The 55,898-nt window shown below is 65.1% G+C and carries 55 protein-coding genes and 1 pseudogene (2 of these 56 running past the window's edge); 44 read left to right on the top strand and 12 right to left on the bottom strand.

Translation table 11 applies throughout. The annotated features are described in order from the left end of the window. Positions 1-842 carry the 3' portion of a sigma-70 family RNA polymerase sigma factor gene (locus tag WN73_RS03995; protein ID WP_271551577.1) on the top strand. 49 nt of this gene lie to the left of the window's left edge, so 842 of the gene's 891 nt are visible here — the last part of the coding sequence; its start codon lies beyond the left edge, outside the window; its stop codon occupies positions 840-842. A gap of 120 nt (positions 843-962) precedes the next feature. Here WN73_RS03995 and WN73_RS03990 read toward each other — a convergent pair whose 3' ends face one another. After that, positions 963-2,750 carry a peptide ABC transporter substrate-binding protein gene (locus WN73_RS03990; protein ID WP_271551575.1) on the bottom strand — a complete coding sequence of 596 codons (1,788 nt, stop codon included), beginning with the start codon at positions 2,748-2,750 and terminating at the stop codon, positions 963-965. A gap of 187 nt (positions 2,751-2,937) precedes the next feature. After that, positions 2,938-3,606 (bottom strand): TetR/AcrR family transcriptional regulator, encoded by a 669-nt coding sequence (locus WN73_RS03985; protein ID WP_271551573.1) that lies wholly within the window; start codon positions 3,604-3,606, stop codon positions 2,938-2,940. Between the two features lie 123 nt (positions 3,607-3,729). Between WN73_RS03985 and WN73_RS03980 the strand changes: the two genes are divergently transcribed. The 9 genes and pseudogenes from WN73_RS03980 to WN73_RS03940 all read left to right on the top strand — a co-directional run bounded on the left by WN73_RS03980 (position 3,730) and on the right by WN73_RS03940 (position 12,233). Continuing rightward, complete coding sequence (locus tag WN73_RS03980; RefSeq protein WP_271551571.1) at positions 3,730-4,590, top strand: sugar phosphate isomerase/epimerase family protein; 861 nt, start codon at positions 3,730-3,732, stop codon at positions 4,588-4,590. Position 4,591: 1 nt separating this feature from the next. Further along, positions 4,592-5,692 (top strand): Gfo/Idh/MocA family protein, encoded by a 1,101-nt coding sequence (locus tag WN73_RS03975; RefSeq protein ID WP_271551570.1) that lies wholly within the window; start codon positions 4,592-4,594, stop codon positions 5,690-5,692. Between the two features lie 102 nt (positions 5,693-5,794). Next, a pseudogene (locus WN73_RS03970) lies at positions 5,795-6,450 on the top strand (amino acid ABC transporter permease). 6 nt (positions 6,451-6,456) lie between these two features. Beyond that, a complete protein-coding gene (locus WN73_RS03965; RefSeq protein ID WP_271551568.1) occupies positions 6,457-7,098 on the top strand; it encodes an amino acid ABC transporter permease in 642 nt (213 codons plus the stop codon). A gap of 44 nt (positions 7,099-7,142) precedes the next feature. Further along, complete coding sequence (locus WN73_RS03960) at positions 7,143-7,985, top strand: transporter substrate-binding domain-containing protein (protein ID WP_271551566.1); 843 nt, start codon at positions 7,143-7,145, stop codon at positions 7,983-7,985. A 16-nt stretch (positions 7,986-8,001) separates the two neighbouring features. Next, the gene (locus tag WN73_RS03955) at positions 8,002-8,772 is read left to right on the top strand and encodes an amino acid ABC transporter ATP-binding protein (protein ID WP_271551564.1); all 771 of its coding nucleotides are present in this window, start codon (positions 8,002-8,004) and stop codon (positions 8,770-8,772) included. 188 nt (positions 8,773-8,960) lie between these two features. Then, the gene (locus tag WN73_RS03950; RefSeq protein WP_271551563.1) at positions 8,961-10,031 is read left to right on the top strand and encodes a HoxN/HupN/NixA family nickel/cobalt transporter; all 1,071 of its coding nucleotides are present in this window, start codon (positions 8,961-8,963) and stop codon (positions 10,029-10,031) included. Between the two features lie 173 nt (positions 10,032-10,204). Continuing rightward, a complete protein-coding gene (locus WN73_RS03945) occupies positions 10,205-10,567 on the top strand; it encodes a copper resistance CopC family protein (protein ID WP_161533540.1) in 363 nt (120 codons plus the stop codon). A gap of 10 nt (positions 10,568-10,577) precedes the next feature. Then, the gene (locus WN73_RS03940) at positions 10,578-12,233 is read left to right on the top strand and encodes a copper resistance D family protein (RefSeq protein ID WP_271551560.1); all 1,656 of its coding nucleotides are present in this window, start codon (positions 10,578-10,580) and stop codon (positions 12,231-12,233) included. A gap of 5 nt (positions 12,234-12,238) precedes the next feature. On the opposite strand, the gene WN73_RS03935 is transcribed toward WN73_RS03940, so the two are convergent. After that, a complete protein-coding gene (locus WN73_RS03935) occupies positions 12,239-13,126 on the bottom strand; it encodes a VOC family protein (protein ID WP_271551558.1) in 888 nt (295 codons plus the stop codon). Positions 13,127-13,288: 162 nt separating this feature from the next. On the opposite strand from WN73_RS03935, the gene WN73_RS03930 reads away from it, so the two are divergent. After that, positions 13,289-14,476 carry a CaiB/BaiF CoA transferase family protein gene (locus WN73_RS03930; protein ID WP_271551556.1) on the top strand — a complete coding sequence of 396 codons (1,188 nt, stop codon included), beginning with the start codon at positions 13,289-13,291 and terminating at the stop codon, positions 14,474-14,476. Between the two features lie 48 nt (positions 14,477-14,524). On the opposite strand, the gene WN73_RS03925 is transcribed toward WN73_RS03930, so the two are convergent. Next, positions 14,525-15,100: a TetR/AcrR family transcriptional regulator gene (locus WN73_RS03925; RefSeq protein WP_271551554.1), complete on the bottom strand. Its 576-nt coding sequence runs from the start codon at positions 15,098-15,100 to the stop codon at positions 14,525-14,527. A 146-nt stretch (positions 15,101-15,246) separates the two neighbouring features. Between WN73_RS03925 and WN73_RS03920 the strand changes: the two genes are divergently transcribed. The 9 genes from WN73_RS03920 (at position 15,247) to WN73_RS03880 (ending at position 24,921) form a co-directional block, all read left to right on the top strand. Further along, positions 15,247-16,722 carry an MATE family efflux transporter gene (locus tag WN73_RS03920; protein WP_038965648.1) on the top strand — a complete coding sequence of 492 codons (1,476 nt, stop codon included), beginning with the start codon at positions 15,247-15,249 and terminating at the stop codon, positions 16,720-16,722. Between the two features lie 228 nt (positions 16,723-16,950). Then, positions 16,951-17,733, top strand: a complete 783-nt coding sequence (locus WN73_RS03915) for a MetQ/NlpA family ABC transporter substrate-binding protein (protein ID WP_271551550.1) — start codon at positions 16,951-16,953, stop codon at positions 17,731-17,733. 126 nt (positions 17,734-17,859) lie between these two features. Further along, positions 17,860-18,897 (top strand): putative FMN-dependent luciferase-like monooxygenase, encoded by a 1,038-nt coding sequence (locus WN73_RS03910; protein ID WP_028174224.1) that lies wholly within the window; start codon positions 17,860-17,862, stop codon positions 18,895-18,897. 116 nt (positions 18,898-19,013) lie between these two features. Then, entirely contained in the window at positions 19,014-19,640 is a 627-nt protein-coding gene (locus WN73_RS03905; protein ID WP_038965667.1) for a CMD domain protein, read from the top strand. Between the two features lie 13 nt (positions 19,641-19,653). Then, positions 19,654-20,238: an alkylhydroperoxidase domain protein gene (locus WN73_RS03900; protein WP_011089638.1), complete on the top strand. Its 585-nt coding sequence runs from the start codon at positions 19,654-19,656 to the stop codon at positions 20,236-20,238. Between the two features lie 59 nt (positions 20,239-20,297). Further along, complete coding sequence (locus WN73_RS03895; RefSeq protein ID WP_011089637.1) at positions 20,298-21,455, top strand: ABC transporter substrate-binding protein; 1,158 nt, start codon at positions 20,298-20,300, stop codon at positions 21,453-21,455. Between the two features lie 57 nt (positions 21,456-21,512). Continuing rightward, a complete protein-coding gene (locus tag WN73_RS03890; protein WP_060908748.1) occupies positions 21,513-23,336 on the top strand; it encodes an ABC transporter permease in 1,824 nt (607 codons plus the stop codon). Beyond that, complete coding sequence (locus WN73_RS03885) at positions 23,336-24,184, top strand: ABC transporter ATP-binding protein (protein WP_271551546.1); 849 nt, start codon at positions 23,336-23,338, stop codon at positions 24,182-24,184. Before WN73_RS03890 ends, WN73_RS03885 begins: the two co-directional genes overlap by 1 nt. Next, positions 24,181-24,921, top strand: coding sequence for an ABC transporter ATP-binding protein (locus tag WN73_RS03880; protein ID WP_011089634.1), 741 nt, complete (start codon positions 24,181-24,183; stop codon positions 24,919-24,921). Before WN73_RS03885 ends, WN73_RS03880 begins: the two co-directional genes overlap by 4 nt. Before the next feature lie 3 nt (positions 24,922-24,924). On the opposite strand, the gene WN73_RS03875 is transcribed toward WN73_RS03880, so the two are convergent. Beyond that, positions 24,925-26,439 carry an ATP-binding protein gene (locus tag WN73_RS03875; RefSeq protein ID WP_060908746.1) on the bottom strand — a complete coding sequence of 505 codons (1,515 nt, stop codon included), beginning with the start codon at positions 26,437-26,439 and terminating at the stop codon, positions 24,925-24,927. A 104-nt stretch (positions 26,440-26,543) separates the two neighbouring features. Next, entirely contained in the window at positions 26,544-27,362 is an 819-nt protein-coding gene (locus WN73_RS03870) for a YkgJ family cysteine cluster protein (protein ID WP_038965652.1), read from the bottom strand. Between the two features lie 262 nt (positions 27,363-27,624). On the opposite strand from WN73_RS03870, the gene WN73_RS03865 reads away from it, so the two are divergent. Beyond that, on the top strand, positions 27,625-28,227 hold the full coding sequence (locus WN73_RS03865; RefSeq protein WP_271551540.1) for a LysE family translocator: 603 nt from the start codon (positions 27,625-27,627) through the stop codon (positions 28,225-28,227). A gap of 39 nt (positions 28,228-28,266) precedes the next feature. Here the strand turns inward: WN73_RS03865 and WN73_RS03860 are convergent, their stop codons facing one another. Beyond that, positions 28,267-29,331, bottom strand: coding sequence for a ketopantoate reductase family protein (locus WN73_RS03860; protein WP_271551538.1), 1,065 nt, complete (start codon positions 29,329-29,331; stop codon positions 28,267-28,269). Positions 29,332-29,574: 243 nt separating this feature from the next. On the opposite strand from WN73_RS03860, the gene WN73_RS03855 reads away from it, so the two are divergent. Together WN73_RS03855 and WN73_RS03850 are read left to right on the top strand one after the other, a co-directional pair. Beyond that, positions 29,575-29,898 (top strand): hypothetical protein, encoded by a 324-nt coding sequence (locus WN73_RS03855; RefSeq protein WP_271551537.1) that lies wholly within the window; start codon positions 29,575-29,577, stop codon positions 29,896-29,898. 411 nt (positions 29,899-30,309) lie between these two features. After that, positions 30,310-31,395: an alpha/beta hydrolase family protein gene (locus WN73_RS03850; RefSeq protein ID WP_271551535.1), complete on the top strand. Its 1,086-nt coding sequence runs from the start codon at positions 30,310-30,312 to the stop codon at positions 31,393-31,395. A gap of 135 nt (positions 31,396-31,530) precedes the next feature. Here WN73_RS03850 and WN73_RS03845 read toward each other — a convergent pair whose 3' ends face one another. Then, positions 31,531-32,010 carry a MarR family winged helix-turn-helix transcriptional regulator gene (locus tag WN73_RS03845; protein WP_011089627.1) on the bottom strand — a complete coding sequence of 160 codons (480 nt, stop codon included), beginning with the start codon at positions 32,008-32,010 and terminating at the stop codon, positions 31,531-31,533. Between the two features lie 509 nt (positions 32,011-32,519). On the opposite strand from WN73_RS03845, the gene WN73_RS03840 reads away from it, so the two are divergent. After that, positions 32,520-34,103, top strand: a complete 1,584-nt coding sequence (locus tag WN73_RS03840; protein ID WP_161533551.1) for a porin — start codon at positions 32,520-32,522, stop codon at positions 34,101-34,103. Between the two features lie 1,105 nt (positions 34,104-35,208). Here the strand turns inward: WN73_RS03840 and WN73_RS03835 are convergent. The 4 genes from WN73_RS03835 to WN73_RS03820 all read right to left on the bottom strand — a co-directional run bounded on the left by WN73_RS03835 (position 35,209) and on the right by WN73_RS03820 (position 39,581). Next, positions 35,209-35,856 (bottom strand): MarR family winged helix-turn-helix transcriptional regulator, encoded by a 648-nt coding sequence (locus WN73_RS03835; protein WP_161533552.1) that lies wholly within the window; start codon positions 35,854-35,856, stop codon positions 35,209-35,211. Between the two features lie 842 nt (positions 35,857-36,698). Then, positions 36,699-38,024, bottom strand: coding sequence for a flagellar protein export ATPase FliI (gene fliI / locus WN73_RS03830; protein WP_011089623.1), 1,326 nt, complete (start codon positions 38,022-38,024; stop codon positions 36,699-36,701). A 36-nt stretch (positions 38,025-38,060) separates the two neighbouring features. Then, entirely contained in the window at positions 38,061-38,789 is a 729-nt protein-coding gene (gene flgF / locus WN73_RS03825; protein ID WP_011089622.1) for a flagellar basal-body rod protein FlgF, read from the bottom strand. A gap of 3 nt (positions 38,790-38,792) precedes the next feature. After that, complete coding sequence (locus tag WN73_RS03820) at positions 38,793-39,581, bottom strand: DUF1217 domain-containing protein (protein ID WP_028175215.1); 789 nt, start codon at positions 39,579-39,581, stop codon at positions 38,793-38,795. Between the two features lie 142 nt (positions 39,582-39,723). Between WN73_RS03820 and motA the strand changes: the two genes are divergently transcribed. From motA to WN73_RS03720, 20 genes are all read left to right on the top strand, one after another. Continuing rightward, positions 39,724-40,620: a flagellar motor stator protein MotA gene (gene motA, locus WN73_RS03815; protein ID WP_028175216.1), complete on the top strand. Its 897-nt coding sequence runs from the start codon at positions 39,724-39,726 to the stop codon at positions 40,618-40,620. Then, positions 40,617-41,558 carry a flagellar motor switch protein FliM gene (locus WN73_RS03810; protein ID WP_011089619.1) on the top strand — a complete coding sequence of 314 codons (942 nt, stop codon included), beginning with the start codon at positions 40,617-40,619 and terminating at the stop codon, positions 41,556-41,558. The genes motA and WN73_RS03810 overlap by 4 nt, the downstream gene beginning before the upstream one ends. Further along, the gene (locus WN73_RS03805) at positions 41,539-41,853 is read left to right on the top strand and encodes a hypothetical protein (RefSeq protein ID WP_011089618.1); all 315 of its coding nucleotides are present in this window, start codon (positions 41,539-41,541) and stop codon (positions 41,851-41,853) included. Before WN73_RS03810 ends, WN73_RS03805 begins: the two co-directional genes overlap by 20 nt. A gap of 76 nt (positions 41,854-41,929) precedes the next feature. Then, positions 41,930-42,304: a flagellar motor switch protein FliN gene (gene fliN, locus WN73_RS03800; protein ID WP_011089617.1), complete on the top strand. Its 375-nt coding sequence runs from the start codon at positions 41,930-41,932 to the stop codon at positions 42,302-42,304. 2 nt (positions 42,305-42,306) lie between these two features. Further along, entirely contained in the window at positions 42,307-43,347 is a 1,041-nt protein-coding gene (locus WN73_RS03795) for a flagellar motor switch protein FliG (protein ID WP_011089616.1), read from the top strand. 13 nt (positions 43,348-43,360) lie between these two features. Continuing rightward, complete coding sequence (gene flhB, locus WN73_RS03790; RefSeq protein WP_161533554.1) at positions 43,361-44,446, top strand: flagellar biosynthesis protein FlhB; 1,086 nt, start codon at positions 43,361-43,363, stop codon at positions 44,444-44,446. A gap of 65 nt (positions 44,447-44,511) precedes the next feature. Next, positions 44,512-44,913: a flagellar basal body rod protein FlgB gene (gene flgB, locus WN73_RS03785; protein WP_011089614.1), complete on the top strand. Its 402-nt coding sequence runs from the start codon at positions 44,512-44,514 to the stop codon at positions 44,911-44,913. Positions 44,914-44,924: 11 nt separating this feature from the next. Beyond that, on the top strand, positions 44,925-45,341 hold the full coding sequence (flgC, locus tag WN73_RS03780; protein ID WP_011089613.1) for a flagellar basal body rod protein FlgC: 417 nt from the start codon (positions 44,925-44,927) through the stop codon (positions 45,339-45,341). Between the two features lie 2 nt (positions 45,342-45,343). After that, entirely contained in the window at positions 45,344-45,673 is a 330-nt protein-coding gene (locus WN73_RS03775) for a flagellar hook-basal body complex protein FliE (RefSeq protein WP_011089612.1), read from the top strand. 17 nt (positions 45,674-45,690) lie between these two features. Further along, positions 45,691-46,479 (top strand): flagellar basal-body rod protein FlgG, encoded by a 789-nt coding sequence (gene flgG, locus WN73_RS03770; RefSeq protein WP_011089611.1) that lies wholly within the window; start codon positions 45,691-45,693, stop codon positions 46,477-46,479. A gap of 13 nt (positions 46,480-46,492) precedes the next feature. Beyond that, positions 46,493-46,969 carry a flagellar basal body P-ring formation chaperone FlgA gene (flgA, locus tag WN73_RS03765; RefSeq protein WP_161533556.1) on the top strand — a complete coding sequence of 159 codons (477 nt, stop codon included), beginning with the start codon at positions 46,493-46,495 and terminating at the stop codon, positions 46,967-46,969. Further along, a complete protein-coding gene (gene flgI, locus WN73_RS03760; RefSeq protein ID WP_028175222.1) occupies positions 46,966-48,096 on the top strand; it encodes a flagellar basal body P-ring protein FlgI in 1,131 nt (376 codons plus the stop codon). Before flgA ends, flgI begins: the two co-directional genes overlap by 4 nt. A 67-nt stretch (positions 48,097-48,163) precedes the next feature. Then, positions 48,164-48,931 (top strand): MotE family protein, encoded by a 768-nt coding sequence (locus tag WN73_RS03755; RefSeq protein WP_271551510.1) that lies wholly within the window; start codon positions 48,164-48,166, stop codon positions 48,929-48,931. Further along, complete coding sequence (gene flgH, locus WN73_RS03750; protein WP_011089607.1) at positions 48,932-49,627, top strand: flagellar basal body L-ring protein FlgH; 696 nt, start codon at positions 48,932-48,934, stop codon at positions 49,625-49,627. Between the two features lie 42 nt (positions 49,628-49,669). Further along, positions 49,670-50,113, top strand: coding sequence for a flagellar basal body-associated FliL family protein (locus tag WN73_RS03745; protein WP_028175224.1), 444 nt, complete (start codon positions 49,670-49,672; stop codon positions 50,111-50,113). Beyond that, positions 50,110-50,850: a flagellar type III secretion system pore protein FliP gene (gene fliP / locus WN73_RS03740; RefSeq protein ID WP_011089605.1), complete on the top strand. Its 741-nt coding sequence runs from the start codon at positions 50,110-50,112 to the stop codon at positions 50,848-50,850. Before WN73_RS03745 ends, fliP begins: the two co-directional genes overlap by 4 nt. A gap of 265 nt (positions 50,851-51,115) precedes the next feature. Further along, positions 51,116-52,057, top strand: a complete 942-nt coding sequence (locus WN73_RS03735) for a flagellin N-terminal helical domain-containing protein (RefSeq protein ID WP_011089604.1) — start codon at positions 51,116-51,118, stop codon at positions 52,055-52,057. A 272-nt stretch (positions 52,058-52,329) separates the two neighbouring features. Continuing rightward, complete coding sequence (locus tag WN73_RS03730) at positions 52,330-53,274, top strand: flagellin (protein WP_011089603.1); 945 nt, start codon at positions 52,330-52,332, stop codon at positions 53,272-53,274. A 305-nt stretch (positions 53,275-53,579) separates the two neighbouring features. Continuing rightward, complete coding sequence (gene fliF, locus WN73_RS03725) at positions 53,580-55,208, top strand: flagellar basal-body MS-ring/collar protein FliF (RefSeq protein ID WP_028175225.1); 1,629 nt, start codon at positions 53,580-53,582, stop codon at positions 55,206-55,208. Further along, positions 55,205-55,898, top strand: the 5' portion of a protein-coding gene (locus tag WN73_RS03720) for a hypothetical protein (RefSeq protein WP_011089601.1). It continues 2 nt past the right edge of the window; only the first 694 of its 696 coding nucleotides appear in the window; it begins with the start codon at positions 55,205-55,207; its stop codon straddles the right edge of the window (only 1 of its three bases is visible, at position 55,898). Before fliF ends, WN73_RS03720 begins: the two co-directional genes overlap by 4 nt.

Raw genomic sequence — 55,898 nt, 5'->3', positions numbered from 1 at the left:
GGATGCGGCCGAAGCTGCATCGCTACTGCGCACGCATGGTCGGCTCGGTCATCGACGGTGAGGACGTGCTGCAGGATGCGCTGATCAAGGCGATGGAGGCGCTGCAAACGGTCACGCCCGCCGTCAATCCGGAGGGCTGGCTGTTTCGCATCGCGCACAACACCGCGCTGGATTTCCTGCGCCGCCGCAACCGGCAGGAGGCGCTGCATTCGGCTGAGGAGGTGGAGATGATTGCCGACCAGCTCGATGATTTGGAAAGCCGCCAGATCGCTGCGACCAGCCTGCGCACCTTCATGCGGCTGCCGGTGGCGCAGCGCTCCAGCGTGATCCTGATGGACGTGCTCGGCTGCTCGCTGGCCGAGGTCTGCGACATCATGGATTTCAGCCTGCCGGCGGTGAAGGCCGCGTTGCATCGCGGGCGCACGCAGCTGCGTGAGTTCGCCGAGCAGCCCGACGATGCGTCACAGGCGAACCTGTCGGACGCCGACCGCACGCGCCTCAACGCCTATGTCGGCCATTTCAATGCCCGCGACTTCGACGCCATCCGCGAAATGATCGCCGATGACGTCAGGCTCGAGCTCGTCAACCGCACCAGGTTGAAAGGCAAGGCCGAGGTGTCGCGCTATTTCGGCAATTATTCGAAGGTCAGCGACTGGCACCTGGTGACGGGGCAGGTCGACGGACGTCCCGCGATCCTGGTGTTCGATCCGAATGAGCCGAACGGGCGGCCGAAATACTTCATGCTGCTGAACTGGTCCGCCGACAAGCTCGCCGTCATCAGGGATTTTCGTCACGCGGCGTACGTCATCGATGCCGCCGAGTGCGTGGTGGATAGAGGGTGAGCGGATGAGCGTACGCAGCGACCCATCGCCGTACTTGAACGGAAAGAAAGTCGCATTCACCCTCGTCCGGAGGGCAATGATGCGGTTGAGACAGCGCGCGCGTGAAGCCAGCTTCTCACCTCAACTCCGATACCAACTCCCCAGATTCCACGTCGTGACGTCCCAGCCCGAGATGTCGGTCATGAGGCTGTTGACAGCGCCGCCGACGATGTTGCGCGACAGCAGCGGCACGAGCACGTTGGCTTCGCAGAAGATCTCGTTGACCTTGATCAGCAGCGCGGCGCGCTTGACCGGATCGAGCTCGCTTTGCGCGGCCTTGTAGGCCTTGTCGGCCTCGGGATCGGACCAGCGCGAGACGTTGCGGCCGAGCCATTTGTTCTCCTTGGACGAAATCTCCCAGGAGACGCACTGGTTCAGGAAGCGCTCGGGATCGGGCTGCGGCTGCGTCGTGTTGTACATCTCCATGTCGCAATAGAGCTTCGAATAGGTGTCGGGGTTGCCGACATCGGACGAGAAGAACACCGATGCCGTGACCGACTTGATCTCGATGTCGATCCCGGCCTTCTGGCAGGCCTGCTTGATGATGGCCTGCGTCTTCTGCCGCGGGGCGTTGATCGAGGTCTGGAAGACGTATTTGAGCTTCTTGCCGTCCTTCTCGCGAATGCCGTCAGCGCCCATCTTCCAGCCGGCCTCGTCGAGGATCTTGTTCGCCTTGTCGACGTTGAACTCGTATTTCAGTCTGCTCGACTTGAACTGGCTGGGCTGGTTGACGAAGCTCGCCGTCGCGACGGCGGCGCGGCCGTAGATGAATTTCTGGATTGCCTCGCGATCGACCAGCAGGTTGAACGCCCGGCGAACGGCCGGATCGGACAGCGTTGGGTGCTTGGTCTTGGCGTTCGAACGCTCGCCGTCGACCTCGGTCCACGGGTCCGTCGTGTTGAGGACAATGAACTCGACGCCGCCGGAGAGCGTGAACTCCACCTTGCCTTTGCCGCTGGCCTCCATGCGCTTGAGGACTTCGTCCTCCACCAGCAGGTTCCAGGCATAGTCGTATTCGCCGGTCTGCAGCACGGCGCGCGCGGCAGAGACCGCATCGCCGCCGCCCTTGACCTCGAGCGTGTCGAAATGCGGCTGGTTCCTGACGTGATAATCGGGGTTGCGCTCGGCCAGGATCAAATCGCCCGGCTTGAACTCGACGAATTTGTACGGGCCGGTGCCGACCGGCTTTAGATTGCCCGGCGCGTCGCGCGACTTGGCGCCGGCATAGTCGCCGAAATGATGCTTCGGCAGAATCTGGCCGACCGCGCCGACGAAGGGGTCGGCCCAGAACGGGGTCGGAGCCTTGAAGATCACCTTGACGGTGTGGTCGTCGATCTTCTCGACCTTGATGTTCTGGTAGGAGCCCGTGGTGTATGCCGCGGTCGCCAGATCCGCGGCATATTGCCAGGTGAAGACGACGTCGTCGGCGGTGAAGGGCTTGCCGTCATGCCACCTGACGCCCTGCTTCAGCTTCCAGGTCACGCTGGTGCCATCCGGCGAAAGGCCGCCGTTCGCCTTGGTCGGAACCTCCGCAGCGAGGCAGGGGATGAGGTTGCCCTCCCTGTCCCAGCCGGCGAGCGGCTCGAAGAAGATGCGCGAGGCGACCTGGTCCTTGGTGCCGAGCGCGAAATGCGGATTGAGCAGGGTCGGGGCCTGCCAGATCAGGATCTTCAGCGGACCGCCGCCGCCGGCCTTGGTCGGCTTGTATGGCAAGGTGGCATCCGCCATCGCCACGTCGTTCCAGAGCAGGATCTGGCTTGCAACGGGCGCCGCGATCCCGACCGCGGCCATTGTCCGGATGAACGAGCGCCGCGACAGCGTGCCGTCCTTCACCTCCGCGATGGCCTTGCGGATTTCGTTCTCGTTCATCGGATGAGCTCCACCTTCGCGCAGAAAAGTCGTCACCGGCGACCCATCATGTTGCATCGCGGGCAAGGCGGCAATGCCGACAAGGCGGGGGACCCCTGCGGCGAAATGGCGAAGGTGTGTATGGCGCGGTCGTGCCGTCGCGACGATGCATCGCGCCCAGCCGGGCGGGGATCGTCAATTCGCCTCTCTAGTCGCTCCGCACATAGCGCCAGAGCAGGTCGGCGATTTCGAGCCGGCGCTGTGCCTTGGCCTTCTGCGAGGACATGTCGGTTGCGAATTGCGCCTCGAACGTATGCCGGTTCGCAACCGAGAAGAAGCAGAGCGCGTTCAGCGACATGTGCAGTTCGACCGGATCGATGCCGGGCCTGATCGCGCCGGCGCGAACGCCCCGGTCCAGCACCGCGGCGATCTGGCTGACGATCGGCCGCGTCATCTCCTTCAACTTCTTGCTGCCCCGGATGTGCCGGCCGCGATGGATGTTCTCGATCGTGACCAGCCGGACATATTCCGGGTTGGCCTGGTCGAAATCGAAGGTGAACTCGGCCAGCCTGCGAATCGCGGCCTCCGGCGCGAGCGCTTCGAGGTGAAGATCCTGCTCGGCGACGCGCATCTTGGCGTAGGCCATCTCGAGCACGGCCGTGAACAGCTCTTCCTTGGAGTTGAAGTAGTAGAAAATCAGCCGCTTGGTGATGTTGGCGCGCGCGGCGATGGCATCGGTATTGCCGCCGGCGAGGCCGTTCTCGGCGAATTCCGCGAACGCGATCTCCAGGATCTCGCGCTTGGTGCGCTCCCGGTCGCGCCGCCGCACCGGCGGCTGCTTCGCGTCCTCCGCGACGGGCTTTTCCTTGGGTCTCATCCGGCGGTTCGGTCCTCTGCATCCGGCCAGGCCTGCTTGCCCCTCCCTTCATAGCGCAATCGGCGGTCCTTGACATCAATTATCCCGTGGGTTAATTGTAATTAACCTATGGATTAATTAGCTATGACGGATCTCGGCCTTGCTCATCTGACGGCCCTGAACCTTGCGCCTGTCGCGCTTGTGGCCGAGGCCGCGCGTGCCGGCTTCAGCTTCATCGGCCTGCGCGCGATCCCTGCGACTGCCGGCGGACCTGCCTATCCGACGCGGATGGGAACGGACGCGCACCGCGAGCTCAAACGGTCTCTCGCCGGCGAGGGGGTGCGACTGAACGAGATCGAGTTCGTTCAACTCACGCCTCGCATCGACATTCCGGCGCTCGCGGGCCTGTTCGAAGCCGCAGCCGATCTCGGCGCGGTGGCGGTCACGGCATCGGGGGATGACGACGATCCGGTCCGCCTCACCGCGCATTTCGCTGATCTCTGCGACCTTGCGCAGCAATTCGGCCTGCGTGTCGATCTGGAGTTCATGCGCTGGCGCGCGATTGGCTCGCTGCCGCAGGCCGTGGCGATCGTGCGTGGCGCGGGCAAGGCCAACGGCACCATTCTCGTCGATGCGCTGCATCTCCATCGTTGCGGCGGCAAACCGGGCGACTTGATCTCGATTCCCGCGCACTATTTGCGCGCCGCGCAGATCTGCGACGTCGTCGCGGATATGCCTGCGAGCGATGCCGCCATCATCGCTGAAGCGCGCGAAGGCCGGTTGCCGCCGGGCGAGGGCGCCTTGCCGCTCGGCGCGCTGCTCGCAGCGCTTCCGGTGGACGCGAGCCTCAGCGTCGAGATGCCGTTGCCGGCCTTGGCGGTGCGGCCCCGGCTCGCCACCGCGTTCAACGCCACCAGGCGCCTGCTCGAGCATCAGCCGCGGGGAGCGTCGCGGCCAGACCACCGCCGCGAAGCCGGCGGCCCAATCCAGATACGGACGACGTGAGATGAAGAACATCACCATAGGCGTTATCGGCGCGGGACTGATTGGGCGGAAGCACCTCGCCAAGCTGGCCGGACGCGGGGACTATGACCTCGTCGGCATCGCGGACGTGAACTCCGACCGGGTCGCAGCCGATTATCCCGGGACCCCTGTCTTCGCCGACTACCGGAAACTGCTCGACGAGGCGCGGCCGGAGGCCGTGATCATCGCCTCGCCCAACCAGCTTCATGCCGAGCAGGGCATCGCATGCGCTAGGCGCGGCATTCACATCCTGATCGAGAAGCCGGTCACGGATACGGTGGAGACCGCGGCAAGCCTGATTGCCGAGGTGCGCAAGGCCGGCATCCAGTCGCTGGTCGGGCATCACCGCCGCCACCATCAGCAGGTCAGGATGCTGAAAGCAGTGTTGGGCGAACGGCGGATCGGCGATGTCGTCGGGGTGTCGGCGATCTGGGCCACCCACAAGCCGGCGGCCTATTTCGAGATCGCGCCATGGCGCTCGCAGGCTGGCGGCGGACCGATCCTGATCAACCTCATCCACGAGATCGACTTCCTGCGCTTCACCGTGGACGAGATCGTCGCCGTGGAAGCGATTGCGTCGAACCGCCAGCGCAGCTTTGCGGTCGAGGATACCGCCGCGGCGCTGATCGAATTCGACAGCGGCGCGCTCGGCACGTTTTTCATCAGCGACAGCGCCGTCTCGCCCTGGACCTCCGAGCAGGGGCTCGGCGAGGCCCCCGAATTCCCGTTCAGCGGCGAGAGCAGCTATCGCTTCCTCGGCCGAACCGGGTCGATCGAATTTCCGGCGCTCGTGCAATGGTCGCAGGCCGGCGGTGCGCAGGACTGGAACAAGCCGATCCAGGCCCAGCGCATCCATGCCTCCTCGGTTGACCCCTACGTCGCCCAGCTCGACCATTTCCGCGACATCATTCGCGGCAACGCGCGGTCATTGCAGCCGGTCGAGGACGGCGCGCGCAGCCTGATCGCGACCCTGGCGGTCGCCGAGGCCGCCGCCGGTGGACGACGCGTCGACCTGCGCCATCGCTACGAAACGCTCGCAAGTCCGGTCGTGCCGGCAACGCCAGACCAGCAAAGGGCTTCCTGAGCGCAAACACATTCACCGCCGCTCGGCGGACCAGGATGGGCAGAGCCGCGGCGCGATCTCAACGACGCCGGCAAAAGGGCCGGCCCGGAGGGAGGGAACGAGGTGAACTACACGTTCGACTTTAGCCCCGTGCTGGACGGACTTCCGGACCTGCTGTGGGGCTGTGCCGGCACGCTGGAGCTTGCGCTGTCCGGCATGGTGCTGGCGCTTGCAATCGGGATCGGCGGCGTCGTGCTGCGCGAATCCCGCGTCTTGGCGCTGCGCTGGCTGGTCATCGCCTTTGTCGAGGCGATCCGCAACACGCCGTTCCTCGGGCAGATCTATTTCATCTTCTTCGCGCTGCCGCTGGTCGGCGTTCGCCTCGATCCGACACTAACCGCGATCATCGCGCTCGGTGTCAACGGCGGGGCCTATGCGATCGAGATCATCCGCGGTGGCGTGCAGTCGATCAACAAGGGGCAGGTGGAAGCCGGTCTCGCGCTCAGCCTGAGCCGGGCGCAGGTATTCCGCCTGATCGTGCTGAAGCCGGCGCTGCGTGCGATCTATCCGTCGCTGACCAGCCAGTTCGTCATGCTGACGCTGACGACCAGCATCGCGTCTGCGATCTCGGCCTATGAACTGACCTCGGTCGGGCAGACGATCGAGACCAATACCTTCCGCAGTTTCGAGGTCTATGGCGTCGTCACGCTGCTCTATTTCGCCATGTCGTGATGTTCGCGCTGATCAACGCGCGTTACTTCAGCTATCCCGTGAAGTGAGGGGCGATGGACCGGAATCAGTTCCTGTTTCTGCTCGGTGGCCTCAAATGGACACTTGCGTTGTCCGCGATCGGCTTCGTGGTCGGCTCGATCGCCGGCCTCGGCGTGGCGCTCGCGCGCACGTCGGGCCACCGCGCGCTGGAGCGCGTCGCGGCTGGCTACATCGCCTTGTTCCAGGGCACGCCGCTTCTGATGCAATTGTTCGTGGTCTATTACGGGCTGGCGCTGGCGGGCCTCAAGCTCGATGCCTGGGTTTCGGTCTCCATCGGCTTCACGCTGCATTCCGGCGCGTTCCTCGGCGAAATCTGGCGCGGCGCGATCGAGGCCGTGCCGAAAGGCCAGGTCGAGGCCGCCAAGGCGCTGAGCCTCAACTACGGCTCGCGGATGCAGGATGTCGTCCTGCCGCAGGCGATCCGCATTTCGCTGCCGGCGACGATCGGATTTCTGGTCCAGCTGATCAAGGGAACGTCGCTCGCAGCGATCATCGGCTTCACCGAATTGATGCGGGCAGGGACCATCGTGTCCAACCAGAACTTCAAGCCGCTGCTCGTCCTCGGCTTGGTGTGCGTCCTCTATTTCGCCATCTGCTGGCCGCTGTCGCTCGTTGGCGCGCAGCTCGAACGCCGGATGGCCGTCGCCGCGCGATGACGAGGGCAACAACAGACAACAGGACGAGGACAGAGGAGGGAATGATGACCAACGCAAGGACCACAGGACTCAATCGGCGTCGTCTGCTGGCGCTCGGAGCCGCGACGATCGCCGCGCCATTCGTGCTGACGCGCGCCGCTTATGCGGTGACGCCGTCGGAGATCAAGGCGAGGGGCAAGGTTCTGATCGGCATCCAGGGCGATAATCCGCCCTGGGGATTTGTCGATGCGACGGGAAAGCAGGATGGATACGATGCGGAGATTTCGGCGCTGTTCGCCAAGGAGCTCGGTGTGCCGGCCGAGTTCACGCAATTGGCAGTCGCCAATCGTATCCCGGCCCTGACCTCCGGTCGTGTCGATATCCTGTTCGCGACCATGGCCATGCTGCCGGAGCGGGCCAAGGCCGTGCAGTTCTCAAAACCCTATGGCGCGAACATCATCACCTTCATTGCGCCGAAGGAGTTCGAGATCAAATCTCCGGCAGACATGGGCAAATACGTCATCGGCGTCGCGCGCGGCAGCGTGCAGGACAGCGACGTGACCAAGGGCGCGCCGTCGGGCACCACCATTCGCCGCTTCGACGGCGACGCGCCGACCATGCAGGCCCTGCTGTCCGGTCAGGTCCAGGCGGTCGGTGGCAACATCTTCTACGTTCCGCGCCTCGATGAATCGAAGCCCGGCTATTACGAGAACAAGCTCGAATTCACGAAACTCTACAACGGCGCCTGCACCCGGCTCGGAGAGAAGGAGATCAACGCCTTCGCCAACGACTTCATTGAGAAGATCAGGGCCAATGGCGAGCTGGCGAAGATTTATCAGAAGTGGATGAATAATCCGCTGCCGGCTTTCCCCGACACCATTCCCGGCATTCCCTTCAACGTCAGCTAGGCACGGAGAGAGCGCCATGCCGGGTGTAGCCGCGATGGAAACTGCCCCAGAACCGATGATCGCCATGCGCGACGTCTGCAAATGGTACGGCACCTACCAGGTCCTGACCGAGATCAGCCTGACGGTCCGCCCGGGCGAGAAAATCGTTCTGTGCGGGCCGTCCGGTTCGGGCAAGTCCACCCTCATCCGCTGCATCAATGCGCTGGAAGCTTACCAGCGCGGCGAAGTCGTCGTCGCCGGCACGCGGCTGAACGACGCTGCCGGCTCGGTCGATGCCGTGCGTCGTGAGGTCGGGATGGTGTTCCAGCAATTCAACCTGTTTCCGCACATGACCGTGCTGGAGAACTGCATGCTGGCGCCGATGCGCTCCCGGGGTGTGCCGCGGGCGAAAGCCGAAGAGACCGCGCGCCGTCTACTCGATCGGGTCAGAATAGGGAACCAGGCCGAGAAATATCCGGCTCAGTTGTCGGGCGGCCAGCAACAGCGCGTCGCGATCGCGCGCGCGCTCTGCATGGAGCCGAAGGTGATGCTGTTCGACGAGCCGACCTCCGCGCTCGACCCCGAAATGGTCAAGGAGGTCCTCGACACCATGATCGGGCTCGCGACGGATGGTATGACCATGATCTGCGTCACCCATGAAATGGGGTTTGCGCGGCAGGTCGCCGATCGCGTGATCTTCATGGCCGATGGCAGGATCGTGGAGGAGGCCGAGCCGGAAAGCTTCTTCAGGAATCCGAAGCACGATCGCACCAGGAAGTTTCTGGGAGAGATCCTGGCGGCGCATTGAGTCGGGGATGGGTCCGATGGTCGCCTGCACGCCACCCAGGCGCTCGACGCGAACTGCCGTCGCTATGTCGCGATCGCCGATCGTGGAGACGCGCGTTCCCGGGTGACCGGCTCTGTCCCCCGAACATGGCCCCGCTCTTGCCGGCGAGTATGATGGATTGGTATGAACATCATACTCGGAGGGGTGACGTGATTCAGTCAGGTGGTGTCGCGAGGCTGGCGTTCGAGCCCGGCGTGCTGTTTGGCGGGCTGATCGCCGCCAACATCGCCGCATGGGCCTTCGCCTTCGCGATGTTCGGCGACCGGCCCGCGGTGATGGCGACCGCACTGCTCGCCTGGGTGTTCGGCCTGCGTCATGCCGTCGATGCCGACCACATCGCCGCGATCGACAATGTCGTGCGCAAGCTGATGCAGGCGGGCGATGCGCCGCGCAGCGTCGGCCTGTATTTCGCGCTCGGCCATTCCACGGTCGTCCTGGCCGCGACCACGCTGCTCGCGCTCGGCGTCGTGAGCCTCGGCGGCGACAGCCTGCTGAAGGAGATCGGCGCCCTGATCGGCACCTCGGTATCGGCGCTGTTCCTGCTGGTGATCGCGGCGATCAATCTCGCCATCTTCGTCGGCCTGTGGCGGATCCTGCGCGAGGTGCGCGAGCAAGGCATTCATGACGCCGCGCAGCTCGAGGCGCTGCTCGCGGCCCGCGGATTCCTGGCGCGCTTGCTCGGCCCGATGTTCCGCCTCGTCACCAAACCCTGGCACATGTATCCGCTTGGCCTGCTGTTCGGGCTCGGCTTCGACACCGCGACCGAGATCGGCCTGCTCGGCATCTCCGCCACCGAAGCCGCGCGCGGCGCCTCGCTCGCGCATGTGCTGGTGTTCCCCGCCCTGTTCGCCGCCGGCATGGCGCTGGTCGACACCGCCGATTCCGCGCTGATGGTGAGCGCCTATCGCTGGGCCTTCGTCGATCCCTATCGCAAGCTCTGGTACAACCTCACGATCACCGGCGCCTCGGTCGCGGTCGCGCTGTTCATCGGCGGCATCGAGGCGCTCGGGCTCATCGGCGACCGGCTCGGCCTGTCCGGCGGGCTGTGGTCGCTGGTCGAGGCCGTCAACGACTCGCTCGCCAATTTCGGCTTCGCCGTGATCGCGCTGTTCGCGCTCGCCTGGCTCGTCTCGGTCGTGCTCTATCGCCGTATGGCTCCGAGCGCCTGGCGGCGCATGGTCGATCCTGACGAGCTGAGCCGGGACGCCGCGCCGGGGTGATCGCACCTGAGTGTGTCGCAACGGCAACAGTCGGCGATTTTCCGCGATCCGCGATCAGATCCAAATTCCTCGCGCTCTTGCGAACAACCAACTCGCTCCAACATAGCGTCCGATAAAGTTCACCCGCCAGGGGGGTGGGCGAAAGAGACGGCTGTCGACAGCGAGTGAGCATCATGCGCGGGTTCTTCCGAATCGCGTTCGTTCTAACTGCCCTGTGGCTTCCTGCTCATCCGCACGCGTCCCAGGCCCACGCCATCATCGTCTCGTCCTCGCCGGCGACCGGCGCGACAATATCCGGTGACACCGTCGCGATCCGCCTGCACTTCAACAGCCGGATCGATCACGCGCGCTCGAAATTGACGCTGCTGGCACCGGACGGTGCGTCGCGCGCGCTGAGGCCGGCTTCCGATGCGCCCGCCGACGAGCTCAATGCCGATGCGACGCTGCTACCGGCGGGGACATGGCACCTGCGCTGGCAGGTTTTGAGCGTCGACGGGCACATCACCCGCGGCGACATTCCGTTCACCGTCCGTTGAAACCACGGCCGTGTACCTGCTCCTCGACATCTTCGGCTATCTGTCGGTGGTCCTGCGCGGCCTGATCCTGATCGCCCAGTCGTTCACCCTCGGCGGTCTCGCGTTTCAGCTGTTGCTGTGGGGGCCGCTGCAGCCGCAGCTCTCCGTCTTCGGCCTCTCGATCGAGGAGCGATGCCGCACGTTCCTGCGGTTCAGCGCCGTCGCATGGGCGCTCCTCACCGTCGCCTCGCTGGCGCTGAACGCGGCCGCGCTGGTCGGGACGCTTCAGGTGCCCTGGAGCGAAGCGGTCACTGCCGATTTTGGCCGCGCTGACCTCGTGATCGCGGCTTGCGCAGCGGGCATCGCCGTCCTGACGAACGGTCCGGCGCACCGGGCGCGGTCGGCCGCGCTTCTCGCCCTGTCGGTGCTGGCGCTCGCGATGCAGACCCGGCTCACGCATGCGGCCAGCCGGCCGGATGTGCGCTGGCCGCTGCTGCTGTCCGATGCGGGTCACATGGCGGGGGCGGCCGCCTGGATCGGCGGTCTGCCCTATTTCCTGATCGCGCTGAACGGCTGCAAGGACGCCGGTGACTGGCGCCTCATTGCGCGCCGCTATTCGTTGATGTCGATGGCGGCGGTCGCGGCGATCGTCTGCGGTGGCCTGGTCATGGCGGCGAACTATATCGGCTCCGTCGCGGCGGTCTACGGCACCGCCTATGGCATCATGACACTGGCGAAGGTCGGGCTGCTCTTGATGCTGCTGATGCTTGGCGCGGGCAATTACTTCCTCGTCGAACGTCTGCGCCGCGACCCCACGACGCCGATCTTTCGCCTGAAGCGTTTCGCCGAGGTCGAGATCGGCATCGGCATCACCGTGATGCTCGCTGCGGCGTCCCTGACGTCATTGCCGCCGGGCGCGGATCTCCCCCATGATCGCCTGGACTGGCATGAGATCGTCGAGCGCGCCACGCCGCAATGGCCGCCGCGCCTGACCAGCCCGGATTACGACAGACTGACCGTCGCGCAGCTCCAGGCGAAGATCACCCTGGCGGACGCCGGGCGCGCGAGCGCGCAATCGGCCTACGTTCCCGGTGAGGGCACGATCCTGCCGCGCAATGCCGAGGATATCGCCTGGTCGGAGTACAACCATCACTGGGCCGGCGTCTTCGTGGTGCTGATCGGGCTCCTGGCGCTGGTCGAGCATTTCCGCTGGGGGCGCTGGGCGCGGCACTGGCCGCTGCTCTTCCTCGCGATGGCGGCCTTCCTGTTCTTCCGCGCCGACGAGCAGGCCTGGCCGCTCGGCCCGGCGGGCTTCTTCGAGTCGCTGCGTGATCCGGAGGTGGCGCAGCATCGCATCTTCGTGTTGCTCATCGCCGTGTTCGGCCTGTTCGAATGGCGTTTGCGGCTGCGCGGCACCAAGGCCGGTCCGTCGGCCTTGGTGTTTCCCCTGACCACGGCGCTCGGTGGCGCCCTGCTGCTCACGCATTCCCATGCGATCACCAACATCAAGGACCAGCTGCTCATCGAGATGAGCCACACCCCGCTTGCGCTCTGCGGCGTCGCCGCCGGCTGGGCTCGCTGGCTCGAACTGCGTCTCGACGGCCGGGTCAGCCGGGCGGCGGCCTTGATCTGGCCGGTCGCCTTCATCCTGGTCGGGCTGATCCTGCTGGATTACCGCGAAGCCTGAACGCGCTATCCGTCGTACTGATCCGGCCCCATCGCCCATGACGTCTGATCATGGCCGAACGCGTAGTTCCGGTTGGTGACGACAGGATTGCGATTGACCATCGGCCGCATGAACATCGGGTGGGTCGCGCTGCGCACCTCGTGCTCGACCGTGAACAGCTTCTTGCCGCTGTCGAGATCGACGATGTCACAGAACCGGTACTGATATTGATTGTCCTCGCGCGAGATCAGGTTGCGCGCGAGCAGCTTGCGATAGGGGCCGGAGAAGTCGGTGATGTACATCTGCACATGGTGCCCGTCATACTCGCCCTGCGGCTGATCGGTCTCGCGGAACAGCAGGTGCTGGTCGCGGCCCGTCTTCACCGCCGCAACCGTGCCGTCGCCATTCCGCATGCCTGAGGGCATGCCCATGATGTCAGGATAGAAGGCGCAAATCGCCGATGCCGTTCCGATCGGCACGTCGAACTCGACATAGGGAATGCCGAGCGAGATGCGGCCGAACCGCGCCGCGTCAGGTTCATAGACACGCATCCGGTTGCCCCATGGGCAGACGGCCTCGACATGGTCATTGTGCTCGGCGAACGTGAATGCCGTCCCCTCGAGCTTCTTCGCGACCGATGCCAATCGCGCCAGCAACGCCTCGCGGCCCTCGATGACGAGGCCGGTATGGCCGCGCAGCACCTGCGGCCTGCCGCTCGGCAGGTGAAACTGGCTCCGTCCGGCGTTGATCCACATGTTGGTGTCCGACACCATCAGATAGGGATCGCGGGTGAGCCCAAGTCCCGTGACGTAGAATAACGTCGCCAGGCGCTGATCCGGGACCTGGATGTTGACGTGCTCGAAATGGATCGCGTTGCCGAGGTCTTCAGCGGATCGATCGAACTGTTGCGGCATGGCTGCGGCTCTGGGTGTGGGACGGACGGGTCATATTAGAGCAGAACGTCGGCCAGTCGAACCGTCGGCCGATCACATCTGCTGATCGGGGCATGCCGTCGGCCACCTTGCCGCGGCAACCATTCCCTGTAATCTAGGCGGAAGACATCAAGGAAAGGGTCAATGGGGGGAGTTCTGGAAGGCGTGCGCGTCCTCGATTTCGGGCGCTATATCGCGGGTCCCTATTGCGCGACCTTGCTGGCCGAATTCGGCGCCGAGGTCATTCGTGTTGAAAAGCGCGACGGCAGCGAGGATCGCTTCGTGGCGCCGGTCGGCGCGGGCGGCGAGGGCGCGCTGTTCCTCCAGGTCAACCGCAACAAGAAGTGCATCACGCTCGATCCGATGAAGCCGGAAGGGCAGGAGGTGATGCGCCGCCTGGTTGCGACCGCGGACGTGGTCGTCGCCAACCTGCCGCCGCAGACCCTGCGCGCGATGAAGCTCGATTACGACTCGCTTCGCGCGATCAAGCCCGACATCATCCTGACGACGGCAACCGCATTCGGCGGCCCGGGGCCCTGGTCCGACCGCGTCGGCTTCGACGGTGTCGGCCAAGTCATGTCGGGCTCGGTGTACATGACCGGCGGCGGTGATCCGCCGTACCGCGCCGCGGTGAACTGGGTCGATTTCGGAACCGCGCTGCACTGCGCGTTCGGCACGCTCGCCGCGCTGATCGAGCGCGGCAAGTCCGGGCGCGGGCAGATCGTCGAGGGCGCGCTGCTGGCCACCGCGCTGTCCTTCACCAATGCCACGCTGATCGAGCAGGCCGTCATCAACGTCAACCGTGTTCCGACTGGCAATCTCGGCCAGACCGCAGCGCCCGCCGACATCTACCGCACCAGGGACGGCTGGGTGCTGTGCCAGGTCACCGGTCATCCGCTGTTCAAGCGCTGGGCGAAGCTGATGGGCGAGGAGGACCAGTGGCTGAACGATCCGCGCTTCGCCGACGACATCAGCCGCGGCAACAACGGCCCCGTCATCAGCGAGCGGATGGCGCGCTGGTGCGCCGAGCGCACCACGCAGGAGGCCGTCGACACGCTGGGCAAGGCCATGATTCCGACAGGGCCGGTGCTCAGCCCGCAACAGGCGCTGGATCATCCGCACATTCGCGCCGCCGGCTTCATGCAGGACGTCGATTATCCGGGCTTGCCGAAGCCCGCGCCGGTGGCGCGGGCCGCCGTGCGGCTGTCGGAAACGCCGGGTGACATCGCGAGCCGCCCGCCGACGCTCGGCGAGCATACCGATCGTGTCCTCGCGGAGCTCGGCTATGACGCGGCCGCGATCGCCGCGCTCCGGCAAAGCGGCATCGTCTAGCTGGGTCGGAGAGCGGCCGCAGTTGGGTCGCCGAAGATTTCGAACGCGTCACCGCCCATTCGCAAGCGCCAACGCGGCCTTCACCGCGTTCTCCAGAATTTCCTCCGACAACTGCCTGTCGCTCACGGCCCGCGACAATTGCAGCGCGCCGACCATGGTCGCATAGACCGACATCGCGCGTCGCCGGCGCTCCGCAGCCGAGCCATCCGGCATCTGCGCCGCCATCAGCGCGATGATGTCGGACATCTTTCCGGTGAAGGCTTCGCGCGTCGCCTTGGGATGCCGCGCGATCTCGGACGCCAGCGCCGCGGTCGGGCAGCCGGTCCCGGCGTGGTCGCGATGGCGCGGGGAGAGGTAGTCGCGGATCGTAGTCTCCAGGGCGATGCCGTTTTCGAGATTGTCCTTGTGCCGCTGCTCGCGCCGCTCAAGCGCATCCAGCAGCACCGCGCGCACCAGATCCTCCTTGGATTCGAAATGTGTGTAGAAGGCGCCGTTGGTCAGGCCGGCCGCGGACATGATGCCGGCGAGACCCACGGCGGCGATGCCGCTCTCGCGGAACTGCGCCGAGGCGACGTCGATGATGTGCGGCCGCGTCGCGTCCCGGTGTCCCTTGTCGTACCGCACCAATCGCGCCTCCTTGGGATGCCCACCCCGGCCAACGAAATCGTGAGGAGGGGGCTATTGCATTACGATCATAATATTACATTATGAGCATAATGCAATGGGCGGCCGATCGGCGGCGGTCCGGCAGGCACGCAAGGACCGTGGCCATGTCAGTCGAGGATGCCGCCGCCCCGGCCTTGCCCGCCGCACAAGTCGCGGCCCATGCCGCGGCTCCGCTTCGCCAGGCGGCTTCGCCAGGCGCCGCCGTCACCCCAGGCGCCGCCGGCACCCTAAGCGCGGCGGAGCAGCGGCGAGCGGCACTGCTGACCGCGCCGATCCTGCCCACGCTGCTCAAGCTGGCCGCGCCGACCGTGACCGTGCTGGTGGCTCAGACCGCGGTGAATATTGCCGAGGCCTATTATGTCGGGTTCCTCGGTACCGACGCGCTGGCGGGCGCCGCGCTGGTGTTCCCCATCTTCATGCTGATGACCATGATGTCGAACGGCGGGTTCGGCTCTGGCGTTGCGTCCTCGGTCGCGCGCGCGGTCGGGGCGGGGCGCCGTGATGACGCCGAGGCGGCGCTGTTTCATGCCGTCGTGCTCGCCATCCTCGCCGGCGGTGTGTTCACGCTCGGCGTGACTCTCGGCGGCCCGTGGCTCTACCGGACCCTCGGCGGCCAGGGCGATGCGCTCGCTGCGGCCACCACCTATTCCAACTATCTGTTCGCCGGCGCCATTCCGGTGTGGATCGTCAACCTCCAGGCGGCGGCGCTGCGTGGCTCGGGCAACGTCAAGGTGCCCGCGCTGGTGACGCTGGTCGGCGCAATCGTGACCATCCCGGTCTCGCCGGCGCTGATCTTCGGCCTCGGGCCGATCCCGCGGCTCGGCATCGGCGGCGCCGGCGTCGCCTTCGGCCTCTATTATGGCGCGGCCATGCTGTTCCTGCTGCGCTACATGGCATCGGGTGCGACAGGCCTGAAGCTGCACATCGTGCCGCTGCGCCCAAAAATCTTCGGCGACATGCTGACGGTCGGCATCCCAACCGCCTTCAACGCGGTGTTGACCAACCTCACCGTCATCCTCGTCACCGGCGCGGTCGGCCTGTTCGGCACCTCCGCGCTCGCCGGCTACGGCATCGCCTCGCGGCTCGACTACATCATGATCCCGCTGCTGTTCGGCATTAGCACGGCGACCCTGACCATGGTCGGCGTCAACATGGGCGCGGGCCAGACCGCGCGGGCGCGCCGGATCGGCTGGATCAGCGGCATCGTCGGCATGGTCATGACCGGGACGATTGGCCTACTGGTCGCGATCTTCCCGACCGCCTGGCTCAATCTCTTCAGCCGCGATGCCGAAGTGGTGAGCGAAGGCATGACCTATTTGCGCATCGTGGCGCCGGCCTATGCCGCGCTCGGCTTCGGCTTCGTCACGTCCTTCGCCGCCCAAGGCACCGGGCGCGCCATGGGGCCGCTCGCCTCCTCGATCGCGCGGATCCTGATCGCCGCCGGCGGCGGCTGGATCGCGGTGGCAAGCTTTGGCGCGGGCATGGCGGGGCTCGCCACCATGGTCGCGGTGGCGCTCGTAGCCTATGCCGCGATCTGCGCCCTGGTCATGCTGTCGCCGTCGACCTGGCGGTCCGAATAGGCGCGGCTCACCTGATGCTGGCAACGCCAACGGCCGGCACCGGCAGCAGTAGCGCGCTGGTCAGCAACTGTAGCGCCGTCGGGCGCCGTGAATTCGTTTTCTGTTTGGCGTCGAATGGAGAAGGTGTGGCCCGCCCAGGCCGCCAATATGGATTTCCATTTTATTGATTTCATCCTGCGGAGAAGCGAATACGGTTCCAATCATTGTCGCAGACCTACGGAGACCAAGATGTCGTTTCGCCTCCCTCTGATCCTCTCGACCGTGCTCGCCGCCTGGTCGGCCACAGCAACAGCCGAGACCATCAAGATCGGCGTGACGCCGGGGCCGCATGCGCAGATCCTCGAGGCGGTGAAGCCGATCGCCGCCAGGCAGGGGCTCGATATCCAGCTGCTCGAGTTCTCCGATTATGTGGTGCCGAACGCTGCGCTCGACGCTGGCGAGATCCAGGCCAATTCGTTCCAGAACCAGCCGTATCTGGACAACCAGAAAGCCGATCGCGGCTACAAGATCGAGGCCGTCGGCCTGACCGTGAACTTCCCGATCGGCGTCTATTCGAAGAAGCACAAGGCCTTCGCCGATATCCCGGAGGGCGGCAAGGTCTCGATCCCGAACGATCCGACCAATGGCGGCCGCGTGCTGCTGCTGCTGCGCGACAAGGGCGTGATCAAGCTGAAGGATGGCACGGGGTTCAAGCCCACGGTGCTCGACATCACCGAGAATCCCAAGAAGCTGAAGTTCATCGAGGTCGACGCCGCGCAGGTGCCGCGCGCGCTCGACGACGTCGACGCAGCCGCGATCAACACCAACTATGCAACCCAGGCGGGCCTCGATCCGGTCAAGGATCCGATCCTGCGCGAGGACCCGAAGGGACCCTATGTCAACCTGATCGCGGTTCGCACCGCCGACAAGGACAAGCCCTGGGTCAAGGTGCTCGTGGACAGCTACCATACGCCTGAGGTGAAGGACTTCGTCCTGACCAAGTTCAAGGGGGCGGTGCTGCCCAGCTGGTAGGCAGCCGGCGTCGTATCTTCGGCAGGAATGGATGGCTCCGGGGTGGCAGCCCTGCGCGGCGGCTGCTTGCCTCGCGCTGCGGCAGCGGACATCATGCGGGCTGTTGCAACGTTGGGCGCGGTTGGCATGAAACGGTTCGCAAATCTGAAAAGACTGGGCTTCTTCACGCGGCTTCTCGACGAGGCGCCGCCGGCGGACCGCTATCGCTTTGCGGCCGAGCAGATCGTGCGCGCCGAGAAGGCCGGCCTCGATTCCGCGTGGATCGCGCAGCACCATTTTCACGAGCGCGAGGGCGGCCTGCCGTCGCCCTTCACCTTCCTGGGTTATGTCGCCGCGCAGACCTCGCGCATCCGCCTCGGCACCGGCATCGTCACCTTGCCGCTGGAGAATGCGGTGAGGGTGGCGGAGGACGCCGCGGTGCTCGACCTTCTCTGCGACGGCCGGTTCGAGCTCGGCGTCGGCACCGGCGGCAATCCGTCGGCCTTTGCCGCCTTCGGTCTCGACAGCGCCCAGCGCAACGAGATCTTTGCGCGCAATCTCGAGGTCGTCCGCACTGCGCTCGCCGGCAAGCCGCTCACCGGCGGCGACACGCTCTATCCGCAGCGGCCGCAACTGGACGGCCGGATCTGGCAGGCGACATTCTCGGTCGCCGGCGGCGCCCGCGCCGGCAAGGCGGGCGATGGCCTCCTGCTCTCGCGCACCCAGCCGCGGGCCAAGGAGGCGCCGCGCGCAACGCTGGCCGAGATCCAGAACCCGATCATCGACGCCTATCTCGAAGCGCTGCCGCCGGGACGCGAGCCGCGCATCATGGCTTCGCGCAGCGTCTTCGTCGCCGACGACCATCGTGAGGCGATGCGCCTTGCCGACATTGGATTGCGGCGCGCGCTGCCGCAATTCATGAAGGGCGGTCACCTTCCGCCGGGCGAGACGCTGGCGGAGATGATCACCGCGTTCGACACCCATGTCGGCGCCGCCGACGAGGTCATCGCCTCGCTGCGTGGCGACGCGACGCTGGAGCGGGTGACCGACCTAGTCTTCCAGGTGCATTCGGTCGATGCACCGCACCCCTATGTCCTGCGCTCGATCGAGCTGGTCGCGGACAAGGTGGCGCCGGCGCTGGGCTGGACCCGGACGGCGGCGCAAGACGTGGCGCTGGCGGGCTAAAGCATGATCCGGACCCGAAGGGCTGCGTTCGCGCAAGGTGCGCAGGTGGTTTTCCGAAAAGATCGCGCTCAAGCAATAGTCGGAATGAACATGATCGCGTTGTACGAGGCTGAATGATGGCGACGAAGGATATCATCGACACGCTCGCCGGGATCGAACCGGGGTCCGCCCTGGACGGCATCCGCGCGAAGCGCGTGCAGGCGCGCGAGAATGCGCAGAAGAGCTATCTGTCGCTGTTCGAGCCGATCGACGCCGGCGATTTTTCGCTTTCTGAGCGCGCCGCGGTCGCGTTCTTCGTGATCGGTCTTCACCGCGAGCCCGTTGTCGCCGCGTTTTACCGGGCAAAGCTCGCGGCGACCGCCGAAGGAGCGCGCCTGGTCGAAGCGATCGAGGTCGAAATAGCGCGCGGCGCGACCTCGGGCCCGTACGGCGCTTTCCCGGCTGGACCGCTGTCGGTGGAGAACACGGCCGGTTTGATCTATCGCGTCAGCGCAGAGCGCAAACCCGACCTCGGTCCTCGGCTCGTTGCGGCGCTTGAGCATGCGCATCTGCTGGTGTTCCGGCCGCGCGATGCCGCGTCCGCCGACATGAAGGCGCTGCTGGCCGCCGGCTGGTCGAATACCGGCATCGTCACCTTCTCCCAGCTCGTTGCGTTCCTGTCGTTCCAGGTGCGCGTCGTCACGGGCCTGCGCGTGCTCGGCGCCTCGCTTGGGCGCACTGCAAACGCCGCGGCTGGCGCGTAAGGTGACCGCAATCATGAGCGCTGCAAACACCGTCAATCCGCCCGTCGTCTTCACCCAGGACGAACTCGGCTGGGTGTCGTGGATCGACCCGCTGCCCGAGGCCGAGTTGACCGAGCGGCACTTCGCCGGTCTGGTCGATCGCGCCCGCGCCAAGTCGGAATATTTCCGCCTCTTGGTGCGCGATCCCGAGGTGCTGGAAGCCCGCACCAAGACCGACAAGGACATCTTCTACAACGTCGCCGATGGCCTGCCGCGCGCCGAGCGCGAGCTCGCAGCCGCCGCGACCTCGCGCTACAACGGCTGCATCTATTGCGCCTCCGTGCATGCGCGATTTGCCAGCACCTATTCCAAGCGCCGCGACGACGTGCAGCGGCTGCTCGACGAAGGCGTCGAGGCCGATCTCGGCGAGCGCTGGAATGCCGTGGTCAAGGCCTCGGTGGCGCTGGCCGCGACGCCGATCGCGTTCGGGCCCGACAATGTCGAGGAGCTGCGCCGCGCCGGTCTCGACGATGCCGAGATCGTCGACGTCATCAACGGCGCCTCGTTCTTCAACTGGGCGAACCGGCTGATGCTGTCGCTCGGTGAGCCCTCGAAATAGGCAATCTCACCGGCATGGAAATTGCTGCTTGTTTCAACATTGAGTGGATGGAGCCGTAGATGAGCAACATCGATCGCCGTACCCTGGTCAAGGGCTCGCTCGCCGCCATGATGGCGGGAGCGGCCTTCTCGCGCAGCGCGTTTGCGCAGTCGTCCGAGCCGATCCTGCTCGGCGTCAGCGGCCCCCTGACCGGGCCGAACGCGCAATATGGCACGCAGTGGAAGCAGGGCTTCGATCTCGCACTCGACGAGATCCAGGCCGCCGGCGGCATCAACGGCCACAAGCTCGCCTACAGCTTCGAGGACAGCCAGAGCGACCCGCGCCAGTCGGTGGCGATCGCCCAGAAGTTCGTGTCCGATCCCCGGATCGTCATGGAGCTCGGCGATTTCTCCAGCCCGGCCTCGATGGCGGCATCCCCGATCTATCAGCGCGGCGGCCTCGTGCAGTTCGGTTTCACCAATTCGCACCCCGATTTCACCAAGGGTGGCGACTTCATGTGGAGCACGTCGGTGAGCCAGGCCGACGAGCAGCCGCTGCTGGCGGCCTATGCCGTCAAGCGCCTCGGTCTCAAGAAGCTCGCGATACTCCACCTCAACACCGATTGGGGCCGCACCAGCCGCGACTATTTCGTCAAGGCGGCGAAGGAATACGGCGCCGAGATCGCGGTGACCGAGGGCTACATCGCGGAGGAGCGCGACTTCCGCTCCACCCTGGTGCGCGTGCGCGACGCCAGTCCGGACGGGCTGATCCTGATCTCCTACTATTCCGACGGTGCGCTGATCGCGCGCCAGGCCCGCCAGGTCGGGCTGAAGCAGACCATCTGCGCGGCAAGCTCGGTATACTCGCCGAAATTTCTGGAGCTCGGCGGCGAGGCGGTCGAGGACGTCCATCTCGGCACGCGTTATTTCCCCGAGGATCCCAGGCCCGAGGTGAAGAAATTCATCACGGGCTTCAAGGCCAAGTACAACGGGCAGGAGCCCGACGCCTTCAACGCCTATGCCTACGACGCGATGAACATGGCGGCCGCGGTCGTGAGGATCGGCGGCACCGATCGCCGCGCCATCCGCGACGCCTTCGCCAAGGTGAAGGATGTGTCGAGCGTCATTTTCGGCTCGGCGACGTTCGACGTCGAGAGCCGCCGGGTCAAGGGCGCCATGAACGCAGAACTGGTCGTGCGCAAGGGCCAGTTCGCGCTCTGGGACGGCAAGCCGACCTGACCTGACGGCCGGAGCGCGCCGCTCCGGCTGCCTTCCTTCCTACGCGGGGACCAACGTTTGTCTTCCTGGCTCGACTACACGATCAACGGGCTGATCGTCGGCAATGTCTACGCCCTTGTTGCGGTCGGGCTCGCGCTGATCTTCGGCGTCAGCCGGCTGATCAACTTTGCGCAAGGCTCGATCTATCTGGTCGGTGCCTATATCGGCTGGGTCGCGGTGGTGCAGCTGCATACGCCGCTGCCGCTCACCATCATCGTGGTCGCGGTGGCCGCAGCGCTGGTCGGGCTGATCATCGAGCGGTTCGGCCTGCGGCCGCTCCAGAACTCGGTGCGCATCGCGCCGCTGCTCGCGACCATCGGCATCAGCTTCGTGCTCGACCAGCTGGTGATGCTGACGTTCTCGCCGAACCCGCGTGCGCTGCCGAGCCAGTTGCCGGACGTCCGCTTCCAGATCGGCGGCGGCACGATCGGCCCGCTCGATCTGCTCATCGCCGGCGTCGGCATCACCAGCGCGCTGCTGCTGTTCGTGTTCCTGCGCTACAGCAAGCTCGGCTGGGCGGTGCGCGCCACCGCGCAGGACCGCGATGCCGCGATGCAGATGGGCGTCGATGTCAACCGCGTCAATCAGGCGGTGTTCGGCATCGCCGCGGCGCTCGGCGGCGTCTCCGGCATGCTGGTCGGCATGTATTACAACCAGATCGACACCGCGATGAGCCTTCAGGCGACACTCAAGGGCGTCGTCGCCGAAGTCGTCGGCGGCGCCGGCAACGTGCCGGGCGCGGTGATCGGGAGCCTGTTGCTGGGACTGGTCGAAAGCTACGGCGTAGCCGTGTTCGGCACCAGCTACCGCAATCTGTTCGCGTTCCTGCTGCTGGTTGTCGTGCTGGTGTTGCGGCCGAACGGCCTGTTCGCCAGCGCGCGGCAGGCGCCGCCCGAGCCGCTCACCGGGACTTTCATCGCGCCGAGCCGGCCGGTGCGCATTCCGCGCTGGGCGCTGCTGGTGGCGGCCGCTGCCTTTGCGATCCTGCCGCTGTTCCCGGTGTCCTTCTACGTGCTCCAGACCCTGATCAACGCCTGGCTGCTCGGCATGCTCGCGCTCAGCCTCACGCTCGTTGCAGGCACGATCGGGCAGGTCTCGCTTGGACATGCGGCGCTGCTCGCGATCGGCGCCTACACGTCGGCGCTGCTGTCGCTGACCTTCGCCGTTCCCGTCGGCCTCGCCATCATCGGTGGCGGCCTGATGAGCGCTGCGCTCGGCACCGCTCTGATCTCGCCGTCGTTCCGCCTGCGCGGGCACTACGTCTCGATCGCGACGCTCGCCATCGGCGAGATCGTGTCGCTGGTGATCTTGAACTGGGAGAGCGTCACGCGCGGGCCGATCGGCATCTCCGGCATTCCGCCGCTGTCGCTGTTCGGCTACGACCTCGTCAGCCCGTCGTCGGTCTACTGGTTCAGCCTTGCGGTCATGGTCGTTCTGGCGCTGCTCCAGGCGCGCCTGCTCGGCTCGCATCTCGGCCGCAGCTTTCGCGCCATCCGCGACGACGACATCGCCGCGCGCGCCTACGGCCTCAGCCTGAACCGCTACAAATCGCTGGCCTTCATCTTCGGCGGGTTTGCGGCGGGTGTCAGCGGCGGCATCGCCGCGCATCTCTATTCCTACATCAACCACGAGACCTTCAACACGCAGCAGTCCATCCTGGCGCTGACGGTCGTGATCCTCGGCGGCCTCGGCAATGTCGTCGGCGCCATCGTCGGATCGGTGGCGCTGGTCGGTCTGCCAGAATTGTTCCGGATCGCGGCGGAGTACCGCATCCTGATCTACGGCATCGTGCTGCTGCTACTGGTGCGGTTCAGGCCGCAGGGCCTGTTGGGAACGATGTGATGGCAGAGCAGCACACATCCATGCTGTCGCTGCGCGGGCTGACGCGGCGCTTCGGCGGCCTCACCGCGGTCGACGAGATCGATCTCGACCTCGCCAGGGGCGAGCTCGTCAGCATCATCGGCCCGAACGGCGCCGGCAAGACGACGCTGTTCAACCTCGTGACCGGGCTCGACAGGCCCGACGCAGGTCAAGTCCACTTCGAAGGCCAGGACATCACCGGCCTCTCGCCGGAACGGCTGGCGGCCGAAGGCATCGCGCGCACCTTCCAGCTCGGCCGCGTCTTCGGCAATCTCAGCGTCATGGACAACGTCCTGATCGGCGCGCACACGCGGCTGCGCGCGGTGAAGCCGACGGTGCCGGTGATCGGCCCGCTGCTGGAATTGGGGCTGGCGCTGCTGCGTCCCGCCAGTGTCAAGGCCGAGGAAGAGCGGCTGCGCGAGGAGGTGAAAGCCATCCTCGCCCGCTTTGGCGAGCGGCTGCTGCCGCGGATCGACCAGCCGGCCTACAGCCTCTCCTACGCCAACCGCCGCCGCGTCGAGATCGCTCGTGCGCTCGCTCTTAAGCCGCGCCTGCTGCTGCTCGACGAGCCGACTGCCGGCATGAACCCGACCGAGACTGCCGAAATGCAGGGCCTCGTCGCCGAGTTGAAGGCGGAGGGGCTGACCATCCTGTTGATCGAGCACAAGCTCGAGATGGTGATGCGCCTCTCCGACCGCGTCATCGTCATGGACGAGGGCAAGAAGATCGCGGAGGGACCGGGCGAACAGGTGCGTGGCGATCCCAAGGTGATCGAGGCCTATCTCGGTCACGGCCTGTCGGGGGCGGCGGAGCAGGAGAGCGCGGCATGACGAATTCCTCTTCCGGGCCGCTGCTCGCGCTGTCTGATGTCAACACCTTCTACGGCCAGGCCCAGGTGCATTTCGACCTGTCGATCACGGTCGCGCGCGGCCACATCGTCTGCCTGCTCGGCGGCAATGCCAGCGGCAAGTCTACGACGATGAAGATCATCCTCGGCCTCGTCAAGCCGCGGTCCGGCGACGTGACGTTCGACGGCGCCTCGCTGATTGGCCTCTCCACGCCGCAGATCGTCCGCCGCGGCATCGCCTCGGTGCCGGAGGCGCGGCGGCTGTTCGCGGACATGACCGTCCGCGAGAACATCCTGATGGGCGCCTTCGTGCGCAACGACCGCGATGCGGTGGCGCAGGATCTCGACAAGATGCTGACGCTGTTTCCGAAGCTCGGCCAGCGGCTGTCGCAGCGCGCAGGCTCCTTGTCCGGCGGCGAGCAGCAGATGGTGGCGATGGCGCGCGCGCTGATGAGCCGTCCCAGGATGATCGTGATGGACGAGCCGACCATGGGCCTGTCGCCGCTCTATGTCGATCGCGTGCTGGAGCTGATCCGCACCATCAACCAGGAGGGCGTGTCCGTGTTCATGGTCGAGCAGAACGCCAGCCTCGCGCTCGAGATCGCGCACGAGGCCTATGTGCTCCAGACCGGCAAGATCGTGCTCTCCGGCCCCGCGCGGGCGCTGAAGGACGATCCTCGCGTCCGCGACGCCTATCTCGGCGGGGCCGAGGCCGCGTAACGATCAGGCCGAAGCTGCGCTCTGTGCCGGCTCCGCCGGCAGATCGTCGCCATTGGGATCACCGGGCGCGGTCGCCCAGGCCAGCTCCACCAGCGTCACGATCCTGCGTCCGCCGCCGTCGAGCTGGCAGACGATGAGACCCTGCTCCTCCATGTAGCTGAGCAGGCGCTGCGCGCGGCGCAGCGAATGCGAGCCATAGGCGCGGGCGATCGCGGCATCGCCCGGGCAGGGCCAGCCTTCCTTCGCCGCGCGCGCGATCATCATGAAGACGCCCTGCATGTCGTCGGGCAGGATCGAGGCGCGCAGCGACACGTCCTGCCAGTCGTCGTCCTCGGCATGCTCGGCGCCAAGCCCGGCGCGCGCGCGCGTCAGCATGCGGCGGAATTCGTTGAGGTCAGGCACGGCCGCGCCGAGGCCCTCGATGCGGCAGCGGACCACGAACTCCTGATAGAGCACGCCGACGGCGCGGAAGCCGGCATCGGGCTCGGCGAGGACGGCACGCAGGGTCCGGTCGACGCGTTCGCGCCGCTCCGCGAGCTCCTCCGCGCTGACCTGAACCTCGACCACTTCAGGCCGGATCTCCGGCGTGGCGGCCGCTTTCGCGGCGCGGAGCTGTTCGAGCAGATCCGGCGCGGGCCGGCGCTGCGGCCGGCTGGCATCGGGCGGCGGCGCGGCCAGGATCACGGCGCGCATATCCTCGCGTGCGGAGTCCGGCATCGGCATCAGCCGCGGCGTGGAGTTGCGCGCGTGGGTATCGGTCGGGCCGATGTTCAGGCGTAGCGGACGCCGCGACAGCGCAGGTCCCAGCGCCATGAACTGGCCGCGCTCGAGATCGCGAAAGGCTTCCGCCTGCCGCCGCTCCATGCCGAGCAGGTCGGCGGCGCGCGCCATGTCGATGTCGAGGAAGGTCCGGCCCATCAGGAAGTTGGAGGCTTCCGCCGCGACGTTCTTGGCGAGCTTTGCCAAACGTTGCGTCGCGATGATGCCGGCGAGCCCGCGCTTGCGGCCGCGGCACATCAGATTGGTCATGGCACCGAGCGACAGTTTTCGCGCCTCGTCCGACACCTCGCCGGCGACCGCCGGCGCGAACAGTTGCGCCTCGTCCACCACCACCAGCATCGGGTACCAATGGTCGCGATCGACGTCGAACAGGCCGCCGAGAAACGCGGCGGCACGGCGCATCTGGTTCTCGGCATCGAGGCCCTCGAGATTGAGCACGGTGGAGACGCGATGCAGCCGCGCGCGCTCGCCCGCGACCTGAAGGCCGCGCTCGGTGTGATCCTCGGCCTCGATCACGAGATGGCCGAAGCGCTCGGCCAGCGTGACGAAATCGCCCTCGGGGTCGATGATGGCCTGCTGCACCCAGGGTGCGCTCTGCTCCAGCAGCCGCCGCAACAGATGCGACTTGCCGGAGCCCGAATTGCCCTGCACCAGGAGGCGGGTCGCCAGCAGTTCCTCGAGGTCCATGGCCGCCGCGGCGCCCGCCGTGGTCTGCCCCATCTCGATCGCAACCGTCATGTCCCGACTCAAGTCCCCATCATTCGCGGACAGGGGCTTATCAACCCGGCCGGGGCGCGTCGAGCGCCACAGCGCGAATCATGCTCTGTTGCCCACGACGGCGTTCAGGCGTGATTCGACAACCGTAGAAGCGCGGGGCGATAGGGCGGGACGGGATCGTCGTCCTCGTTCGGGGGAATCGCGCAGGAGCCGAATTCCTGCCTGATCCGCTCGATCTCGGCGATGCGCTCGTGCAGCCGCTGCAGATGTTCCGGTGACGTTGCCCGCCAGAACCGGAACGTGTCGGGGGTGAGCGGCAGGAACGCGGTGCCTGATGGCGTCGGATCGGGAACGACGGTGCGTCCGAGCAGCAGGAATCGGTTCTCGCTGGAGACCACGAGGGTCGCGTAGCCGCGGTTTCCGATTCGCCTGATGCCGTTCATCGACCATTCGGCGAGCTTGCTGAAATACGGCTCCTCGCGCCAGCGATCGGGGCAGTCGTCGTCGACCGTGACGTTGACGGCGTCCTGGCTGAAATGCACCACGATGCCCGATTTCGCTGGAAACCATGCATCGTCGAGATGGCCTTGCAGCCAGGCGCAGGCGAACGACCGGCACATCTGCGGGCGGCTCGCGTAGATGGTGCATCCGGTGCCCGCCTGCCAATGCCTGCAGAGCTGGTTCACCGGCTTGTCGACCGCAGCGACTTCGAGGATATCGCAGCAGGCGTTGCACGATCCGCATTGACGCGGGTTGGGCGCCGTTCTCGGCAGACCCGTTGCCCTGAAGCCTTGGCCGTCGCGCACCAGGAGCTTTTGTTTCTCCAGCGCAGCCAACGCACGTTCGATCTTGAGACGGGATAGTCCGGTCGCGTCGATGACGCCCTTCATGGTCGTCGCGCCTGCCTCGACCGCACGGACGACGCTCAGCATCGCCTGATCCATTGCTTCTTCTCGTGTTCTTGTCTGGATCCCAAACGCAGGCATCGCAAATCAATGCCGGGCAAGGTGACTTACAAAGCTATCTTGCTCACGCCTAAGCGCGAGGCAAGACGACGAGACGTGGGCAGCGACACGATCGCGTGATCAGGACGGCGCGATCGCTCTCATCGAGTTCGGGCGACACCGGGAACCGTTCCGTGCGAACGCGGCCAAAGTCGAACATGGCGGTGCCGCCGCATGACGCAGATCAAGATTTGCCGGCGCGATGCTGTTAGCCTGGGCTATGAACTTCCTGACCTTCTTCACGGCGACCTGTTTTCTCCTCGCCATGCCGGGACCGACCAACACCTTGCTCGCGACATCGGGGGCAGGGATCGGGATATCGCGGTCGCTCCGTCTGCTCGCGGCGGAGCTGTTCGGCTATCTCGCGGCGATTGCGCTGCTGCGGCTGGCGCTCGGTCCCGTCGTGAGCGGCATTCCGCTCGCGGCCGTCGTGCTTCGCGTGGCGGTCAGTGTCTACATCCTGGGCCTTGCCGTCATGCTCTGGCGCGTCAACGCGCGCGAGCTGCGCGGCGGCGCTGTGGTGACGTTCCGTCAGGTGCTGATCACCACGCTGCTGAATCCGAAGGCGATGGTGTTCGCCTTCCTGCTCCTGCCGCTCCAGGCCGGACTGTTCGAGCTCCTGCCGTGGCTCGGAATGATCGCGCTTCAGATCGTCACCGCGGGTGCCGCGTGGATTGCGTTGGGCGCAACGCTTGGCGGCGGCGCCCGTCGTCTCGGCTACCCTGAGATCATCACGCGCACCGGCGCGGTCACGCTCGTCGCCGTGACCGGCCTGATCTGGCTTCAATCATTCCTGAGCGCGTGAGCGCCTGCGTCGCGCGATAGCGACAGACGTGGCGCGCGGCTACTGCGCGCCCGATCCGCCCTGCACGATCTTCTCGTTCAGCTTCTGGTCCACGGTCTCGACCGTGCGGTCGATCTCGGGGTTGGGCACGCCGAGCTGATGCGAGATCAGCTTCACCAGCAGGTCGACGCGCTCGATGAAGGGCGCGCCGCTGGCCACCGCGCGCGCGGCCGACGACGGCTTGAGCAGGCTTTCGGCCGCCTTGGCGTATTTCGCGAACGGCACCTGGTCTTGCGGATCGGCGCCGAGGCGGCGGGCGATCGCGTCGACATGATCGTAGATCGTCTGCGAGCGCTTGAGATCGCCGTGCACGGCGTCGCGGATCGACTGCGGCTCGTGCGGCGTGATGCAGCGGTAGTTGCCGGTCAGCAGCATCGACCACTTCGCCAGCGGCACGAACAGGGAATCGAACACTTTCAGCTTCACCGGCACGTCGTGGCCGTCGAGCGTCACCGCGTCGATGTCGGCTTCGAGCTCGCGCAGCACCTTGTTGTGCTTCTCGTCGGCGAAGACCGATGCCTTGAAGTTGGTGGGCAGGCCGACGTGAAGCACGTTCGCGGCTTCCTCCGGCGGACGAAAGGCCTGCGGGTCGGGCGAGCACAGCGTCACCAGGCCCGGCTCGAACCGCTCCCACACCTGCGCGTTGGTATAGGCCTCCTCGAGATCCATGCCTGCGAGCGCCGGAATCCGCTTCAGATAGGGCAGCGGCGGCATGTTCATGATCGACAGGCACGGCAGCTTCGCCGCGGCGATCTTGACCATGAGCACGCGCACCGTGTGGTTGGTGTATTGCGGCTCCTGCATCGCAAGGCCGACCATGTCGTAACGGGAGACGTCGACATCGGCCGGCGTCTCCGCATCGAGCTTGCCGGGCAGGTCGCGCGAGAAGATCGCCCGGTGCACCGCCTCGTCGCGCAACTTGATGCGGACCTCGGTACCGTCACGGTTGATCAGCTCCGCGGTCTTGGCGCGGCAGACCAGGGTGACGTTGTGTCCCGCCATCAGCAGCTTCGTGCCCAGCAGGGAGCCGTAGGAAGCCCCGAGAATCAATATGTTGCGCGCCATGTTTCGTCCCTTGGAAATGTCATGTGATTTTTGTGCCCCGGCTGCAATCCGAGGGCAGGTTGCCGGCATGTAAAGCGAAGTGGCCGGCGATGGCAACTGGGATAATGCATACAAGGCGCGGAAGGTTCGGCGGGCGGCCCGGCCGTGTTGCTCGACGCCGAAAGCGTGACGATCCGCACCCGGACACGAGGGCGTCAGCAGATACTTGAGTTGCTTAAATAAGTGGCTTATCTGAAGTTCGGAATGTCGGATGTCTCGACCATCCCGGTTCACCTGGAGGGCGATCATGCGTCGTCTCGTTTCGCGCGCCGTGTGCGGATGCGCGACGTCGAGGATTCGTCTCGCAAGTTTTCCTGCGAGAACGACAGTCGGGAAGTCCCGCGGCGTAAGACATTCGGCATCGATGAAGCGGCAATCCGCCGCATCTTTTATCGCTATCGTGATGAGCTGCGCGCCGGATGGGTCATCAGGAATTCACGGTGGAAGCCGACACAGACCCTGCCTCTTCTGTCATCAAATGGCAGCCAATATTTAGCCGTCGATCGCAACAAAAAACTACAAACCTAGGACCGCAAAAATGGCAAAGTGGCGCGGGGCCATGACTGTACATCAGCAACGGAGCTGAGACGTGACGATTGAGTTGGAGCCGGCGTGCAACTTGTGTTGAGACCGGCTGATGGGGGCTACACACGGTTTGGCCAAGTGCCCTCGCCCGCGCGAAGCGAAGACGAAACGAACATCGGATGGGGTCTCGCTGCAACAACGCTCCGATCCTGCGCGGGGCACGATGTGCTGTCCCTGCGTGGAGTCGAGACGGCAGCGAGACAGATCGGCGAGGCGGACGGCATCAGCAGACGCAAGCGGGATGGACGCGACCAGGTACGCCTGGGATCGCATCGAGCAGGCGTGCACGGCTCTGCGCTGAATGCGCAGCCGGCAAGCCCGGCCAATCGCTGACGGCGCCGTTCGGAGAAAAAAATGGAAGGTGATCATTGGCCTCACGGCCGCTGTGACGGCGCCGGTGGAAGCCTCGTACGCTTGCGAAAGCGCGCGTCCGAATTTTTCGAAAGTCTGTCTGTCGCGGAGCTTGCGCGCGAGGCGCACAGGCATCTTTGGTTTTCAGACTGGTTGAGGGTTGCGGAAGACTACCGGAGCTCCGCCGAATCCGCGCGCGCGGACGGTGCCGGCCGGATCGTCGCGTGCGAAGCGTGGATATGCGCGCTGATGGCGTTCGAAGTCGCGCGAAGCCTGTCTTCTCCGGACGATCTCGCGAGTACCGACTTCGCCGATAGGGTCGGTCTCAGCCTGAGAAGCTTCGCGAACGATGCGGCTCACGCGATCGAGCACGTCGAGATCGACGGCTTCGAGCAGGGAGCGTTGACCGGCTTCTTCCTGCCGGCGCTCTGTCACGGGCCTTCCGCGCCCGCGGTCATCTGCATCGCCGACGAGGACGTCACCCTGGCCTCGATGATGAGCAGGCTCTTGCCCGCCTCGCTTCGCCGGAACATGTCACTTCTGCTCATCGATCCCGGCAGTTCGCCTGTTCGTCGTCCGCTCAAACAGGAGCATATCCTCCAATTCTGGCTGGACTATCTGGAGGCCCGCCCGGATGTCGACGCGCAGCGGATAGCGATCTACGGCGAAGGAGCGGGCGCCAGTCATGCCTCCCGCCTTGTCCTCTCGGATCGCAGGGTAGCCGCCGCCGTGTGCGACGGCGGTCTTTTGCGGTCGGTCGCGCACCGGGCATCGGTTCACTGGATGACAGGCGTCGAGCAGGTCGTCGAGGGCGGAGCCTCGATGCGTCCGTTGTCGTCGCCGCGCCGAATGGCCTGTCCGCTTCTCATGGTGGTCGGGAGCCGCTCGATGGTGCGCGAACAGGAGGCGCTCGAGCTGCAAGCCGGCTATCGCCAGGCCGGAGCCGACTGCTCGGTCGTCGTGCCGAACCGCATCCCGTATCCTCTGGGCGAGGTCGAGAATTTCATCACGGTGGACGACTTCATTTTTGAATGGCTCGACGCCAAGCTTGGAGCTGCCCGTCGCCTCGATCCCGTCACCTATCTTTAGCCCGTGATCCGCATGACTGAGCCGCGGTCTTCTCGCGACGAACGCGGCGCAGTCATCCGGAGACAACGACCCGAAGCGCGCCGAGGATTCTTTCCCATGCCGTCGCGCCTTGGCTGCGTCGTGAAGAACCGCGTATCACGACACGTCGATAGCCAGTAGCCGTGCAGCGAGCCGGGCATTCTTGGCAATGGTCGCGAGCGCGGCATTCAAATCGGCGAGGGTCTTCTCGTCGAGCTCGTTGAACATGGTCGAATTCAGGGCGAGCTTCCGCTTGGACAGTTTTTCGATTTCCGTCGTCGCCTTTTCCGTCAGCGACATCAGAACGAAGCGGGCGTCGTCGGCCGCTGGCCGTCGCGACAGGAACCCGTGCTTCTCGAGGCTCTTGGTCTGGTTGGTCACGAAGGCGGGGTGGACGCGCAGCTTGTTCGCGACGTCGATTCCGGCGACGCCTCGTCCCTCGTCCAGCTCGGTGATGGCCATCAGGATCAGCCATTGCGGCTCGGTGATGCCCAGCAGTCCGGCCCAGCTGCTGTGGATGTCCTCGAGCTGAGAGTGGATTTCAACGACGTTCCAGATGAAGTCTGTAATCGCCCGGTCGAGCTTCTTCTCGATCATATGGCTTCCCCCTTGGTCATTTTTCTTTTTGTCTTTGATCAGCCTTTTAGCGGGATATTGGGAAACCGTCTCGCATATCGTGCGCGGAACTCTTCATTGGGGAAATCGTGTCGGCACTTAATACTTGCAAAAAACAATTGATTAAGTTATGTCGTACTCACTCAGAATTTGCTGCTCTTGACCGCTGTCAACGACCAGCGATGTGAGACCTCCAAGAAAGCCCTCGGGATGCCCCCTGAGGGCTTTTTCTTTTATTTCAGCTACTTGTGTCGCGTCTTTCGCCTCCTGTTGCTCGCAGGCAACATCCCCTTTCCAACTTGCGATTCACTAAATCAATGAATTGAGACGATTGTTTTTATAAACTATATGTGAAGCACGACGGAGGGGGGGCACCTCGCTGTCGTTTCAGTCCGGACCTTCAGTGCGGATCTGAATTGAACGGAAATTGATGTGGGTAACGCGGCCTCCAGCGAGGAGCCGAGCCCCCGAACCGACCTGGAGGTTTACTAATGAAGTTGACGAAGACGCTCTTTCTCGGCTCGGCTGCCGGCCTGATGGCTGTCTCCGGTGCGTTCGCAGCCGATCTTCCCGTGAAGGCCAAAGCGGTCGAATACGTGAAGGTCTGCTCGCTGTACGGCGCCGGATTCTACTACATCCCGGGCACCGACACCTGCATCAAACTGGGCGGCTATTTGCGTGCCGACGCGAACCTCAATACCAACTCGGACTTCAATCCGAACCAGGGCGGCGTTGCCGGTGCTCGCAACCGCCTGATGAACTACTACACCTTCCGCGCTCGTGAAGACCTGAACATCGACACCCGCACCGCGACCGAGTACGGCGTCGTCCGTACCTTCTTCGACGGCGTCTTTACCTGGACGACCGGCAACTATACCCCCACCGGTTCGGCAACGGGCGGCACCCAGTACAGCGGTACGCTCGGTCTCAATGCTGCGGGCACCGGCCTCGTCGGTTCGAACGGCTCCGGCTCGGTGAACGGCACCGACGGCAACACCTCGGCCGGTGCGCTCGGCGTGTACTACGCCTTCATCCAGTTCGCCGGCTTCACGATGGGTAAGGCCGTGTCGCAGTTCGACGCGCCCTGGACCAACTATCCCGGCAACATCACCGACAACCTCGTCGGTGGCTCCGGCACCGTTACCGGTGTGACCCAGTTCACGTACACGGCCGACTTCGGCCAGGGCGTGACGGCGTCGTTCTCGGCTGAAGATGCGACCCAGTACTATCAGGCCGGCAACCTCAACATGACCGGCGCGACCGCGGCCGGCATCATCGGCGGTTCGTACGGCACCAACGCCATCGGCGGCTCGCGTTCGCCGAACCTCGTCGGTCAGGTGCGTGTCGACCAGGCCTGGGGCCTCTTCCAGGCGTCGGTGGCTGCGCATGACAACCACGTCGGTTACTACGGTGCGAACGAGACCACCGGCCACCCCGACGACAAGTGGGGCTGGGCGGTTCAGCTCGCTCTCTCGATCAAGAACATCCCGACCGGCGCGGGTGACACGATCAACATCCAGGCCGTCTACACCGACGGTGCGACCCGCTACAACTTCCAGAATCTGTCGGGCAGCTCCTACGCGCTGTACGGTAATTCGGGCGTTGCTGGCGCCTACGGCAGCATCGGCTTCGCCAACGCTCCCGACACGGTGTTCGTGACCGGCAGCTCGCAGGAAACCGTCAAGACCTGGGGCTTCCGTGGCGCTTACACCCACAACTGGGATGCGGCCTGGAACACCGCGATCTACGGCGCTTACGCTCAGGCGCAGTTCGGCACCTTGGCCAAGACCACCCTCTGCGGCGCCGGTGGTGCTGGCGGCGTGTTCGGTGGCCTGGCTGGTGTCACCTCGTGTAACCCGGACTTCGCGATTGGCCAGCTCGGTCTCGTCACCCGCTGGACCCCGGTCAAGAACCTGACGTTCTCGGCCGACCTCTCCTGGACCCATCTCGACCAGAAGTACTCCGGTACGGTTGGCGTCACCCCGAACGTCGTGACCGCCAAGCCGGCCGCGACCTACGAGCTGAAGGATCAGAACTCGATCGCCATGATCCTCCGCGCTCAGCGCAACTGGTAAGATCTATCGAGCCACGCGAACGAACACCCGGCGGGAAACCGCCGGGTGTTTTTTTGCGCCTGGATTGCTTCCGCCTTCGCTAAAGCTTCGGCGGACAAGTCGCTGCGCTCGCAATGACGAGGCGGAGACCGCCTCGTTTGCCCGACGGCAAAACACCCGCAAAGCTGTCAATCCGCCTCGACAAAAATATTCCACTTTACCGAAATTCGGATTTGTCGTATATGTCGCCCATCCCGGCTTGACCTTGAGGGGCGATCTTGTGTCGTCACGTTTCGCGAGCCGGGTTGCGGTGGACGCGGCAGCGTCGGCACGACATGGTGCGGGCAGGGCGGGTAGTCCCTGTGAGCCCGAAACCGCGTGCGGATGAGCGGCGCTGAAAGCTCGTCTCGCCAACATTTTTCCCGCGACGTCGACGGCGCGGGAGAGCCCTGTGGCGGTCGGCGAATGCGCGTACGGCAAAACCGTGTGGTCCTGGCCGTCGTTGCTACGGTCAAGCCTTTTGCGGAGGTGCACGCGAGCCCGACCGGGCGGACGGCATCGTCAATTCGCGGGGTGAGGGAGGCCAGAAGGAACTCGGCTCCCGGGAGATCACGGCATAAGCCGTCAGACCACTGCGCAGGGAAGGCCGAGTGTTTTGGCTGCACCTGTATGCCGCTGTGCATCTTTTCATGCGCTACACGCGCACAGCGGACCGCGGGTGCCAGCCGGCACCCGGCCTTCCCTGCGCCCTCTTGGCTGAAAGAGGGTGGAGCGATGAAGCAAAGCTCGGGCGAAATGCGCCGCGGGGAAGTGAAGGCGTGTCTGCGAGTCGAGAAGCGAGCCAGAAGATGACGACGATTCGTCTTGCTCCGTCCTTGCGAGCGCAGCGACTTGTCCGCCGAAGCCTTAGCGAAGGCGGAAGCAATCCAGAGTCTTTCCGCGGAGGGATTCTGGATTGCTTCGCTGCGCCCGCAATGACGATGTGGAAACTACGGGCGCTTATCTCTCGCCGTTGTGCGGGGATGACGGAGCTGATACTGCCGTCATTGCGAGCGCCGCGAAATCTTACGCAAGCTTTGGCCGCGCCATCGGTGCGGAAGTTGCGCTCAGGCTGCGGGCCTTCGCCTCATCCCTGGCTCGCCACGCGCGCACGGTCGAGATGCGCCTCGATCTTCGGGCGGTCGCGGGTGCGCTCGAAACTGGTGCAGAGCAGCTCGGTCTCCTCGAGCGAGACGGGGGCGCGATACAGCCGGCACATGAATTCGGCGGTTGCGCGTCCCTTCGCGGCGGCCGGGCCGATGCCAGGGCTGCGTTCGGCGAGAAACATGCAGTCCCGGCAGATGCTGGCATCGAGCCGCTGGTGAGCTGCGTCGAGGTGATTGAGGATCTCCCGCAGCGAGTCGCGCAGCCTGATGCACTCCTCGGTTCCGAGCGCCGTGACCGCATTCACCACGTGGTTGATCGGGTCGTGCTGGCTCAGGCACTTCTCGCCCTGCGCGGTGACGTGGAGCACCACGGAACGCTTGTCCTCGTGCGAGGGCTTTCGCACCAGGAAGGACCTGCTCTCGAGCGTCTTCACGATCTGCGATGCAGTCGCCCTGGTGGAGCCGATGAAGCCGGCGAGCGCGGACGGTGTGCGCGAAAACCTGTTGGCGCGGCCGAGAAAGCGCAGCGCCATCCATTCCCGATCGCGCAATCCATGCTGATTGCCTTCGAAATACCAAGCCCTCGCCGCCTGGACCAGCAGCTCGACGGCTTCTCGTGCCAATGGCATGGATTTACCTCGTCCCCGGAACTTCGTCTGCGGCGTCCCGAAGCCGCCTTGCGCCCTGGTTCGCGATTAATTCGAAAGAGGTCAGACCTCCGGAGATGCCCGATGGGTACGTCGTGCCCGATTCCTGCTCGAAGGCACGGACCGCAACGCGCCCGAGCCGAACCAGCGTGCGTCGCGTCGTCCGGAGCGAGAGGCCGCGTCGCCGATGACATGCCAATCGCGTCGTCGTCGCACGGGAGCCCAAGTTGCCGTCACGAACGGACGATGGACGGGAATTGTTCAACCGAAGCCCCTGAGTTCAAGTCACAAGCAGACGTTTCTTGATATTCCACCGAAACGATGAATGAGCTTCTCAACAAAATCAAGTAGAGACGCTCTCGGAGACTGGATGTCGTTGCAGGCGAATGTAACGTTCAAGACAATCTCGCTCTTAGGGACACATGGTAGTGAACGCAATACGTTGTCCTACGGGCAGCATGCCCGCAAGTATACGACGGTTTAATTGCAGGGCACGTCGTTGTCCGCCGTTGATGCAAGTTGATGGAAGCTTGTGCATGACAAAAGCTGATGCGCGTTGATGAGTCATCCACAACTTGTGCAACGCGTCCGGAGAATCGCCGAGAGAACTTGTAGGGATTACACGCGGCGGTTGTTCCGCTCGCGGAGCCGTCTCCGCTTCCGTCGCGGCCGCCCGATGAGTCATCCGAACGGTTGATGCGCTCACGACGGGTCGCGGTGGCGGTGACGGGAGGCATGCGCCGGCCGCGTGACTGGATGCGCGACCGACTGTAGAAACAATGAGCAGGGCGAGATCGCGGGCGCGTCGTGCGCCGTCTCACCTGCTACTCGCCCTTGAGCATGTCCCTCAGCTCGCGGAACGGATCTGCGCTCGGCTGAGCCGATGCGTCTTGCCGCATTGCGCTGTAGATTCTCGGAACCAGGTCGATCGCCTGGTCGAGGCCCGAATCACGTCCCGACTGGTATCCGCCCATCAGGCGAAGATCGCGCGTGTCCTCGTATTTGGCGATCATGGTGCGCAGCTTGCTCACCAATTCGCGCTCTTCGGGGTCCCAGACGTTATGGGCGAGGCGGGAGACCGAGGCCAGAACGTCCACGGCCGGATAGCGCGCCTGGTCGGCGATGTGCCTGGAGAGCACGATGTGCCCGTCGAGCGTGCTGCGAATGGTGTCGGCGATCGGCTCGTTGTGATCGTCGCCGTCGACCAGCACGGAGAAAATTCCGGTGATCGTTCCGGATCCCTCCTCGCCGGGGCCGGCGCGCTCCAGAAGGCGCGGCAGGTCCGTGAAGACCGTCGGCGCGTAGCCGCGCGCGACCGCGGGCTCGCCGGCGGCGAGCGCGACCTCGCGGGCGGCGTGGGCGAAACGGGTGATCGAATCGACCACAAGCAGAACCGATTCGCCCCGATCGCGGAAATATTCGGCTACCGCCATGGCCGTCTTCGGCGCCAGCCGCCGCATCATCGGGCTCTCGTCGCCCGTCGATACGATGGTGACCGCACGATTGCGATTGGCGCCCAGCACGTCCTCGATGAATTCGCGCACTTCGCGGCCGCGCTCGCCGACGAGCGCCAGCACGACGGTGTCGAAGCCCTGGCTGCGGGCAAGCATCGCGAGCAACGTCGACTTGCCGACGCCGGAGCCGGCAAAGATGCCGACGCGCTGGCCGGCGCAGATCGGGGCGAACAGGTCGATGACGCGCACGCCGGTGCGCAGCGGCTTGTGGACGCGCGCGCGCTTCATGGCCGAGGGCGCCTCGGCCTCCGCCGAGACGGCGCGCGATCCCGGCGTCAGCGGACCTTGTCCGTCCAGCGGGGCGCCGAGCGCGTTGATGACGCGGCCCTTCCAGCTCGGATCGGGCGCGAAAGACAATGGCGGCATGCGGTAGGCGACGGAACCGAGGCCGCCGGCAAATTGCCGGTCGAACGGCTTGGCGATGATGCCCTCGCTGTCGATCCGCACCACCTCGCCGATCTGGGGCTTGCCGCCGGAGTTGACGCCGATGAGTTCACCAAGCCTGACGAAGCGCGACAGGCCGGAGACACGGAAATGCGTCGGCGCGATCTCGGAGATCGCGCCGCTGACGCTTGCCAGGGGAGTGCTCTGCTGAAGCTCCAGCAGCGCCCACTCGAGTTGCCGAAGAGCGTTCAAAGAAACCGTCCACCCTCATTGCGCACGGGGCGCACTCTACTTGCCGGGCTCGCCCAGCGTCCGGATTGCGTTCTGGAGCGAGCTCTCGGTGCCCTCGATCATCGAATTGGTGCCGTCGAAGGCGCGCGAGGCCGCCATCAGCTTCGTCAATTCCATCATCGGATTGGCGCCGGAGCCCTCGACATAGCCTTGCTTGAAGCCGTCGCGGGAGAAATCGGCGATGGCGGTCGCAGGCCGGTCGGGCGTCACGCCCGAATTGCCGTAGCGCTCGAGATTGGCATCAGTGGGAATGTTGAACAGGCCGATGGTGCCGATCTCGTTGTTGTCCTGGGTGATCGCGCCGCTGCGTGCGATCGAGACCGGCCCGCCGTTCGGGTCGAGCGTGATCTGCGCGCCGCCGGCATCGATGACGGGGAAGCCGGCCACCGTCTGAAGGTCGCCGTTGGCGGCGATCTGGAGCCGGCCGTCACGCGTATAGACCGTGCCGTTCGGGCCGGCGAAGGCGAGCCAGCCCTGACCGACCACGGCGACGTCGAGCGGATTGCCGCTCTCGGTGATGTTGCCGGTCTCGCGCGAAATGATGTTGTCGCCGGGCGAGGAGAACGCGACCGGGTTCGCGCCGGCCTTGGACAGCACGGTCTCGAACTTCACCACGTCGGTGCGGAACGCCGCCGTGTTGACGTTGGCGACGTTGTTGGCGATCGTCTGGAGGCGCTTTTCGAGGGCGACCTGCGCCGACAATCCCACATAGAGAGCCGATTGCATGACTTACTTCCCGAACCGGATGGATTGAAGCTTCGTGAGCATGTCGGTATCCAGGCTGGCCGACGTCGCCGCGCCGCCGATCAGGACCAGCGCGGGGTTGGTCGAGTTGTCGCTCTGGGCCTGGGTCGCGTCCCACATCGCCGCGAAGCGCTGCACGAACTTGGTGACCTTGGTCGGGTCCTGGAAATCGGTGAGGTCGATCTTGTCCGTGATCATCTTGGCCTGGGCATCGATGTCGGACGAGCTGATCGTCGACGACCAGCCCATGGCGGTCTGGACGACCTGGGTCAGCGCCTTGTCGGCGAGGATCTGGTAGGCGTTCGTGATCGTGGACGCCTTGCGGGTGAAATAGAGCGCCAGCCGCAGGCCCTCGTTCTGGTCGCCGGCCTTCTGCTCCATCGTCTGCGTGACGTACTGGGTGGCCGTGCCGGTCGTGGCTGCGGTGGTCTGGGTCGCCTTGTCGCCGAGGGCGGCGAAATTGAAGGCGGTGGCGAATTCCCGGTAACGGGCGTCGGTGAGCTTGTTGGCGAAGGCGTCCTTGTTCGAGACCCCCTCGGTCAGCACCTTGCGCATGAACGCCTTGGCGTAGGTCATGTCGCTGAGGCCATAGGCCTTCATGGCATAGGTGTAGAGGCGGTAGTCCTTCAGGAAGTCGTCGATCGTCTTCACGTTGCCGATATGGCTGAGGAAGTAATCGGTCTCGCGGCTGACATCCGGCTGGGTCGCGACCTGCGTCATCGACTTGCCCAGGTCCTTGGTCAATCTGGTGTAGTCCGCGATCGTGGATAGCATGACCCGCGCCCCTCTGGTCGCCATTGCGACATCGTCCCAAGCTGCCGTGAATTGCTTGCGCGGGGCTGGCGAGCGGGAAGCCAGCTTCGCGCAAGCGTCGCCGACTAGATATTCCCGGTGGGATCGGCGATGGAGTGGCGCGTTGCTCAGTTTCGTGGGGATTTTCATCACGGTGGCGGCGCTGCTTGGCGGATTTGCCGCCATGGGCGGGCATCTGGCCGTGCTGATGCAGCCGTGGGAGTTCGTGATCATCATGGGCACCGCGGTCGGCACCTTCATCGTCGCCAATCCGTGGAAGACGGTCGTGGATACCGGGGTAGCCTGCATGCAGGCCATCACCGGCGCGGTGCCGGGCCAGCGCTACTATCTCGACCTGCTCGGGGCGCTGCATGCCCTGATGCGCGAGCTGCGGGGCAAGGGCCGCAACGAGGTCGAGGCGCATATCGACGACCCCGCGTCCTCCGAGATCTTCAAGGCGTTCCCGAGCGTGCTCGGTGACCCGTCGCTGCTCCAGTTCATCTGCGACTATGTCCGTCTCATCATCATGGGCAATGCGCGCACGCACGAGATCGAAGCGCTGATGGACGAGGAGATCCACACAATCGTGAAGGGCAAGCTGGCGCCCTACCATTCGCTGGTGACGGTCTCCGAGGCGTTGCCGGCGCTCGGCATCGTCGCCGCGGTGCTCGGCGTCATCAAGGCGATGGGCGCGCTCGACCAGTCGCCGAAGTTGCTGGGTGGCTTCATCGGCGCCGCCCTGGTCGGCACCTTCGCCGGCATCTTCCTGTCCTACGGCATCATTTCGCCCTTCGCGATCAAGATCAAGATGACGCGCGAGAAGAAGTGCCGGCCCTACATCATCGTCAAGCAGACGCTGCTGGCATTCATGAACGGCGCCATGCCGCAGATCGCGGTCGAGCACGGCCGCAAGATGATCTCGAGCAGCGAGCGTCCGTCGATCGATGTCGTCGAGAACGAGACGATCGCGGGTCCGAAGGCTGTCGTGGCTGACGCTGAACCGAAGGCGGCACGCGCATGACGATGGAAGACGTCGAGGTCGATCAGCGGAAGCAGTTGCCGAACTACCTGCTGGACGCGGCCGGCATATCGATCGAACGCATGCCGATGCTCAATGTGATCTTCGATCGCATGGCGGCATCCTGCACCGACAGCCTCCAGCCGATGGCGGGAACGCCCTGCTATTTCTCGGTCAACGGCATCACCAATGATCGGGTCGGCGACATCATCAAGGACTACGAGGCCAACGCGGTCGCCGCCGTGCTCTATGCCGAGCAGTGGGACTCCCGCATCATCATCATGCTCGACCGCGACTTCGTGTTCACGATGGTCGAGGCGATGTTCGGCTCCGATGGTGCCGAACCGCCGCTCGACGTCGAGCGCTCGTTCTCGAACATCGAGATCCGCCTGGTCCAGGCGCTGTTCGAGCGCTTCGCCAAGGCGCTGCAATCCGCCTTCGCCGGCACGTCCAACGTCACCTTCCGTGTCGAGCGGGTCGAGACCGCGATGGCCTCGCTGGCGATCGGGCGGAGCGGCAACATGTCGATCTGCGCGAACATCATGCTGCAGGCGCTCTACCGCGGCGGCCAGATGTTCCTCATCATTCCGCACTCCGCGCTCAACCCGCTGCGCCAGAAGCTCGCCCATGTCGTCGTCAGCGACGGCCGTGCGTCCGATCCGCGCTGGCGCGAGCAGATGGAGAGCGAGGTCCACCGCACCGAAGTGACGTTGAGCGCGGTGCTCGATGAGAAGATGGTGACCCTCGGCGACGTCGTGAAGTTCCAGGTCGGGCAGGTGCTCGAGCTCGAAGCCACGCCGCGCACGCTGGCCCGTCTCGAAAGCAACAACCAGGTGCTGTTCTGGTGTCAGATCGGCCAGCTCGATGGCTATTACGCCATGCAGGTGGCAGATCCCGTGGATCAGAAACGGGAGTTCGTCGATGATATCCTATCTCGTTGATGCGGTGCTGCTGATTGCGCTTGCCTTCACCAGCATGCGGGTGACGCGGATGCACCGCGAGCTGGCGCGGCTGCGCAGTTACCAGGGCGAATTCTCGACCATCGTCCACGAGACGGCGGGCGCCTTCGACACGGTCATCACCGCGGCGCATGATTCGACCGCAAATCTCGGACGGCTCGCCAACGTGCTGAGCACGAAGATCGACCAGGCCCACGAGGCGATCGCGGCGCTCGACGCCAGGAGCGGGCTCGCGTCCGCAGCGACCGGGAGCGGCGCCGACGTGAACAAGCACTGAAGCCGGGGCCAGCGAACCAGATACGACCGGAACGCCGTGGCGCTCCGGGAGCGGAAATACCAAGAGGCGATACCAAATGGCGCAATCCTTCGACTATGAGTCTGCATCTGCATCGGAAGAGACCGAGACGTCTCCGCTGGAGCGGCTGGCCGAGATCGCCGCGCGCACGGCGGAGGAGAGCGGCAAGTTCGCCAATGTCGATGCCATCCTGCGCATTCCCGTCACCATGCAGGTGGTGCTGGGTTCGGCTACCATCCCGGTGGCGAACCTGATGAAGCTCGGGCGCGGCGCGGTGGTTCCGCTCGACCACCGGGTCGGTGAGCCCGTCGACGTCGTCGTCAACGGCCGTATCGTCGCCCGCGGCGAGGTGGTCGTCGTCGAAGAGGACAATTCCCGCTTCGGTGTCTCGCTCACGGAGATCGTTGGACCGCTGGGGCAGGGTGATACCTGACCATGGCGGCACAGGTCGGCATCGCTCCCATCAAGCAGCGAGGCGTTGCCACGCTGGGCGGAACGGAGAAGGTCGCGGCACTCCTGCTGGCCATGGGCCGGCAGGCGGCCGCGAGCGTGCTCGCGCAGTTCGAGCCGCAGGATATCCGCATCGTGACCAAGGCCGCGGCCGAGCTGCGGCCGATCACCGCGCAGGAGCTGGAGGGGATCGTCGAGGAGTTCGCCCAGCAGTTCTCGATGGGTGCCAACATTCTCGGCACGCTCGGCGGCCTCGAGGCCGTGCTTGGCGACGTGCTACCGGCCGACCAGGTCTCGGCGATCATGACGGACCTGCTCGGCAATTCGAGCCGGTCGGTGTGGGATCGTGTCTCGTCGGTGTCGGAAAATTCGCTGGCCACCTACCTGTCCAAGGAGCATCCGCAGACCGCGGCCCTCATCCTGTCCAAGGTCAAGCCGGCCTGTGCCGCCAAGGTGATGAGCCAGTTGCCGTCCAGCCTGCGCAACGAATTGATGCGGCGCGTGCTCAGCCTCAAGCCGATCGCCGACGACGCGATGAAGGTTCTCGAGAAGACGCTGCACGAGGACCTGACGCTGAACTTCGCCCGCAACCTCGGCGCGGACACCTATGCCCGCGTCGCCGACATCATCAACAAGATGGAGCGCGGCCACATCGAGGACATGCTGAAGAGCCTGTCGGAGAAGCGGCCGAAATCGGCCGAAGTGCTGAAGGAGCTGCTGTTCACCTTCGACGACGTGATCCACCTGACGCCGAAGGCGCGCACCATGATCTTCGATCAGGTGCCGACCGATCGCATCGTCATCGCGCTGAAGGGGACCGACAAGAACTTCCGCGAGCTGATCCTGTCGTCGGTCGCATCGCGCGTCCGCCGCGTCGTCGAGCACGAGCTCGCGATCGGCGAACCGTCGAACCAGCGCGACGTGCTGGAGGCCCGGCGCGTGATCACCGATCTCGCGCTCGACCTCGCGGAGAAGGGCGAAATCGAGCTCAACCCCGAGCAGGAGGATGAGCTGGTCTTCCGCTGACCGCTGAACGGGCATGGCAGAAACAACCGATCAGGAGAGCAAGACAGAAGAGCCGACCGAGAAGAAAGTCCGCGATTCGCTCGAACAGGGCAAAATTCCGGTCTCTCGGGAGGCTTCCATCTTCGCGTCGATGGCGGCGCTGATGGTCATCCAGATGTTCCTGATCGGCCAGGGCGTGCAGCAATTGACGCCGACCCTGAAGAGCCTCCTCGACGATCCCGAGGGCTTCCCCCTCACCACCGGGGCGGACGCGCAGAACCTCCTCACCGTGGTGGGACTCGAGGCGCTGCGATTCCTGGTGCCGCTGCTGGTCGTTTTGCTCGTGTTCGGGCTGGCATCGTCGCTGCTGCAAAACGCGCCCAACCTGGTGCTTCAGCGCATCATGCCGGACCTTTCGCGAATCTCCCCGGTGAGCGGCTGGAACCGGCTGTTCGGAACGCAGGGTCTCGTCGAGTTCGCCAAGTCGCTGTTCAAGCTCGCCTCGGTGACCGTCGTCGTCGCCTTCGTGCTGCGCTCGTCCGAAGCGAAGGCGTTCGAGGCGATGTACACCGACCCCGTCGCGCTTCCGGAGATGATCCTCAACATCGCGATGCGGATCGTCTCGGCGATCTGTATCGCGACCATCGTCCTGGTCGCGATCGACCTCGCCTGGGCGCGCTTCCACTGGCGGCGCGAGCTGCGCATGACCCGGCAGGAGATCAAGGACGAGCACAAGCAGGCCGAAGGCGACCCGCTGGTCAAGGCGCGCCTCCGCTCGCTGGCGCGCGACCGCTCGCGACAGCGGATGATCGCCTCCGCATCGCGCGCGACGCTGGTGATCGCGAACCCGACGCACTTTGCGATCGCACTGCGCTACAACCGCGAGGAAAACCCGGCGCCGCTCGTGGTGGCCAAGGGCATGGACGTGATCGCGCTGAAGATCCGCGAAGTCGCGGAGAAGAATAGAATCCCCGTGATCGAGAACAAGGTTCTGGCGCGCGCGCTCTACGAGGCCGTTCAGGTCGATCAGGTGATTCCGGCCGAATTCTTCCGGCCCGTCGCCGAGATCATCTACTTCCTGCAGTCGAAGCAGACGACCCGGCCCGAGAAGGTCCAGTAGATTTCCGAGGATGGTGCTTCGCCCAACAGCTTGACGAAAGCTTAACGCCCTAGGCTTCTCCTCGAATGGACCAGAATGGGACTGTCGTGGGACCGCTTTATCTCTTCGAACTCGCATCGTCGCAAGCGCGGTACCTCGAACTCCGCCAGTCGACCATCGCCACCAACGTCGCCAACGCGAATACGCCGGGCTTCAAAGCGCGCGACGTCGAGCCGTTCAACAAGGTGCTCGACGGAATGCCGGTCAGGCTCGCGACGACGTCACCGACGCACATGCAGCTTTCCGCGACCGAGACCGACACGCGCGCGACCTCCAAGAAGGACAGCTGGGACGTGGTTCACTCCGGAAATTCCGTCAGTCTCGAGCAGGAGATGATCAAGGGCAACGACGTCAATCGCGACTACTCGATGAACTCGGCGGTCGTGCGGTCGTTCCACCGAATGCTGCTGTCGAGCGTGAAGACCTGAGGTGAATTGACATGCTGGACTCATTGAGCGCCTCCCTGACGGTTGCGAGCTCCGGGCTCGAAGCGCAGTCGACGCGCATGCGCATCGTCTCGGAAAACCTCGCCAACGCGACGTCGACGGGACGGACCGCCGGCGCCGATCCGTATCAGCGCAAGACGATCACCTTCGATGCCGCGATGGACCGTGCCTCGGGCGCGCAGCTCGCGAAGGTCAAGGAGGTCGGCGTCGATACCACGCCGTACCGCGTGGAGTACGATCCTGGGCATCCCGCCGCCGACAAGTCCGGCTACGTCAAGCTGCCGAACGTCAACATGATGATCGAGATGGCCGACATGCGGGAAGTCAACCGGTCCTATGAAGCCAATCTCCAGGTCGTGAAACAGGTGAGGTCGATGCTGGGCATGACCATCGACCTTCTGAGGAGCTGACAATGCTTGAGGCAATTTCGTCCACGGCGATCTCCGCAGGCCAGGCGGCGAGCCGCGCAACCGAGACGCAGGCGATCGCGCCCGCGGCGCCGACCGCGATCCAGTCCGGCGGCGACGTCGGCTTCGATTCGGTGATGAAGCAGGTGACGACGGACGCGATCGGCACGCTGAAGGCGGGCGAGGCGGCGTCGATCTCGGCGATGCAGGGCAAGGAATCGACGCGGCGCGTCGTCGAGGCGCTGATGTCGGCCGAGCAGGCCTTGCAGACGGCGGTCGCGGTTCGCGACAAGGTCGTGCAGGCCTACCAAGAAGTCGTTCGTATGTCGATTTGATCTGAAGGAGTCACATTGTGAAATCGCTTGCCATTGCGGCCACGGGCATGAATGCCCAGCAGACCAATATCGAAGTCATCGCCAACAACATCGCCAACATCAACTCGACGTCGTACAAGCGGGCGCGCGCGGAGTTCACCGATCTGTTCTACCAGATGGACCGGATGCAGGGCGTCGCGAACGTCAACGGCTCGTCGCCGATTCCGGAAGGCGCCAATCTCGGCCTCGGCGTCAAGTCGGCGGCGATCCGCAAGCTGCACATCCAGGGCGCGCTCACCCAGACCGGCAATCCCTACGACCTCGCGATCAACGGCCGCGGCTGGTTCCAGGTGCTGGGCCCGAACAACGAGGTGCAATACACCCGGGCGGGCTCGTTCAACACCAATGCCAACAGTCAACTCGTCACCACCGACGGCTACCTGCTGGATCCCGCGATCACGATCCCGCAGGGGACGGTCGAGGTCACGGTCAACCAGACCGGACAGGTGTTCGCCAAGCTGGACACGGAAGTGAACCCGCGGCAGATCGGCCAGCTCAACCTCGCCAACTTCGCCAACGAGGCAGGCCTCGAGCCGCTCGGCAGCAATCTCTATCGCGAGACCACGGCGTCCGGCACGCCGGTCGTCGGACTGCCGGGCGATGCCGGCTACGGCAAGATCAACCAGAAATATCTCGAGGCCTCGAACGTCGATCCGGTCAAGGAAATCACCGAGCTGATCTCGGCGCAGCGCGCCTACGAAATGAATGCCAAGGTCATCCAGGCTTCGGATGAAATGGCCTCGACCGTATCGAAGGGCCTTCGCTAGTTCCGGTGTGTCCATGTTGAACAGGGTGGGCCTGATCGTGCGCGGGTTGGCCGCCGTGCTGCTGGTTCTCGTCTCGGCGCGCGTCGCTGCAGCCGAGGAGAAGCGGCTTCCCGTGCCGGCCGTGTCGATCCGTGCCGGCGAGCTGATCCGGGACGACATGATCACGGAGCGCGCCTTCGCGCCGAACCTGCTCGGCGTCGCCCAGTTCATCGAAGGACGCCAGATCCTGGTCGGCCGCATGGCCCGGCGCGCGCTGCTGCCGGGCCAGCCCATCCCGACCAACTCGGTGGAAGATCCTTGGACCGTCGCCCGCGGCGCCATGGTCAAGGTCGTCGTCGAGGACAGCGGCCTGTCGATCGTCACCTACGGCTCGGCGATGCAATCGGGCGCCGCCGGCGCACTGATTCCAGTGCGAAACACCGACACCGGCGTGATCATCAGGGGAGTCGTCCAGCCGGACGGCACCGTCAAGGTCGTGGACGGATCATGACCAGGCTCCTGCTTGCGCTCATCCTTGTCGTTTCCGCGGCCAGCGCCCAGGCCGCCGTCCGCATCAAGGACATCGCGGACATCAAGGGATTGCGTGAAAACCAGATCGTCGGCTACGGCCTCGTCATCGGCCTGAACGGCACCGGCGACACGCTTCGCAATGCTCCGTTCACGGAGCAGTCCCTGCAATCGATGCTCGAGAACATGGGCATCAACGTCAGGAACGAGACCACGAGCACCACCAACCCCGCGCGCCCGACCACCCTGCGCACGCGCAACGTCGCCGCTGTGATGGTGACCGCGGACCTGCAACCTTCGATCGGGGCAGGCGAGCGGATGGACGTGACCGTGTCGTCGCTCGGCGATGCGACCTCGCTGCTCGGCGGCACGCTGGTGATGACGTCGCTGCGCGCGGCGGATGGCGCGGTCTATGCGGTGGCACAAGGCGCGGTCACGGTCGCCGGCTACAGCGTGGGAGGTCAGGCGCAGAACGTCAGCCAGGGCACCCCGACCGCGGGCCGCATTCCGAACGGCGCGCTGGTCGAGCGAGAGGTGCAGGGAAGCCTCCATGAGATGGAATTCCTGGTGCTTGAGCTCAAGAACCCGGACTTCGTCACCGCAACGCGCATCCTCGATGCGATCAACCGCTACGCCGGCGGCCGCTATCGCGCGCAGATCGCCTTCGAGCGCGACTACCGCACCATCGTCTTGTCGAAGCCGCGCCATATCGGCCCGGTCCGCTTCCTCGCCGAAATCGGCGAGCTGACGGTCGAGCCGGACACGCCGGCGCGGGTGGTGATCAACGAGCGCACCGGCACGGTGGTGATCGGACGGGACGTGCGGATATCGACGGTTGCGGTGACGCACGGCAATCTGACCGTCCGCGTCACGGAGATGCCCGTGGTGTCGCAGCCGGCGCCGTTCTCGCGCGGGCAGACGGTGGTGGTTCCCCAGACCGTGGTCGAGGCCAACGAGGCCGGATCGCAGGTGGCGATCCTGAGCGGCGTCGATCTCCAGCGCCTGGTGCGCGGATTGAACCAGATCGGCCTCAAGCCGTCAGGCATCATCGCGATCCTCCAGGCGATCAAGACGGCCGGCGCGCTCCAGGCCGATGTCATCGTCCAATGACGCATAAGCGTCGTGCAAGCTTGGTCGCTCAATGCTCAGGTCTCGACCGAGAATCGCACGCGGCCCGATGTTGAAGCTGGATCACAAAGCCAAACTCCTCCTCCTGGCCGCGGCCGCGGCGCTTGCGAGCGCTTCGCCCGTGCTGGCGCTGGATGAGGCCAGATCGTCGAAGCCGCTCAACCTGCTTTCCTTCGCGCGCGCCCGCGCGCCCGGACCGCAGAAGCCGCGCACGCCGATCCAGGGTGACAATGCGGCCACCCGGGCGACGGCGTGGGCGGCCGAAGATACCGGACCGGCGATCACCGGTGCGGTGCCGGCTTCCGAGACGCCTGCACCGGCGCCAGTGCCCGCACCCGCGCCGCTACGTCCGGCCAAGCCCGGCAGTGTCACGGCGCCGCCAAAGCCCGCACCGCCGCAGGCCGCTGCGACCGCGGACAACGAGGTCGCGCTGTTCTGCAGCAACGTGGCCGATCCCGCCGTCGATGCGAGATTGGCCTGGCAGCTCAAGGAGCTGGAGAAGGCCGAGACCCAGCTCCGCGAGCGGATCGCCGAGGTCGAGGCCAAGCGCGCCGAATACGAGAAGTGGATGGCGCTGCGCGACGACTTCCTGAAGAAGGCCGAGGCCCAGGTCGTCGAGATCTACTCGCGCATGAAGCCGGACGCCGCGGCCACCCAGATCGCCGGCATGGCGGACGAGACCGCCGCCGCCGTGCTCGCCAAGCTCAGCCCGAGGAGCTCGAGCGCGATCTTCAACGAGATGGATACGGCGCGCGCCGCGCACCTCGCCGATTTGCTCGGCGGAATGCGCCGCGTGGATGACGGAAAGACCAAATAGATGAAGAATCTGATCCTCATCCTGCCGCTCTTGATGCTTACCGGATGCGTCGGTGATCCGGCGGACGCCCTGACCGGCCCGCGCTTGTCGCCGGTCGGAAGCGGCCTGAGGACGCAGGCCGACCCGATCCCGGTGACGCCGCGCATGCGCACGCCGGTCAGCTATCGCTCGACCTGGGACGACGGCACCGATCTCTACCGCGATCCCCGCGCCCGGCGCACCGGCGACGTCGTGACGGTGATCATCTCGATGCAGGACAAGGCCAAGCTCGACAACAAGACCGGCCGCTCGCGCGATTCGCAGATCAAGTTCGGGCTCGACTGGCTGATGGACGTCGCAGGATGGGCCGACAAGGGGCAAACCACCGCCAACCTCAGCACCAACACCCAGATCAAGGGCAACGGCCAGATCGATCGCACGGAGGACATCAAGCTGTCCATCGCCGCCATCGTCACCGACGTGTTGCCGAACGGCAATATGATGATCAGCGGCTCGCAGGAGTTCCGCGTCAACACCGAGATGCGCGTGCTCAATGTCGGCGGCATCGTGCGTCCGCGCGATATCTCGCGAACCAACACGATTTCCTACGAAAAGATCGCGGAGGCGCGCGTGTCCTATGGTGGTCAGGGAAATCTGTCGGACGTGCAGCAGCCTGGATGGGGACATCGGATCTATGACGCCGTGGCACCGTTCTGAGGTTCGCGCCGGCCGGGCCGCGTCGCGAGGGCAGGGGACGTGATGCGCCTGATTGCCGCCATCGTGGCGCTGACCCTGGTCGCGATCGGTGCCGGCGCCCTTGCCGGCCTGCATCTGTTTGCAGCCGCCGAGCGCGTCGCCGACGCGAAGAAGAGCCCTACGCCGCCGCCGCTTGCGTCGAGCTACGCCGGCAGCGCGCGGCTTCGAAAACTGTCCCCGATCGTGACCAATCTCGCCGCGCCGGCCAACAACTGGGCCCGTGTCGAGGCCTCCATGGTGACCGACAGCATGAGCGACGAGGACGCCGGCATCCTGGCCGCCCATATCAGCGAAGACATCGTCACCTATCTGCGGTCGGCCTCGGCTGCGCAGTTCGAGGGATCGCGCGGGCTCCAGCATCTGCGCGATGACCTCGCCGAGCGCGCCAATGTCCGCTCGTCGGGCAAGGTCCGCGAATTGATCATTGAGACGTTGGTGATTCAGTGAAATTGAGAGTCCTGCTGCTCGCGTTGATTCTGGCGGTGCTGCCCGAAATGGCGTTCGCCCAGATTCCGGACCTCAACTCCCTGCTGCCGCCCGGCAACGGCTCGACCAGCGGCCGCATCATCCAGCTGATGGCGCTGATCACGGTGCTGTCGGTGGCGCCGGGACTGCTCATCATGGTGACGAGCTTCACGCGGTTTGCGGTGGCGCTGTCGTTCCTGCGCTCCGGACTCGGCCTCCAGACCACGCCGGCCAATCTGGTGCTGGTCAGCCTCGCGCTGTTCATGACGTTCTACGTGATGGCGCCGACCTTCGACCGCGCCTGGGAGACCGGCGTCCAGCCTCTCATGAAGAACGAGATCTCGGAGGAAGAGGCTTATCTGAAGATCACCGATCCGTTCCGCGAGTTCATGCTGGCGCACGTTCGCGACAAGGATCTCCAGACCTTCGAGGCGCTCGCCGCGGAGAGCTTTCGCAAGAAGTTCGACGACAAGCGCATCGATTTGCGCGTCATCATTCCGGCCTTCATGATCTCCGAGCTCAGGCGTTCGTTCGAGATCGGATTCCTCATCATGCTGCCGTTCCTCGTGATCGACATGATCGTGGCGACGCTGACCATGTCGATGGGCATGATGATGATGCCGCCGACGATCCTCGCGCTGCCGTTCAAGATGCTGTTCTTCGTGCTGATCGACGGCTGGAACCTGCTGGCCTCCGGACTGGTGCGGTCGTTCTCGTAGCGGCGGCGACCGCCGGCCGGCCGGGTCATGGTTAGCAAGAAGTACCGGCTTATGGTTACCGGAGGGTAATGGTAACCATATGATATTGCTGAGAAATTCAAGCCGATCTTAATCTCGGCGCAAGATTTCGCGTGCTAGCAATGCGTCACGGCGGGTTGGACCCCACCCACAACAGTCCAAAGGCATGATGCCGCCCCTCCGTACCGGTGAAAGCCCGGTATGTCCCCTCGTGAAAATGTAACGCGTACATAAAGGGACATTCGCAATGTCAAGCCTGCTTACGAACTCGACCGCCATGACCGCGCTCCAGACCCTGCGGTCTGTCAGCTCGCAGCTCTCCACCACGCAGACCCGCATCTCCACCGGCCAGCGCGTGTCGACCGCTTCGGACAACGCTGCCTACTGGTCGATCGCAACCTCGATGCGCTCCGACAACGCGGCGCTCTCCGCGGTTTCCGACTCGCTCGGTCTGTCCGCTGCGACCGTCGACACCGAATACACCGCTCTGAACACGGTCATCGGTGACAAGGACTCCGGCCTGACCAAGCTCCAGGCGCTGCTGGTCGAAGCCAAGACCGCCGGTATCGATCGCTCCAAGATCCAGGCCGACGTCACCCAGATCCAGAATCAGCTGAAGTCGACGGCCGACTCGGCGACGATCAACGGCATCAACTGGCTGAGCATCGACACCACGCCCTCCTCGTCCACGGCCACGCCGACGAGCTTCAATCTCGTGTCGTCGTACTCGCGTGTCGGCAATACGCCCACCATCGGCTCCATCACGGTGACGACCGCCACCTACGCGCTCTACACCACCGGCGGCTCATCCACCACCGGCATCCTGGATGCGGTGGTCGGCGGCTCCACCGGCGCGTCCGTCTCCTCGATCAACATCGGCGCGCTGACCGACTCGGCGACCGACCAGACCAAGCTCGATGGTTACATCGCGCAGGTCACCGCTGCGATCGGCTCTGTCGCCTCGGCCGCCGCCAATCTCGGTGCCGTCAAGAACCGCATCTCGACCAACACGGAATTCGTCAAGAACCTGATGGACTCCGTGGATCGCGGTGTCGGCCAGCTCGTCGACGCCGACATGAACCAGGAGTCCACCCGCCTTGCGGCCCTCCAGGTCCAGCAGCAGCTCGGCGTTCAGGCGCTCTCGATCGCCAACAACAGCAGCCAGAGCATCCTGTCGCTGTTCCGCTAAACCTCAACTCATCTGGGGGAGGGCCGCGCTTCTCGCGAAGCGCGGCCCTTTCTTTTGTCAGGCGTGACGCCGCGTCGACGCCATGGCTCGGTGTTGCAACCGAGTCACAGGGCCACAAGCCTCGCACAAGCTTCGGCGGGTAACCTCACCGCTACGACAGATTGGGTCCATCACACGCATTGCCGTGGCCCAAAGGCATGATGCCGCCCTGTCGTACCGGTGCAAGTCCGGTATGTCCCCAAACTCAATTCAATCGTCAAAGGGACATCAAAATGGGTTCTAGCCTCCTCACCAACTCGTCTGCAATGACCGCGCTGCAGACCCTCCGCAATGTCAGCACGCAGCTCGCGACCACGCAGAACCGGATCTCGACCGGTCAGCGCGTCTCGACCGCTTCGGACAATTCGGCCTATTGGTCGATCGCAACCTCGATGCGCTCCGACAACGCCGCGCTGTCCGCAGTCTCCGATTCGCTCGGTCTGTCGGCTGCGATGGTCGACACCGAATACACCGCTCTGAACACGGTCATCGGCGACAAGAACTCCGGCCTGACCAAGCTCCAGGCGCTGCTGGTCGAAGCCAAGACCGCCGGTATCGACCGGACCAAGATCCAGGCCGAGGTCACCCAGATCCAGCAGGATATGAAGCTCAAGTCCGACTCGGCAACGATCAACGGTATCAACTGGCTGAGCATCGACATCACGCCCTCGTCGTCCACGGCCACGCCGACGACCTTCAACCTCGTGTCGTCGTACTCGCGCGTCGGCGGTACGCCCACCATCGGCTCCATCACCGTGACGACCGCCACCTACGCGCTCTACACCACCGGCGGCTCATCCACTACCGGCATCCTGGATACGGTGGTCGGCGGCTCGACCGGCGCGTCGGTCGCCTCGATCAACATCGGCGCGCTGACCGACTCGGCGACTGACCAGACCAAGCTCGACGGCTACATCAACCAGGTCACCGCTGCGATCAACTCGGTCGCCTCGGCCGCCGCCAATCTCGGTGCCGTCAAGAACCGCATCGCGACCAACACGGAATTCGTCAAGAACCTGATGGACTCCGTGGATCGCGGTATCGGCCAGCTCGTCGACGCCGACATGAACGCGGAATCGACGCGCCTGCAGGCGCTTCAGACCCAGCAGCAGCTTGGCGTTCAGGCGCTCTCGATCGCCAACCAGAACAGCCAGAGCATCCTGTCGCTGTTCCGCTAAGCCGCGGCTTCGAAAACGACCGTGCTCCCTCGGGAGCACGGTCTCCGCCATGAACGGCGGATATGACGACACAAGATGTGCCCGCAATCGATCTCCTGACGCCAGATTTCAAGTAACACGCCGCAGCCGATCGCGCCGCGATGCGTCCGGCCGTGCACCTGTTGCCGATCCTCGCGATAGCGTCCCCCGACTTCTTGTAAAATTACAACGCCTCGCCCGCGAACCGACACATTCGTGTTCCTGCGCAACCTTCAGACAAGGTTGGCAGCGGAATGTCCCATATGTTCGCATTGGTACGAGGTCATATGCTGTTCAGTCGTGCGCAGATACAGCAACTGCTCAACAATCTGCTGGAGCTTGGGCCGCGACGCCTGATGGCCCTGGGATTGATCGGCTTTGCCGTTCTCGTCACCGTCGTCGGCGGCGCCTATTATCTGAGCCGGCCTGAATTCGAAACGCTCTATACCGGCCTCTCCCGCGAAGATGTGACGCGCATGGGCGCTGCTTTGCGCGAGCAAAATATTGCCTTCGACGTCAATACGGCCGGAGACGCGGTCTCGGTGCGTCCGAGCCAGACCATGCAGGCGCGGATGCTGCTCGCCGAGAAGGGGCTGCCGACCAGCGCCAATTCCGGTTACGAGCTGTTCGACAAGATCGGTTCGCTCGGCCTGACCTCGTTCATGCAGGAAGTCACGAAACTGCGCGCGCTCGAAGGCGAGATCGCGCGCACGGTGCAGTTGATGAAGGGCGTGAAGGCGGCGCGGGTGCATATCGTGATGCCGGTGCGCGGCTCGTTCCGCGCGACGCAACAGCCGCCCTCGGCGTCGGTCGTGCTCCGCACTGACGGCGCGATCGAGGCGCGCACGGCGCAGTCGATCCGCCATCTCGTCGCGGCCGCCATCCCCGGCATGAGCCGCGACAAGGTGACGGTGCTGGATGCCGACGGTTCGATGCTGCTGGCCGAAGAGGACGAAGCCACCGCTGCCCCGACCAAGATGGCAAGCCTCCAGAAGACGGTCGGCGGGATGGTTCAGGAGAACATCCGCAAGGCGCTGACGCCGTATCTGGGTCTCGACAATTTCGAGGTGAGCGTCGCGCCGCAGCTCTCCACCGACAAGCGGCAGACCAACGAGACCGTCTACGATCCGGAGAGCCGTGCCGAGCGTTCCGTGCGGAACGTGCGCGAGAAGGAGTCGTCGCAGAACGCCGACCGATCGACGCCGACCACGGTGCAACAGAACCTTCCCGACCAGCAGGTCAACGCCGGCGGCAGCAAGAACTCCAGCGAGGACAAGACCCGTCGCGAGGACGTCACCAATTTCGAGGTGTCGTCCAAGACCACGACGACGGTGAGCGACGGCTATCTGGTCAAGAAGCTCTTCATCGCCGTGCTGGTCAACCGCGCGCGCCTCGTTGCCGATCTCGGCGACAAGAGCAATCAGGCCATCGTCGACAGCAAGCTCGCCGAGATCAGCCAGCTCGCGGCGACGGCCGGCGGACTGGACAAGCAGCGCGGCGACCAGATCCAGGTCACGGCCGTCGACTTCATCGAGGGCTCGCGCGAACTGGCGCCGGTGCCGCCGATCAGCTTCGTCGAGATGATCAACAAGCAGCTCGGCAGCGTCATCAACGCAGTGACGATCCTGGCCGTGGCTTCGATGCTGGTCTGGTTCGGCCTTCGCCCCGCGGTCAACGGCATTCTGACCCACCGCGCGGCGCAGGAGCAGACCGAGGCGGCGGAGGCCGCTGAGCTTGAAGCTGCCACAGCCCTTGCATTGGCCGAGAGCCAGGACCCCGAGCTCAACCTCGTCGAGGACCTCGAAGGCAAGATGCAGCGCACGCCGCAGAAGCGGCTGGAGCAGATCGTCCGGCTCGATCAGGCGCAGGCAGCAGCGATCCTTAAAGACTGGATGCGACGCGAGGAGGCGGCATGAACGCGGCAATCGGAAAACTCCTGACGCAGTTCGACGCGAACGGCCGGGTCAAGTCGTCGCCGCCGCCTCCGCCGCCCAAGATCCAGGACGTGCTGACGAGGCCGAAGGAAGTCCGGCGCGAGCCTCAATCTCAACCGCAGCCTCAGGCCCAGTCGCAGCCTCAGTCGCCGCCTCCGGCGCCCGCGACGGAAGCCCCGCCGGTCAATCTCCTGGACGATGCCTATCGGCGCGGCCATGCCGCCGGCGTCGCGGAAGGCGATGCCAGGGTTGCCGAGGAACGGGTGCGCAGCGCGATCCGGCTTGGCGAGGAGCGGGCCAAATGGTCCGACCAGCAGGCGGTCGCGATCGTGAGCGGCTTCGAGGCGGCTTGCCGCGAGATCGAGACCAACATTGCGAGCTCCGTTGCCCGAATATTGCTGCCGTTCCTCGCCGATGCGGTCCGCGACAAGGCGATCGGGTCGCTGGTCGAGCAAATCGCGGCGCTGACCGGCAATTCGCCGGTGCCGGTGTTCAAGATCACCGGGCCTAGCGAACTGCTCGACCTGGTGAAGACGCAGCTCGAGACGGCCCGGCGAACGGGCATCGAGTACGAGGCCGCCGAGACTTTCGAGGTCCGTGTCGTGGCCGACCAGACCGTGATCGAGACGAAGATCGCGGCCTGGAGCGACCGCCTCAATGAGGCGCGCCGGT

Source organism: Bradyrhizobium sp. CCBAU 45394 (genome assembly GCF_028128655.1).
Lineage (GTDB): Bacteria > Pseudomonadota > Alphaproteobacteria > Rhizobiales > Xanthobacteraceae > Bradyrhizobium > Bradyrhizobium diazoefficiens.
This window is presented reverse-complemented; position numbering and strand designations above follow the sequence as displayed.

Excerpts from the sequence above, each read along its gene's own strand:
- WN73_RS03990 (WP_271551575.1), bottom strand. The coding sequence starts at position 2,750 with ATGAACGAGAACGAAATCCGCAAGGCCATCGCGGAGGTGAAGGACGGC.
- WN73_RS03985 (WP_271551573.1), bottom strand. The coding sequence starts at position 3,606 with ATGAGACCCAAGGAAAAGCCCGTCGCGGAGGACGCGAAGCAGCCGCCG.
- WN73_RS03980 (WP_271551571.1), top strand. The coding sequence starts at position 3,730 with ATGACGGATCTCGGCCTTGCTCATCTGACGGCCCTGAACCTTGCGCCT.
- WN73_RS03975 (WP_271551570.1), top strand. The coding sequence starts at position 4,592 with ATGAAGAACATCACCATAGGCGTTATCGGCGCGGGACTGATTGGGCGG.
- WN73_RS03965 (WP_271551568.1), top strand. The coding sequence starts at position 6,457 with ATGGACCGGAATCAGTTCCTGTTTCTGCTCGGTGGCCTCAAATGGACA.
- WN73_RS03960 (WP_271551566.1), top strand. The coding sequence starts at position 7,143 with ATGACCAACGCAAGGACCACAGGACTCAATCGGCGTCGTCTGCTGGCG.
- WN73_RS03955 (WP_271551564.1), top strand. The coding sequence starts at position 8,002 with ATGCCGGGTGTAGCCGCGATGGAAACTGCCCCAGAACCGATGATCGCC.
- WN73_RS03945 (WP_161533540.1), top strand. The coding sequence starts at position 10,205 with ATGCGCGGGTTCTTCCGAATCGCGTTCGTTCTAACTGCCCTGTGGCTT.
- WN73_RS03935 (WP_271551558.1), bottom strand. The coding sequence starts at position 13,126 with ATGCCGCAACAGTTCGATCGATCCGCTGAAGACCTCGGCAACGCGATC.
- WN73_RS03930 (WP_271551556.1), top strand. The coding sequence starts at position 13,289 with ATGGGGGGAGTTCTGGAAGGCGTGCGCGTCCTCGATTTCGGGCGCTAT.
- WN73_RS03920 (WP_038965648.1), top strand. The coding sequence starts at position 15,247 with ATGTCAGTCGAGGATGCCGCCGCCCCGGCCTTGCCCGCCGCACAAGTC.
- WN73_RS03915 (WP_271551550.1), top strand. The coding sequence starts at position 16,951 with ATGTCGTTTCGCCTCCCTCTGATCCTCTCGACCGTGCTCGCCGCCTGG.
- WN73_RS03910 (WP_028174224.1), top strand. The coding sequence starts at position 17,860 with ATGAAACGGTTCGCAAATCTGAAAAGACTGGGCTTCTTCACGCGGCTT.
- WN73_RS03905 (WP_038965667.1), top strand. The coding sequence starts at position 19,014 with ATGGCGACGAAGGATATCATCGACACGCTCGCCGGGATCGAACCGGGG.
- WN73_RS03900 (WP_011089638.1), top strand. The coding sequence starts at position 19,654 with ATGAGCGCTGCAAACACCGTCAATCCGCCCGTCGTCTTCACCCAGGAC.
- WN73_RS03895 (WP_011089637.1), top strand. The coding sequence starts at position 20,298 with ATGAGCAACATCGATCGCCGTACCCTGGTCAAGGGCTCGCTCGCCGCC.
- WN73_RS03885 (WP_271551546.1), top strand. The coding sequence starts at position 23,336 with ATGGCAGAGCAGCACACATCCATGCTGTCGCTGCGCGGGCTGACGCGG.
- WN73_RS03880 (WP_011089634.1), top strand. The coding sequence starts at position 24,181 with ATGACGAATTCCTCTTCCGGGCCGCTGCTCGCGCTGTCTGATGTCAAC.
- WN73_RS03875 (WP_060908746.1), bottom strand. The coding sequence starts at position 26,439 with ATGACGGTTGCGATCGAGATGGGGCAGACCACGGCGGGCGCCGCGGCG.
- WN73_RS03870 (WP_038965652.1), bottom strand. The coding sequence starts at position 27,362 with ATGGATCAGGCGATGCTGAGCGTCGTCCGTGCGGTCGAGGCAGGCGCG.
- WN73_RS03865 (WP_271551540.1), top strand. The coding sequence starts at position 27,625 with ATGCTGTTAGCCTGGGCTATGAACTTCCTGACCTTCTTCACGGCGACC.
- WN73_RS03860 (WP_271551538.1), bottom strand. The coding sequence starts at position 29,331 with ATGGCGCGCAACATATTGATTCTCGGGGCTTCCTACGGCTCCCTGCTG.
- WN73_RS03855 (WP_271551537.1), top strand. The coding sequence starts at position 29,575 with ATGTCGGATGTCTCGACCATCCCGGTTCACCTGGAGGGCGATCATGCG.
- WN73_RS03850 (WP_271551535.1), top strand. The coding sequence starts at position 30,310 with ATGGAAGGTGATCATTGGCCTCACGGCCGCTGTGACGGCGCCGGTGGA.
- WN73_RS03845 (WP_011089627.1), bottom strand. The coding sequence starts at position 32,010 with ATGATCGAGAAGAAGCTCGACCGGGCGATTACAGACTTCATCTGGAAC.
- WN73_RS03840 (WP_161533551.1), top strand. The coding sequence starts at position 32,520 with ATGAAGTTGACGAAGACGCTCTTTCTCGGCTCGGCTGCCGGCCTGATG.
- WN73_RS03835 (WP_161533552.1), bottom strand. The coding sequence starts at position 35,856 with ATGCCATTGGCACGAGAAGCCGTCGAGCTGCTGGTCCAGGCGGCGAGG.
- flgF (WP_011089622.1), bottom strand. The coding sequence starts at position 38,789 with ATGCAATCGGCTCTCTATGTGGGATTGTCGGCGCAGGTCGCCCTCGAA.
- WN73_RS03820 (WP_028175215.1), bottom strand. The coding sequence starts at position 39,581 with ATGCTATCCACGATCGCGGACTACACCAGATTGACCAAGGACCTGGGC.
- WN73_RS03810 (WP_011089619.1), top strand. The coding sequence starts at position 40,617 with ATGACGATGGAAGACGTCGAGGTCGATCAGCGGAAGCAGTTGCCGAAC.
- WN73_RS03805 (WP_011089618.1), top strand. The coding sequence starts at position 41,539 with ATGATATCCTATCTCGTTGATGCGGTGCTGCTGATTGCGCTTGCCTTC.
- fliN (WP_011089617.1), top strand. The coding sequence starts at position 41,930 with ATGGCGCAATCCTTCGACTATGAGTCTGCATCTGCATCGGAAGAGACC.
- WN73_RS03795 (WP_011089616.1), top strand. The coding sequence starts at position 42,307 with ATGGCGGCACAGGTCGGCATCGCTCCCATCAAGCAGCGAGGCGTTGCC.
- flhB (WP_161533554.1), top strand. The coding sequence starts at position 43,361 with ATGGCAGAAACAACCGATCAGGAGAGCAAGACAGAAGAGCCGACCGAG.
- flgB (WP_011089614.1), top strand. The coding sequence starts at position 44,512 with ATGGACCAGAATGGGACTGTCGTGGGACCGCTTTATCTCTTCGAACTC.
- flgC (WP_011089613.1), top strand. The coding sequence starts at position 44,925 with ATGCTGGACTCATTGAGCGCCTCCCTGACGGTTGCGAGCTCCGGGCTC.
- WN73_RS03775 (WP_011089612.1), top strand. The coding sequence starts at position 45,344 with ATGCTTGAGGCAATTTCGTCCACGGCGATCTCCGCAGGCCAGGCGGCG.
- flgA (WP_161533556.1), top strand. The coding sequence starts at position 46,493 with ATGTTGAACAGGGTGGGCCTGATCGTGCGCGGGTTGGCCGCCGTGCTG.
- flgI (WP_028175222.1), top strand. The coding sequence starts at position 46,966 with ATGACCAGGCTCCTGCTTGCGCTCATCCTTGTCGTTTCCGCGGCCAGC.
- WN73_RS03755 (WP_271551510.1), top strand. The coding sequence starts at position 48,164 with ATGTTGAAGCTGGATCACAAAGCCAAACTCCTCCTCCTGGCCGCGGCC.
- flgH (WP_011089607.1), top strand. The coding sequence starts at position 48,932 with ATGAAGAATCTGATCCTCATCCTGCCGCTCTTGATGCTTACCGGATGC.
- WN73_RS03745 (WP_028175224.1), top strand. The coding sequence starts at position 49,670 with ATGCGCCTGATTGCCGCCATCGTGGCGCTGACCCTGGTCGCGATCGGT.
- WN73_RS03735 (WP_011089604.1), top strand. The coding sequence starts at position 51,116 with ATGTCAAGCCTGCTTACGAACTCGACCGCCATGACCGCGCTCCAGACC.
- WN73_RS03730 (WP_011089603.1), top strand. The coding sequence starts at position 52,330 with ATGGGTTCTAGCCTCCTCACCAACTCGTCTGCAATGACCGCGCTGCAG.
- fliF (WP_028175225.1), top strand. The coding sequence starts at position 53,580 with ATGCTGTTCAGTCGTGCGCAGATACAGCAACTGCTCAACAATCTGCTG.